This is a genomic window from Cupriavidus sp. C2SS-8b, from assembly GCF_057073745.1.
Genome location: NZ_CP172716.1, coordinates 907,201 through 963,684, shown reverse-complemented (window position 1 = coordinate 963,684; position 56,484 = coordinate 907,201). Strand labels below are relative to the sequence as shown.

Here is a 56,484-nt window from a genome sequence, read left to right as displayed (position 1 = left end):
CACCACCTTGTCGCCATAGGCCTTGTTCACGTCGACCAGCTCGGCCACGATCTTGCCGGAGCGATCGCCTTGCGAGACCTCCAGCTTGACGTTGCCCTGCGCCTCGCGCCGCACGGCGCGCTCGTTGCGCATGGCGACCAACCGCTGGATGCGCGCCACGCTGCGCGTGCGGCGTGCCTCCACGCCCTTGCGGATCCACACCTCCTCCTGCGCCAGCAGCTTGTCGAACTTGGCCTGCTCGACCTGCTCGGCCGCCAGCAGTTCTTCCTTGCGTGCCTGGTAGGCGCCAAAGTTGCCGGGGAAGGACAGCAGGCGGCCGCGATCGAGCTCGACGATGCGCGTCGCCACGCGGTCCAGGAACGCGCGGTCGTGGGTGATCAGCAGCACGCTGCCGCGGAACACCAGCAGCAGGTCTTCGAGCCAGCGGATGGCCTCCACGTCGAGGTGGTTGGTCGGCTCGTCCAGCAGCAGGATGTCGGGTTCCGCAACCAGTCCCTGCGCCAGCGCCACGCGCTTCTGCAGGCCGCCGGAGAGCGCATCGACGCGCGTATGCGGATCGAGGCCCAGCCTGGCCAGCGTGCTTTCCACGCGCGTGCGCAGATGCCAGGCACCGGCGGCATCCAGCTCCGACTGCAGGCGGTGCAGTTCCGCCAGCGCGGCCTCGTCATGGCTGTCGGCCAGCCGTTCGGCCGCGGCTTCATAGCGCACCAGCAGGTCATGCGCCTGGCCCATGCCTTGCGACACCGCGTCGAACACCGTGATGCCGGGCTCGAATTGCGGCTCCTGCGGCACGTAGGCCGACGTCACGCCGGACTGGCGTGCAATCAGGCCGTCGTCCGGCGCGGCCAGCCCCGCCACGATCTTCAGCAGCGAGGACTTGCCCGAGCCGTTGCGGCCGATCAGGCCGACGCGCTCGCCGGCTTCCAGCGAAAAATCGGTGTGGTCGAGCAAGGCCACGTGCCCGAAAGCAAGCTGGGCATCGGTAATGGAAAACAGGGCCATGGGAGGAAATCAGGCGGGAGATTCAGAAGTTACGCCGGCAGCAAGCGGCATCGGCGCGGAGCAGGCCGCATTGTAGACCACCGGCGGGCGCCGGCTTGTGGCGGGTCTTGCGCCAGGGAGCCGGCGCAAAAGAAAGGGCCCGCAACGCGGGCCCAAGAGTCTCTCCTCGGTGCCCTGCTCGCAGGACACGGAACCAAGCATATCAATCGCCGGCACAACGCTCCAGTTCGGAGATATCCGTAAGGGAAAGCCCCGTCAACTGGACCCGCGGCCTGCCGTTGCTAGCGTCGCACGGCCGTGCAAGGGCATGTTGTCCGCCATGCGGCGCACATGGAACAATAGCCCGCGCAGCACTCGTGGTTCCGGGGCAGATTACCGGCACGAGCGCCCGTTCGGGGTGACAGCACGACAACGACACTTCAGAGCCGCACGGGACCAGATGGAACCGACCTAACGGCCGCCACTTGTTTTCGTTATCTTTTGACGAGGGTTTCCATGATCGATCCGGGTCAGTCGCGCCGGGCTTCGCGCCCCAATGTCGCCTTTGTCTTGTCTTTGCTGGCCTGCGCCGGCTTGCTGGCCACCGGGCCCGCGCAAGCCGCCCCGCCGCCGGTGCTGCAGCATATCCAGCAGACCGGCGTGATCCGCATTGCCCACCGCGAAAGCTCGGTGCCGTTCTCGTTCGTGGCCAACGGCAAGCCGGTCGGCTATGCGGTGGACCTGTGCCTGAAGATCGCCGATGCCGTGCGCAGTTCGCTGCATATGCCCGGGCTGCGCGTCGAATGGGTGCCGGTCACGCCCGCCAACCGGATTGCCGCGATCGCCGGGGGCAAGGCCGACCTGGAGTGCGGCTCGACCACCAACAACCGCGAGCGGCGCGAACAGGTCGCCTTTACCATCCCGCACTACATCGCCGGCAGCCGCATGATCGTGAAGAGCGATTCGGGCATCGCCCGGTGGGCCGACCTGCGCGGCAAGACCGTGGTTTCCACGTCAGGCACCACGCCGCTGGCCATGCTGCGCAAGATGGACGAAGGCGGCGTGATGCAGTGGCACCTGGTCGAGGCCAAGGACCATGCCCAGGCCTTTGCCATGGTGGAAGCCGGCAAGGCCGACGCCTTCGTGATGGACGACGTGCTGCTGTACGGCCTGCGCGCCAACGCCAGCCGCCCCACCGATTTCAAGGTCACGGGCGAGATGCTGACCATCGAGCCCTACGCCATCATGCTTCCCAAGGGCGACGCCGAATTCAAGAAGCTGGTGGACAAGACGCTGGTCACCGCCGTCTACGACCAGGAAACGCCAAAGCTGTACCGCAAGTGGTTCCAGGCCCCGATTCCCCCGCATGGCATCACGCTCGACATCCCCATGAGCTACCTGCTGCGCGATTCGTTCAAGTTCCCGAGCGACAAGGTCGCGGACTGAGTCACGGCAAGTCCCGCAGGCATGGCAGGGCGGCCGGCAGTCATGCGAAGATGGCGGGCGTGCCGCTTACGTCGCCTGTCGCCCTGCCGCCCTGCCGCCCCATGCCTGCCACCTCCCTCAAGCTCTCCGATCTTTCCGTTTCCGCATTCGTCGCCGGCCTGATCGCCACGCTGACCGGCTATACCAGCTCGCTGGTGCTGATGATCCAGGCCGGGCAGGCCGCTCACCTGAGCAGCGCGCAGATTTCGTCATGGCTGTGGGCGCTGTCCATCGGCATGGGTGTCACCACCATCAGCCTGTCCCTGGCCATGCGCGTGCCCGTCGTGGTGGCGTGGTCGACGCCGGGCGCGGCGCTGCTGATCGCCAGCCTGCCCGGCGTGCCCTACCCCGAGGCAATTGGCGCTTTCCTGATGGCCGCATTGATGATGACGGCCGCCGGGCTCACCGGCTGGTTCGACAAGCTGATGCGCGCGCTGCCGGCCAGCATCGCGTCGGCCCTGCTGGCCGGCATCCTGTTCCGGATCAGCGTGGATGTGTTCGTGCAGGCCCAGGACCAGACCGTGCTGATGCTGGCGATGTTCGCGGCCTACCTGGCCGGCCGACGCTGGTGGCCGCGCTACGCGGTGCCGGGCGTGCTGCTGGTCGGGGTGGCGCTGGCCGGCGCGCTGGGCCAGTTGCACTTCGAGGGGTTCCGGCTGGCGGTGGCGGTGCCGGTCTGGACCACGCCGGCATTCTCGTTCCAGGCCTTTGTCAGCATCGCCATCCCACTGTTTATCGTGGCGCTGGCTTCGCAGAACATCCCGGGCCTGGCGGTGCTGCGCGCCGACGGCTACCACGTGCCGGCATCGCCGCTGATCACCGTGACGGGCTTCGCCTCGGCCGTGCTGGCGCCGTTCGGCTCGCACGGCATCAACCTGGCGGCGATCACGGCCGCCATCTGCACCGGTCCGCAGGCCGACGCCGACCCGGCCCGGCGCTACACTGCGGCCGTCGTTTGCGGCGTGGGTTACCTGGTGGCGGGCGTCCTGGCCGCCAGCATTGCGGCACTGTTCGCCGCCTTTCCGAAGGCCGTGGTGGTGGCGCTGGCCGCCTTTGCGCTGCTGGGATCGATCGCCAATGGCCTGACCGTGGCCATGCAGACGCCGGACGAACGCGAAGCCGCCCTGCTCACGTTCATGATCACGGCATCGGGCATGACGCTGGCCGGCGTGGGCTCGGCCTTCTGGGGCGTGGCGGGCGGCATGATGGCGCTGCTGGTGCTGCGCCGCAAGGCAGCCTGAGCCCGCCCTGGAAATCCTAGAGCAGCAGGAAGGCGATATCGCGGAACCGGATGTCTTCGAGCGCGACGCCCTTGCGCCGCTGGAACAGCACGTGCTGGAGCACGCGGTCGCGATGTTCGCAGAAGGCGGCGGTTTCGAAGCGCAGCGCCGCCAGGCCGTAGTGCTCGGACAGCAGCTTGTAGACGCGGTGGCGCACCAGCAGCATCTCGTTCTCGGTCTGCAGGCGGCCGACCTCGGCGGCCTGCTCCTCCTCGAGCTGGCGCATGCTGACCACCACGCGCGCATGCATGCCGCGGTAGCGGTCGGCCTCCGCGTGGGCCTTGCGCAGTTCCTCGCGCAGCGCCCGGACTTCCTGCATCAGCTTGAGATTGCTCTGCACCCCGCGCTGGATGCGGGTTGCCTCCTCCAGCGCGTAGTCCGCCGCCGCGATGGTGTTCTGCCAGACGCCCGATTCATCCGCGTCGGCCGGGGCCATACGCGTGGCAGGCCAGACGGTCTCTCCGTCAATGCCTTGATGTGTCATACCGCTCCCCCCAGGAAACCAAAAGCCCGCCGCCGTACGTTTTTTTTGAAGGTCGGCCGGGAACCGCTATCGATGCGTGACAGCCCGTCATGCCGCGCAGGCTGCACACTATCATTCAAAACTGCAATACTGCGTCGCACAACCACCGCAAGGTGGGGATCCGTCCTTGTCTGCTGTGCCTGTACAACACCTGGGTGGTCGGGCGCACTTTGCGACCCTGCCTACCCGCATTCCCTCGTTTCCATGATGAACGGATATTTGCTCCTGGCGTTGGCCATTGTTGCCGAGGTCATCCGGCTGGTGCCCAGCCTCCTGGTCGTGGCCGGCTACGCGTGCGCCTTCTACCTGCTGATGCTGGTCATGAAGACGGTTCCGGTCGGGGTCGCCTATGCCATCTGGAGCGGCGCCGGCATCGTGCTGGTCACCCTGATCGCCATGGTGCTGTACCGCCAGGTGCCGGATCTGGCGGCCTGCGTCGGGATCGGCCTGATCATCGCCGGCGTGGCGGTGATCCAGCTTTTCTCGAAAACCAGCGCGCACTAGCGCCGTGGCTACCTAGAATGAAGTCGGTTCCTGCCACGGGAGACCGCCATGCTTACCGCCCTGCTCGTCGCCGCAATCATCGTCGCCCTGTACATCTTTGCCGTGCGGGCCGAATTCTTCCATAAGTCGCCGTTCTATCCGGAGCATGAACATCCGGTGCAGTATTGGTGGGACCGGTTGGTGCATCACAAGAGATAACCTGACAGCGGCGCGAATGCCGCAATTCTGTAGCCCCCAAGGCGGCTTTCGGCATGCCTTGGCGGCGTCATGCGCAAACGAAAGCGGTTACTGAACGAGAACCATGGAATTTCGCCCAATACATACCGAAGCCGACTACCGGAATGCCCTGAACGCACTCTCGACACTGGTGGACGCGGATCCCGCGCCGGGAACCCCCGAAGGCGATCAGCTCGAAGTCCTTTCCATGCTGGTGGAACGCTATGAGGCTGACCACCTTCCATTGGATTGACGCCGCGCCGAAAGCAGCGACGCCTGAATCCGCGCACCAGCGATAGCCCACCACGGCCCGGAAGCCGCTCCAGGCGGGAGGTTTTTGATATACTCCGCCCCGTCTTCAGGATCACCGCAACCCTGCGGAACCGCGGTCCTGACAGCTCTGTCCCTCGCCGTAGTTCAATGGATAGAACGAGCGCCTCCTAAGCGCTAGATACAGGTTCGATTCCTGTCGGCGGGACCAAGCCCTCGCTTTATCCTCAACAGATCTACCCCAAGCACCCACAGTCACCGCCGCCGGCATTCGCCTGCGATCGGAGGCCGTCCCTGCGAAGCCAGCCGCGCGCGGCGCGGCATGTGGTGGCCAAACCTGCTGCCGGCGTGCCGGCCTCCCACGGCGGCAGGCTGGCCGGTGCGGTGGCTCTGGCGACCGCGATACACGGCGCAATCTGCTCTGACGATCAGTCCGGACATGACTGGCTCCTTCGTGTTCTGTACAAGAAACGTTTCAGGCCGCCCGCTGGCTGACCTGGGCCATGCTTGTACTGGCTAGTCTGGCCTCGGGTGTCTGGACGCGGCGATCATTGTCGCGTCGTGCCAGGCTTCAGCAGGAAGTGTGCCAGTGCACCCGGCTGGCGCCGCCTGGGCCATAGCGGGGAATGTGGCCCCCCAAGGCCTCCGCGCCTGTCGGGACGCCGCCAACGCCCTTGGCGGCCCGGCTGTTGGCCCGTCGCCACCACTACGCTGGAAGGCGACATGGGCAAAGATGGATGCGCAGGCTCGCCAATCGGCCGGGACCACGTTGATCAACTTTTGCGAGACCAGCAACAACTTCTATGCTGGTCAGATAAACAACCGATCCTTGACCTTGGAGGTCATCTTGACTGGCGTGACGCAATTCCGCTGGGCATCGGCGGCCTGCACCGACGTGGGCCGCGTGCGCGAGCGCAATGAAGACGCGTGCCTGGATCTGCCGGACCTGGGCATCTGGGTCGTCGCTGACGGCATGGGTGGCCATGCCGTTGGCGACTTCGCCAGCCAGGCCGTCACGCAGGCGTTGGCATCGCTGCCGGCACGACCGTCGCTGGAAGAACGGCTGGCCGACGTAGGCGCCGCGCTGCAGGACGTCAATCGCACGCTGATTGCCGAAGCCTCGCGCCTGCAGGTGCGCTGCGTAGGCACCACTGTCGTGGTGCTGGCAGCCGGTGACAGGCGTTGCGGATTTCTTTGGGCCGGCGACAGCCGGCTCTACCGGCTACGCGGCGGGCGGCTGCAGCGCCTGACGCGCGATCACAGCCAGGTGGAGCGTTTGCTCGCACGCGGGCTCATCACGGCAGAGGAAGCGCGGCACCATCCCGCGCACAACACCATCACGCGCGCCGTGGGCGCAGCCGACACGCTGTTGCCTGAACAGCTGTTCGCCGATGTCACAGATGGCGACGTGTTCCTGCTTTGCAGCGATGGATTAAGCAATGAAGTCGAGGATGATGCGATTGCAAGCGCACTGGCCAGCGGTAGCGACCTTGATGCAACAGCCCAGTCGCTCGTAAAAATGGCGCTGGATCATGGGGGCCACGACAATGTCACCGTGGTGGTAGTACGTGCTGAGGATCCTTATGCGGACAGGACCCTGGTAAATCCGGAGGTAGAGGCATAGGCCCCGCGTTTCAACACCTAAAGCCCCTTGTCCCCTGCCCCCTTCGCCCCCCGAAAATCCTTCGAATGAATCCCATGCTTCTTGAGCAGCATCTGCAAGTGCGACCGATTCATATCGCACCGCCGCGCCAGTTCGGCCACCGTCCCGCCGACCTCTTGCAGCCCTCGTTCAAGAAACGCCCGTTCCGCTTCATCGCTAGCGGCCCGCTTGGCCTCGCCCAGGGACGTGGGCAGCGCTGAAAGCGCGCCGACAGGACCGATCGGCACCACGGCCAGCGTGGCGGGCTTTGGCCGTATATCGACCGGCAGGTGGACCAGGTCCGCCGTATCTCCAGCCAGGCAAGACACCCGGTACAACAGGTTCCGTAGCTCGCGGATATTCCCCGGATATTCGTAGTGCATCAGGAAATCCCGCAACCGCGGCGTGAGCCTGACCGGCCGCCGCTTGAGCAGGCCGGCGGCCTCGTCGCTGAAGTAGGCCACCAGCAACGGGATTTCATCGCGCCGCTCGCGCAATGCCGGCAGCGACACGTGGATCACGCTGAGCCGGTAAAACAGGTCTTCGCGGAAGGTCCCCTCCTGGCTCATGCGCCGCAGGTCCTTGTTGGTCGCGGCGACGATGCGCGTATCGACGGCAATCACTTCGTCCGACCCCACGCGCTGGATTTCGTGCGCCTCCAGCACGCGTAGCAGCTTGACCTGTCCTGTCAGCGGCAGCTCGCCGATCTCGTCGAGGAAGATGGTTCCCGTATGCGCGCTCTCGAACTTGCCGCGCCGGTCATTGCTTGCGCCCGTGAACGCGCCCTTCTTGTGGCCGAACAACTCCGACTCCAGCAGGCTGTCCGGGATCGCGCCGCAGTTGACCGAGATAAACGGCCGCTCCTGGCGCGAGCCGTTGGCGTGGATCACCTTGGCCATCAGTTCCTTGCCGGTGCCGCTTTCGCCGTCGATCAGCACGGGCAGGTCGGTGGGCGCCGCCTTCTCGGCGATCTCAAGCGATTCGAGCAGCTTCGGGTTGTCGCCAAAGGTGCCTTCAAAAATAAAGCTGCGTTCGAGCAGCGCCTGGCGCCGCTCGCGCGGCATGCGCTCGACTTCTTCCTGCACTGGCGCCTCGCCCCCGGCCGCGGCCTGCACGAAGCGCTCCTTGTGCGACAGCCCCATCACCTCGTCGCGCAGCGTGGTGGCCTGCTTGAGCAGCTTCTCGATATCGACCCGTTCCAGCCGCGACGACCAGCGCAGCGTGGAGCGCAGTATCTCGATCTTCTCCATCAGCCCCGCGAACGAGACGGCGGAGGTGCTGGCGGCATCGGCGGCGGGCGGCCGGGCGCCCTGGTTGTAGAGCTTCATGCTGAACTCAGTTGCTTGTGCACCAGCTGGTAGTACATGCCCTTGCGATCGAGCAGTTCCTCGTGCCGGCCCTGTTCGACGATGGCGCCTTCGTACAGCACCAGGATCTTGTCGGCCTGCATGATCGTGCTCAGGCGGTGCGCGATGATCACCGCCGTGCGCCCGCGCAGGATCTCCTGCATATTGGCCAGGATGTTGCTCTCGGACTGGGTGTCGAGCGCGGACGTGGCTTCGTCGAACACCAGCAGCCGCGGGTCGTGATACAGCGCGCGCGCAATGCACAGCCGCTGGATCTGCCCGCCCGACAGCCCCATGCCGCGCTCGCCGACGATCTGCTCGTAGCCGAGCGGCAGCTTGGTGATGAACGGGTGGGCGTCGGCCATGCGGGCCACTTCCTCGATGCGACGGCGATCGGGGCTTTCATCGCCGCAGGCGATGTTCTCCGCGATGGTGCCCGAGAACAGCAGGTTGGTCTGCATCACGTAGCCTACCTGCGCACGGTAGAACTCGGTGTCGATCACCCCGATGTCATAGCCGTCCACCTTCATCGAGCCTTCCGTCGGCCGGTAGAACCCGACCAGCAGCTTGGCCAGCGTGGTCTTGCCCGAGCCGCTGCGTCCGACAATGGCGACCATCTCGCCGGGCCGGATATGCAAGCTGATGTTCTCGAGCACATAGGCCGTGTCCTCGCCGCCGTAGCGGAAGTAGAGCCCATCCATCTCGATCTCGCCCTGCAGGTCCGGCAGCATCACGCGCGACATCACGTCCTGCGGCTTCTGCTCGGGCTCCAGGTCAAGCACGTCGCCGAGACGCTCCATCGCCACGCCGGCATCGTTGAGCTGACCCCACAGCGCCACGAGGCCCATCAGCGGCGCCAGCACGCTGCCCATGAAGGCATTGAACGCGATGAGCTGACCGATGGTCAGTTCGCGCTGCAGCACCAGTGTGGCGCCCACCCACAGCACGGCGATGGTCGTGGCCGCGTTGAGCAGCTGGCTGATCATGCCGATGAGGATATGGAAGGCTTGCGCCTGGTATTGCTTTTCCAGCGACTTGGCGTACTTGGCCTCCCAGCGCAGGCGCACGGGTCGCTCAATCCCCATGCCTTTCACGGTCTCGGCGCCGCCAAGTGTCTCCATGAGATAGGCCTTGGCGTCCGTCGACGTCGCGAACACTTCACGCGCATAAGCCTTCACCTTGGGCGTAACCACCACCGTCAGCGCCGCGATCGGGATCACGAACGCGATCAGGAGCAGCGTCAGCTTGACGTTGTAGAGGAACATGATGGTGAAGTAGATGAACACCATCAGCAGGTTCAGCGCCGTCGTCACCGTGGATTCGGTCAGGAAGGCGCGGATGGTCTGGTTCTCCTGGAAGCGCGCGAAGATATCGCCGGTCTTGCGCTTGGCAAAGAACGACAGCGGCAATGACAGCGTGTGCTTGAAGAAGTGCGACATCATGGCGAAATCCATATTGCGCACCATGAAGTTGGCCAGGTAGGCACGGATCGTCGCCATCAGCTGCGAAAACACGTTGGCGATGATCAGCCCGACGATCAGCAGGTGCAGCAGGCCGATGTTCTGGTGCACCACCACGCCGTCCAGGATGTTCTGGATGATGAGCGGCGGCACCACGCCGAGCATCTGGATCACGAAGGTGGCCAGGAACAGGTGCGCCAGGATCTTCTTGTACGGCGCCAGGTAGCTGATGAAACGCAGCCACGGCGAGCGCTGCACTGACAGTTGCGTCATGCTCTCGCCGGGGCTGAACAGCAGGCAGGTGCCGCTCCAGCCGCGCTCGAACTCTTCCGTGCTCATCTTGCGAAAGCCGATGCCCGGGTCCGCGACCCACACCCAGCGCCCCGACACGCCGTACACGATTACGTAGTGGTAGCCCTCCCAGTGCACGATGAACGGCAGCTCGAACCCCATCAGCGAGTCCCGCGTGCACTGCACGCCGCGCGTGGTGAAGCCCAGCGACTCACCGGCGCGCGCCAGGCTTTCCAGCGTGGCGCCCTGCGTGGTCACGTTGGCCAGTTCGCGCAGCTTGCCCAATGACATCGGGATGCCATAGTGCCGGCAGATCATGGCCAGGCACGCGGCGCCGCAATCCATCTCCTCGGCCTGTTCGACCAGCGCGAAGCGGCGGATCAGGCGTTCACCGAGTTCGGGCTTGGAATGCAGGTCGAGCAGCACCGGCCGTTTGCGGCGCTCGGCCAGCTTCTTCTGCCGGTGCAGTTCGCGGTCCACCACGCGGATGCGTTCCTCCAGCACCTCGCGCAGGCGCGGGTTGCGCTCCAGGATGATCTGCACGGTCTTCTCGGGGATCACCAGCAGGCGCACCTCGGTCTCGGCGATGGCCGAGGCGATCTGTTCCTGGCGCATCACGCAGGCGCGTTCGCCGAAGATATCGCCCTGGCCCAGCGTCGCCAGCGAAAACTCGTCGCCGTCCTCCGTGCGCACCATTCGCACGGTGCCCTGGCGCACGACGTAAAGCCGCCGGTCCTCGCGCCCGTCCTGCTTCAGGATCTCCTTGCCCGCGGCCACGCGCTTCACGCCCACGCTGCGCACCGCGTCTTCCAGCTCGCGCCGGTCCAGCTTGCCGCGCAGGTCGAACAGCCGCGCCACGAAGCCGCCCGCGGAACTGATGGCGACATAGCTCGTGATGAAGGCCAGCGCCGCCTGGTTGCCCGCCACCACCTTTTCGCCGACGCTGCGCGGGATCATCAGCAGCTCGGTCTTGCCCGACGCGCGCACCGACGACTCATGGTGGTACTCGCGCAGCAGCGCAATGTCGGCGAACACCTCGCCGGTCTTGCGCACGCCCATGCTGATTTCCTTGCCGTGCTCCTCGTTGAAGACCCGCACGGAACCGGTCTTCACGATATACAGTCCGGGCGCCGGCTCGCCGGCATTGCACACGGTGTCGCCAAAGCCGAAGGTCTGCGTCTGCGCCGCGTCGGCAAGCTGCTCCAGTTCCTCGCGCGTCAGGGCCGAGAGGATCTCCACGGTCGCCAGGAAATCGGCAAGCGACGCGGCGACTGACGCAGCAACCGGCGCGGGAGACGCGACCGATGGCGGCGGCACCGCTGCCGCCGCCCCGTCTTCGCTAGCGGGCTTCGATGACATGTTCCTGCGCCCTTGCCATCAGCCACTCTTCACGCAGGAGCCGGCGCACCTCCACCGCCACGTCGCTGTCCAGCGTCGCGGGATGCTTGGCGCGCACCAGGAAGACCTCGAAGAACGCGCGGTCCGGCGAGGCGAACGGCCCGAGCAGGTCGCCGGTCTCGGCATTGAAGACTTTCGCCTCGATATCGGTCTTGAGCGAACCGCGCAGCACCTTGCCGATGTCGCCGCCGCGCTCGCGCGTATCGGCAATCGAATGCTCGCGCGCCATCTCGGCGAAGCTGTCCGGATCATCCTGCAGGTACGAGATCAGCTCCTTGGCCTTGCCCTCGCTGTCCACCACGATATGGCTGACCTCGATGCTGTCGAAGCGCGGCGAATTGAGCTGGAAATATTCGTGCACCGCGGCTTCGCTGCAGACCTGCTCCATCATCCGTTCCTGGTAGAGGCTGTCGGTGATGAAGACCTCGAACTCGTCCAGGCTCACGCCCAGTGCGTCGAGATAGTGGTTCATGTCCGCAGCGCGGTGCAGGCCCTGCACGCGCCGGAACTGGTCGGCGCGCTCCTGGATATCTTCCTGCGGCAGCGCCAGGCCCGCCCGCTTCGCGGCGTGCACTGTCAGCTTGTCGCGCACCATCTGCTCGACCAAGCCTTCGAACTGCCCCGTGAACTTGAGCAGGCGGATGAATTCCTCGACGCCCAGTACCTCGTCGTCGATACGCACGATGCCTGTCATGGCCCTACCTCCTTTATCGGCCGCGCTGCGCGCGGTCGCGATCCTTGTTCGTGTGACCCGTGCCCGCTACCCCGCCACCTGGCGGAACGGATCCAGGCCAAGGTCGATCAGCCGGCGCTCGCGCACCACGATCTCGGCCGTGGCGGTCATGCCGTAGCGCAATGGATAACGGCTGTCTCCGACGGCGTAGTAGTCGCGTGACAGGCGGATGCGGCCCTCATAGACCGGCTGCTTGTCCGCCCCGGGCTTGGTCGCCGGCGAGATGTATTCGAGCGTGCCTTCGATCAGCCCGTAGCGCTGGTACGGAAACGCGTTGAACTTGAGCTTGACTGGCAGGCCTTCCTTCAGGAACGCGCGGTCGCGCTCGGCAATGGCGATCTTGAGCACGGGGCGCGCGTCATTGGGCGCGATGCCGCCGATCGGCGTATTCGCCTGGATCTTGTCGCCGCGCTGTGTCGACGTGACATCCGTGATGACACCCGACACCGGCGCCAGGATCAGCAGGAAATTGTCCTTGTCGATATTCTCGAAGCGGATGCGCGCGGCTGCCTCGGCCACCAGGCGCGCGGTCTGCACCTGCAGGCGCAGCTTGTCCTCGGTGCTGGCGATGTCGCGCATCGCCGCGTCGTACTGCACGCGCAGGCCCGCCAGCTCCTGCCCGCTGCTTTCGAGCTGCACGTTGGCCTGCGTCAGTTCCTGGCCTTGCCGGGCTTCCAGTTCGGCCAGCCGGGACTGCGCCACGCGCAGGGTGTTGTCGGCCTCCTGCGTGGCCGCGCGCTTGGCTTCGACCTGCGACTGCGACACGCCGCCACCGCCCGGCAGCGCGAACAAACGCGCATAGCGGTCCTGTTCCTGGCGCGCGAAATCGCGTGCGCGCCGCGAGTTCTCGACATTGCTGCGGGCTTCCTGTACCTGCGCGCGCTGCTGCTCGGTGAGCTTGGTGGTGCCTTCGGCAATGCGTGTTTCATGCTGGCGCGTGGACACGTCGATCTGCTGCTTGAGCGCGGCGGCGCGGCGTTCCATCAGCGCCTTCTTTTCCGGGAACTGCTTCCACTCGCGCTCCGAGTCCTCCAGCTTCAGTTGTGCTTCCAGCGCGTTGGCCGCCGCTTCGATCGCCCCGCGCGCGTTCAGGCGGGCCAGCACATCGTCCTTGGAGACTGGCTGCCCCTCGGCGACATACAGGTCGGCCAGTTCGCCATCGACGGGCGCGTAGAAGCGACGGACTTCCGATTCCGGCGCCAGCGTGCCTTCGGCCGTGACGATCACATCCGCGTGGCCGAAGAACGACCAGATCAGCGCGACCACCACCAGCGCAAAGGTGGTCACGACCGTGAGCAGGCTCAGCCGCCATGGTTCGGCGGTGAGGATGGCGAGGCCCTCGCCGCCGTGGTCCTCAAGTGCCTCGGACAGGGGCCTGAGACGGTTGCCGCCCTGTGCATCCTTCATGGCCGCCCCTCTTTCGGCTTGTCCGTCGCCGCGGCGGCTTGCGCTGCGGCACCCTGGCCTTCACCACCGAGCAGTTCCAGCTTCGCCTTGAGCACGGCCGGATCGAGCACCATGCGCAATTCCTGCAGTGCGCGGCGCTGCTGGTCCACTTCCGCGCGGATCTCTTCTTCCGCCTTGTTCCATTGCGCCAGGTCGGCGCTCTCGCCGGCCTTGAGCTGACCGACGATGCGCAGCGCCTGCCGCGCGTCTTCCTGCGCCTGCGCCAACCGCCGCGCCTGGTCGCGGAACTTCGGTGAAATGCCCGCTTCCAGCCGCTGCTCGCCCCCGATCTGTCCGTTGGCGCGGTATTGCTTCCAGCCGGCGATCGCGCGGCTCATCTGCTCGCGCGCGCGTCGCAGGGCGCTGTCGCGAATCGCCGTGACATCGTTCTCCACCGCCTTGGCGAAAAACTTGTCCTCGTCAGGGTCGAGCATCGCGTAGAAGCCAAGCAGCTTGTCTTCGTAGCCACCGGCGCCACGCGCGCCTTGCAGTGCCGCGTACTGTGCGGCGACTTGCTGCTTGTGCGCCGCGTCTTTCGCTACGTCGTCACCCCACGGTCCCGCGCTGATGCTGCGCAGGCCCGCGATGGCCGTGGCACTGTCGCCGCTCTGCCAGGCCTGTTCCGCCGCCGCGTACTGGCGCGCCATGTCGGCGCCGGGCAGGCGCGGCGCCAGCCGTGCGTACTGCGCCTGGAACGGCGGCGTGGCGAACTTCGCGTCAGCCATGCGCGCCACCAGCGGCCCCGGGTTGCGCGAGCGCAGCGGCTGCATCAGCGCGGTGTAGCGGCGCAGGTCGTCCTGCAGCTTGTCCAGGCCGGACAGGCGCGGGTACTTCTCCTTGTAGTCGGCGAGCACCGGCTGCAAGGCTTCTGGCTGGTCGCGCCCAAGCTCGGTGGCAATGGTCGCATTGAGCCGGTCGATCGCGGCCAGGTACACCGACTCGTCCGTCTGCAGCTTGCGCACATCGCTCAGCGCGTTGGCGTAGACATCGCGGAACGCGGGCTCGTATCCCGCGATGCGGCCGAGCGCGCGCTGGTGCGCAGCGGTGTCCTGGTTCCAGTGCGTCAGCAGGCTGCGTATCACCGCTTCGTCCGTATAGAGGCGGATTGGCGCATCGGCGCCGCCGCGCTGCGCAAAGTAGCGTTCGAGGTTGCCGATCCATTCCAGCTCGCCCACCAGCGGTCGGGCGTCCGCGTTGTGCTGGCTGGCCGAGACCATCTCGGCCAACAGCGTGGCGGCGCCGCTGAAATCCTGCGCCTTGAGCTTGCCGGCCCATTGCGGCACGTAGGCGCGCAGCAGCGCCTCGGTCCCCATGGCCTGGAACGATGCATCGTCGGGATGCCCCGCGAGATAAGCGTCAGCAGCCTTCGCCGCCTGCGCATACCGGCCCCCGGCAAGCAGCGACTTCACGTCGCGCTCGGGCATGCCGCGCAGGTAGAGCGCGACCACGCCGACCGCGGCGAGCGCGACGACAACCGCGCCCCAGCGCCCCGCGCGCTTCATGCGCGCAGGATCGTTCAGGCCGAAGCGCCCGGCAATCTCTGCCGCCAGCATCGCCATGCGGCTGCGCGGGCGGCTCCCTTTGCGTGCGGACGTATCGGTGGCTGCCGCGGCTTGTGCCTCGGCTTCGGCGTTGACCTCGTCTTCCTGCCGCGCCGCATAGTCGACGCAGAAGATATCGAGGAACGAATCGGCGGCCCCGACAAAGGTGGTCTTGTCGGCGCCGTCATCGGGCATCGGGGCCGCGGCATGCTCGGCGACGGGCTCCACATCGGGCGCCGCCTGTTCGCCCGCGAACACGGTGCGCGTAGCGGTGGCTTCGGCATCGCCTTCCCGCAGCACCGCGACCTTGTAGACGAAGTGGCTGCCGCCAAACGCGATCAGGTCGCCGTCATTGAGCGGCACGCCGTGGTCGGTGAGCCGGTGACCGTTGACGAACGTCCCGTTGGTGCTGCCCAGGTCCTCCAGGAACGGTACGCCACACTTCAGGTAGATATGCGCGTGGCGCCGCGACAGGTAGTTGACCTGCTGCGGATGGCTGTCACGGTAGCGCGCAAAGGTGTCGTCGGCCTTGCTGATCAGGTACGGGAAGCTGTTCAGCTCGACCGGCTGCAGACCCAGTTCGTTGCGCTCCGGCAGCAGCGTGATCGCGACGCGAGGCGGCTCCGCCGCGGGCACGCGCGGCGAAAGCCTGACATGGAACGAGAGCGCCGAACCGAACGACAGCTCGTCGCCATCGCTGAGCCGCAGCGGATGTCCGGCAACATCGGCGCCATTGATGCGCGTGCCGTTCTTGCTGCCCAGGTCCGCCACGTAGACCGCGCCATGCTCGGCAAAGATGCGCGCATGCCGGCGCGACAGTGCCGCGGTCAGCTCTTCGGGGTAGGAAATGAAGGGAGCCTCGGTCCGCCCGACGGCGAACAGGTCGTCGCCGATGCGGATCTCGCCCAGCTCCGGACGAGAGACCGGCGTCAGCAGAATGTCGAACTCCTGACCCATCCTCACCGGCATTTCCATGATCAGTGCATCGTCAGGAGCCATGTTTCCAAGAAACCAACAGCGCAGCCTTGACCGCTGCCGCACCGCGAGGATGAATCGACAATCAACATAGTAGGCCACGCCTCTCGCTAGTCAATTGGCTGAGTGCCTGCCCTTGCGCGCAGGGTGTCGCCCATGCGGCGCAAACCGCCGGGGTGTGCTGTGTTGCCGGGAACCGAAGTATCGTGAACGCTGCGTGGCGCGCAGCCGTCAGGGCCTGCTGTTCGACGCGGCGTTGCGCACCTGCACGTCGGACCAGCCACCGCCGAGCGCCTTGTACAGCGTGACAGTATCGGCAAGGATCTGTTGGTGGACGGCCAACAAGGACAACTGTGCGGTCAGCAGCGAGCGCTCGGTCTCGAAGACTTCCAGCTGCGACACCACGCCTTCCTTGAGCTGCGCCTCGATCTGCGCCGACACCACGCGCAGCTGGTCAACCTGTTGCTGCAACTCGATGCGCTGTTTCTTGTGCGCGTCGACATTGACCAGCGCGGATTCCACCTCTTCGAACGCGTTCATCACGGTGCGGCCGTATTCGTTTTCCACAACCTTGACCTGTGCCTCCGTGGTCTTGATGCGGGCGCGGACATTGGGGTCCAGCATCGGCAGGTTGATCGCCGGCGCGATGCCGAAGGTAAAGGTCTTCAGCAAGCTGCTCAGCGCGAAACTGGCCGCGCCGCCGTTTGCGGTCAGGCTGATGCTAGGCAGTTGCGCGAGCCGCGCCTGGCCGACGATGTCGTAGGCCGCCAGCACGCGATACTCCGCGGCCACGATATCGGGCCGGCGCGCGAGCAGCTGCGACGGCAGCCCCGCCGGCACCGGCGGCGGCTGCACGCGGTCCTGCAGCTTGCCCGGCGGCACCTTGAGATTGCCTGCGGGCACGCCAACCAGCGTGGCCAGCGCGTTCTCGGTCACGTCACGCGAGCGGCGCAGCTCGATCAGGTCCTTAGTGAGCCGGTTGATTTCGGCCTGCTGCTGCATCACGCGGATCTTCGGCACCAGCCCATTCTGGAACATGGCCTGGTAGGTGTTGAGGATCTGCCCGTTCTTCTGCACCGTGCGCGCCTGCTGGTCGATCTGTTCGTCGAACTGCAGGATCTGGAAGTATGTCGTGGAGACATCGGCGGCCAGCGTCAGGTAGCCGGCGCGCCAGTCCGCCTCGGTAGCATGGAACTCGGCGGTCTGCGCCTGCACGCCTTTTTCGACCTTGCCCCAGATATCGATGTCCCAGCTCAACTGCGCGCCCGCGCTGAAGCTGCGCACGGTCGTCTGTCCGGTCGTCTTGGTGACACTGCCGCCGGCGTTGAGATCGACCACCGGCAACTGGCCGGCCTTGGCTTCGCCGATCTGCGCCTGCGCAACGCGGATGCGCGCGGCCAGCACCTTGATGTCGTAGTTGCCCGATAGCGCCTGCGTGATCAGCTTGTCGAGATACGGATCGCGGAAGCCTTGCCACCAATTGGGCTGCACGGTCTCGGTCGGCGATACGGTGATCGACCCCTGTCGCGTCCACTCCGTCTTGGCGGGCGTTTGCGGACGTTCATACACCGGCGGCCGGACGTCCGCGCAGCCGGCAAGCGCGCCCGCGCAGGCTGCAGCGGCGATCCATACGGTGGCACGGCACGGCCGCGAAACAGTCAGTGGCAAATCGGCAGAGGCGTTGATCACGATGTCTTCCTGCAACCACGCGCGCAGCCCGGCCACCGCGGTGAACGGACTTGCATTTGCGTGTCTGTATTGTGGTTCGCGCCGGCGCGCGCACCAACCCTGAAATGGCGGCGGCAACAACGGCGCTTCGGTAGGACGGCAATGCTCTGGTGTTGCTTTCCGGAGCACTGACGCATAGGGCGTGCCAGGCTCGCGATACGCGTACCGGTCTGGCCGCAAGAGCCTGCAGGCAAGCGGGTTTCAACGGCATCGCGGAAGTTGAAGCGTAGACCGGAATCGCAACCACGCCACCCCGAATGATGGGTGGCGACCGACAGTTGCACGATATCTGTTGGCCGTCAGGCGACAGCCGCGCTCGATGCGCAGCGGCATGAGCGCCGCCGCGCCGATGCAATTACTTCACGTAGATGGTGATCTTCTTCGAGTACACCGGCGGATTGGTCGGGATGTGCTTGTCATCGCCCATCAGCAACTGCAGGGTGTGCTTGCCGGGCGGCAGCTCGACCATGGTCTCGGTTTCGCCGGCACCGAAATGCAGGTGGTTGCGATCGTTCGGGATTTCCTTGTCCATGGGTGGCAGATCCACGTCGATCAGCAAGTGGTGGTGGCCGGTCTTCGGAAACTTGACGTCCTTCGGCGCCACGCCCATGTTGCGCAGGCCAAACCATACGCGGAACGGCTTGCCCGCGGGCAGCACCTGTCCGTTGTTCGGGAAGCCAATGTACAGGTAGGCGTCGGGCGGCGCCGGCGTCTCCCCAGCCATGGCCGCGGCCGGCAGCAACAGACTCGCGCCGAGCAAGGCGGCGGCTAGCAGCTTGAGCATGGTGGATCCCCTCGCGCTATTTCACCGTGATGGTGATCTTCTTCGAATACAGCGGCGGATCGAACGGCACGTGCTTCGCATCGCCGAGCAGCAGCTGCAGCGTGTGCTTGCCCGGCGGCAATTCAATGCGCGCATCGGTTTCCCCCGCGCCGAAGTGCAGGTGGTTCTTGTCGGAGGGAATTTCCTTGTCCAGCGGCGGCAGGTCAGTGTCGATCAGCAGATGATGATGGCCGCACTTGGTCGACTCGATCCCCTTGGGACACACGCCCATATTGCGCAGGCCCATGCGGATCCAGAACTTGCCGCCGGAGATGACCGCGCCATCGGGTGGCCAGATGATATAGACCTCGGCATTCTGCGGCGCCGCGGTCGGCATCGAGACGGATGGCACCACGGCAACGGCCATGGCCGCCAGCAGGCGGAACAGGAATCGTCTGGACATACGCGGCGCCTCCCGGAGAGTGTCCGAAACCCGATCACGTTGTCCCGCAAGCCCATCGTTCTTCTGGTTGCTTTTGGCCAGCGCTCGGCGATTCGGTATTAGGTTAGGACGGAACCCCGCAAAAAGCGAACTCGCCATGACATCGGCGCGCGGCTTGCCGCAACACCGATGCGCTGCGCGCCACCGCGCCGCATGCAAGCACCTCCGGATTCACAAACGCTGTGCTATCTTGAAGCAAGCCGACGTCACCGCAACACCACAATGCGCCCAGGCGCCGCCCAAGCGCGCGCATCGGGCTGGCCGCAGTTCCAACAGGGTCCGAAAATGTGGCGCACATCTCCTGTAGTTCTCGTCGCATTCGTGCTGGCCGCCAGCGCGCTTCCTGATGCGAAGGCCGGCCCCATGTCGGCCGCGCCGGATGCGGCGCCGATGCTGCTGGCCGGCATCCTGCCGAAGAACAGCGATGAACAATACGAGCTGACGTTCTGGGAATCGATCAAGAACAGCAACTACGCCGGCGACTACGAGGCGTATCTCAAGCAGTATCCGAACGGCCGCTTTGCGTCGCTGGCCAAAGCGCGCATTGAACGCCTCGCCGCAGCCAGCGCCCCGGCCGCCAAAGGCGCGCCGCCGGAGCGCGCCAAGCCGGCCCAGCCGCCCGCCGCCGCAACGCAGCCCGCCAAGCCCGCGCCACCCGTGCAGCAACGTCCCACGCCACCCGCCACCGCGGCAGCGCCCGCAGCGGCCGCAGCCGGCGCCGCGACATCGGCAGCGCCATCCGCACGGCAAGGCACGACAGCGTCCGGCTCGGTCAGCCTGGGCGCGGAGCGCAAGCCGGCCGAAGCCAAGGGCGTCGAGATCCGCGACTGCCCGGTCTGCCCCGTGATGGTGAGCCTGCCGGCCGGCAGCTTCACGATGGGCAGCAATGCCAGCGATCCGGCCGAAAAGCCGCCGCACCATGTCACGATCAGCCAGCCATTCGCGATCGGCCGCTATGAGGTGACCGTCGAGCAATGGAACGCCTGCGTCGACACCGGCGGGTGCGATCGCATCGCCACCGTGGCGAACAGTGCCAAGACCGCGCCGATCCGCGATGTCAGCTGGGATGATGCGCAGCAGTACGTGGGCTGGCTCAGCAAGACCACCGGCAAGGCCTACCGCCTGCCTACCGAAGCCGAATGGGAATACGCGGCGCGCGGCGGCACCGCCTCGGCATTCTGGTGGGGCGACCAGATGCGCAAGGGCACGGCCAACTGCAAGGACTGCGGCGAGCCGTGGAGCGCGGATGCGCCCGCCAACGTGGGCTCGTTCGCGGCCAATCCGTTCGGCCTCTACGACGTCAATGGCGGCGTGTGGGAATGGGTCAGAGATTGCTGGCACAGCAGCTACAAGAACGCGCCCGTCGATGGCCGCAGCTGGGAAGAAGCAAGCTGCGGCGCGCGCGTGATCCGCGGAGGCTCATGGCTTGAAGGCGCGAGCTACATGGTGTCATCGACCCGCTTCAAGTACAGCGCGAGCGTGCGGCAGTCGCAGAACGGCTTCCGCGTCGCGCGCGACATGAAGTAGCGGCGTTGACGCGTCCGGCTTCGCCGATGGCAATTTTGCCGATGCCTGATTTTGCCGATGCCTGATTTTGCCGATGCCTATTTCGCGCGCGTGGAGATCTCCACGAGGTCCGCGCTGATGCGGTCCTGCCCATACTTGCGGGCCATCTGCCCGAGCGGCTTTTCTAGCGCCTTCAGGTAGTCCTGCCGCGATTCCACGTCGGAACGCCGCCCGTCGAACAACGGTGCGGGCGTCGTCAGCAGCACCACCAGCTCCGTGCCGAACGGACGCGAGACCACCCAGTCGCCGCTATCGCCAATCGTGGCGCTATAGCTGGCCGGCGCCTGGTGGTTCGGCACGCGCGCACTCGGGACGAGATGGGCGACATTGCCATCGGCCGCGAAGTAGTCGACGTACACGTAGGAATCCTGCGCAGGCGTGCGCAGTTCGAGCACCAGCGGCGTGCCTTCGGTGAGCTGCAGCTTTTCGCCGCGCGTGCGCAGCGACGATGCGACCGCCCCTTCGCGGCGGCCCGACCAGTACGGCGCGATCATGCGCGCGACATCGCACTTGTCGGCGCTGAGCGGCTGCGTATCGACATCGAGCGACTTCACGCCCGGCAGCGCGTTGAGCTGCTCGCGCAGGCGCGACACGCCCACGCTTTCCGCAAGGTAGCCACGCACGCGCACCCTGCCGTTCTCTGGCGAAGTCGCAGCCAGCAGCGAGCATGGCACCGCGGCCGTCACGCGCAGCACGGCCGGCATCGAGAACGGCTCGGAGGGTGGTCGTGCGGCAGGCGCAGGAGGAACTGCCGGCGCGGAGGGCGTGGTGGGCGTGGTGGACCAACCGTCAACCTGCGCCACCGCCGGCGGCGTCTGCGCCGGCCGGCTGGTGCGCCATGCAAGGTAGCCCACCGCCGTGACGCCTGCCAGGGCCGCCACGGCGGCGCCCGCCAGCAGCGCGGAGCGCTGCCGCGCCGATACGCCAGGCGCCGTGCTCATGCCCGCCAGGAAGCGCTCGACCGTGGGCGTGCGCGTCTCGCGGTCCAGCGACAAGGCCTCGCGCAGCGTCTTCCATTGCGTGCGCGACAGCTCGCGCGGCTGCACCGGCTTCAGCCCCGCCGCGCGCGCCTGGTTTGCAGACATGCGTTCATACGGATGCCTGCCGGTCAGCAACTCGTAGGTCACGCAAGCCAGCGCATAGATGTCGTCGCGCGGATCGGGCTCGCGGTGCTCGAACATCTCGGGGCTCGCGTAGGCCGGGGTCATGCCGCCGAGCGAGCCGGGATCGAAAACGGTCTTGTCCGATTCATCGGCCGGCGGCAGGAAGCCGCGCGCAATGCCGAAGTCGATCACCTTCACTTCGCTGCTGTCGGTCAGGAACACGTTGGCGGGCTTGAAGTCGCAATGCACGAAGCCGCGCTCGTGCGCATAGGCCAGCGCGTGGCCCATGCCGGCGATGATGGGCATGGCCTTGGCCACAGGCATGCCGGTGAAACCGGGCGCCTTGAGGACCTGGCTCAGCGGCCTGCCCGGCAGGTATTCCATGGTCAGGAAGACCACCGGGCCGTCACGGTCGAAGTCGTAAACGGTGACGATATTCCGGTGCGCGAGCGTCTGCGCCTTGCGCGCTTCGCGCTGCAGCGCGATCAGCGATTTCGGGTGGCCGCTGAACTGCAGGTTGAGGACCTTGATCGCGATATACGGCTTGCGGTCCGATGCCTCCAGCTTGCGCAGGTCAAGGGCCTTATACACCGTTCCCATGCCGCCGACGCCAAGGCACTCTTCCAGCACGAAGCGACCGTTCAGGGTATCGCCCACGCCCTTGGGCCGCGAGGCGGGCGGCACCGTGCCGACGGCCGGCGAGGTGGCATAGAGCGAGCCCGTCACGGGCCCTTCCATGTGGGTGGAATCGCCCGCCGGATCGAACTGCGTGGTGCCGCTGCGCTCGATGCGGCGCATGACCTCGGCATATACGCCGGGCGGAAACGGGAAGCGGGTGTTCTCTTCGATGATCACGCGCGCCAGCTGGCTCGGCGTGGTGCGCTCCTGTGCCAACGCCATGTCGAAGGACGCAACGAATTCGTCGTCGGACAACCCGCCGTTCTGGAACTTCTGAATCAGGTCTCTGACACTGGCCACCGGCGTTGCCCCGATATCGATTCGAGCGGAACGCATTCATGCAAACGCCCCATCCACGATGGATACTAGTGCGCACTCTTGGCATCCGCAAACCGTCGCGTGCCGACGCCGCGGCGCGATCGCCACGTTGCGCGCGAGCCGGTCACATCGACTGCAAGCCACTGTCGGCGGCGAACCAACAGAAGCATCGAACTGTTGGCAATGTCCCGACAGACCGCTGCAAATCTCGCGCGGCGTGGGATGTCCTTTCAACCTGCAAATCCGCGCAGAGATTGCCATGGGCGCGTTCCCAGGCGAATGGCTGGAACGCTGGCACGACTCCTGCGGTTTTTTGCCGTGCGGGAAGATGAATATCGATGGGTGCAGCGGCGTGCCTGCACATCAAAACGCACGCCTATACTGAACCGGCGCCGCCCCGCGCGGACGCGGCGCCGCACGACCGGAGAAAGCCATGGCAGTGATCGTCATCAAGGACCTGACCGAGAACGTCGACCTAGACCGGGAGGCCATGAGCGCCATTCTCGGGGGCAGCCGCAGCGGTGGCGCGAGCGGGCGCGTGTGGCACGCACTGCGGCAACGGGGGTCATCGCGCCTGGTTTCGTATCCGCAGGGCTGGCCGGCGAATCCACACGTCCGTCCGCTGGAGCGAATCGAGGGCAAGCTGCCCCGAAAGTGACGTCGGGCTTCAACGCCCGAGCCAGAAATAGAAAGCCCGCCATGGCCTGGCGGGCTGGTTGCGGACGGCCCCGGACTTCCTGGGTCAACGCCATCAGCAGTTCGGTCATTTCTTGTCGAGCAGGCTTCCCATGACTCCGCCCATGACGCGGACGATCCACCGGACCACCCGGAGGTTCGCAGGAATTCTGGCAGCGACGACAATGACCGCAATGCTCACAGCGAGCAGTGATTCAGTATCGCTGTAGGAGGCCAATACGGGAACTTGATTGTCCGCCCCGGTCGAGCAATCTCGTTGCTCGCGCCTTGAGTATAGGCTGGCCCCTCCTGCTTTCAACCCGTAACTGGCAGCCCACGTGAGTGAGTGCCAGCGCCAGGTGCACGATGTATCGCGTGGCCGACATATCTGGTTACCTTTTCGCAGCGCAACAATTTTTCGCGGTTCTGCTATAATCCGCGCCGTGAGTTTCGCAACTGTGAGTTCCGCCACCCGCCAGGCACATCCCGCCAAGGCGTATCCGCTGCCCTCCCAAGCTCTGTTTTCCGCTGCCGAACAAGGTTTTTGCCTCGATTCAGCAGCCGACAGAACGCACCGCTCACCGACGTAGCCTCGTCTCCGATCCTGTTGAACAGCCTGAACTGAGCTGTTTGCCTGCCAGGGAACAGCGGCTGGCCTAGCGCCTGCCTACACCCCTGCCTGCCGCCGTACTGTCAGCTGAGTCTGTCGTAACGGCCTCACCGATTGGCGCCGAAGCCTTTTTAAAGACTTTGCACTGCGCCCACCCCTATTTCGATTTGCGTTGCAGGGGTGCCATGCATTTTTGATCATTACGACATGACCCAGCACGACATTCGTGCGGAGCAAGCTATTGCCTCCGCCACCGACGCTTCGATCACTTCCGCCGACCAAAGCCCGCTCGACAAGCTCGACGCCATGCTCAATGGCCCGGAAGAAACGACGACCAGCGCCGATGCAGTGGAGAACGGTTTCGCCGCGCTTGGCCTCGATGCGGCCATCCTGCGCGCACTCTCCGAACTGAACTACAACAACCCGACGCCGGTCCAGGCGCAGGCCATTCCGGCCTTCCTGGCTGGCCGCGACCTGCTGGTATCGAGCCAGACCGGCTCGGGCAAGACGGCGGCGTTCATGCTGCCCGCGATCCAGCGCATCAGCGAAAAGCCGGCGCCGAACCGCCCGACCGAACCCGCCAAGCGCATGAAGGGCAAGCGTCCCCGTCCGTCGCCGGCACAGCCGTCGCTGCTGGTGCTGACGCCCACGCGCGAACTGGCCCTGCAGGTGACCGAAGCCGCTGCCAAGTATGGCCGCAACATGCGCCGCATCGTCTGCGCGAGCATTCTGGGCGGCATGCCTTACCCGAAGCAGCTCGCCATGCTGTCCAAGATGCCGGACATCCTGGTCGCCACGCCGGGCCGCCTGCTTGACCACATCACGGCTGGCCGCATCGACCTGTCGGCACTCGACATGCTGGTGTTCGACGAAGCCGACCGCATGCTGGATATGGGCTTTGCCGATGACATCGACGCCATCGTCGACGCCACGCCGGCCAGCCGCCAGACGCTGATGTTCTCGGCCACGCTGGACGCCCGCATTGCGCAACTCGCTTCGCGCCAGCTGAAGGATCCGCAGCGCATCGAGATCGCCGCGGTCCGTGCCGACCAGAGCAATATCGAACAGCGCCTGCACTTCACCGACGACATGTCGCACAAGGAGCGCCTGCTCGACCACCTGCTGCGCGATTCCTCGCTGAAGCAGGCCATCGTGTTCACGGCCACCAAGCGTGATGCCGATTCGCTGGCCGAGCGCCTGTCCGACACCGGCTTTGCCGCCGGTGCCCTGCACGGCGACATGACCCAGGGCGCGCGCAACCGCACCCTGACCGCCCTGCGCCGCGGCAACCTGCGCGTGCTGGTGGCCACCGACGTGGCTGCGCGCGGCATCGACGTGCCGGACATCACCCACGTGGTGAACTTCGACCTGCCCAAGCAAGCCGAGGACTACGTGCACCGTATCGGCCGTACCGGCCGTGCCGGCCGCTCGGGCATCGCGATCAACCTGGTCAACCATGGCGACATGTTCCAGTGGCGCCGTATCGAGCGCTTCACCAACCATCGCATCGACGCGTCGGTGATCGAAGGACTGGAACCGCGCCGTTCGCCGAAGCCGCGTGCTGGCTTTGGCGGTGGCAAGCCGGGCGGCGGCGGCCGTGGCAACGGTGGCGGCTATCGCGGCGGCGAGCGCAGCTTCGGTGACCGCAGCTTTGGCGAACGCAAGTTCGGCGGTGAAAACCGTGGCTTCGGCAATCGCGGCGGCCAGGAAGGCGGCGGCTATCGCGGCGGCGACGACAACCGCGGCAACCGTGAAGGCGGCTACCGTGGTGGCGAGCGCAGCTTCGGTGACCGTAATTTTGGCGACCGCAAATTCGGCGGTGAAAACCGTGGCTTCGGCAATCGCGGCGGCCAGGACGGCGCACGTCCGTTCGGCGACGACAACCGTGGTTTCGGCAACCGCGAAGGTGGCAACGGCTACCGTGGTGGCGAGCGTAGCTTCGGCGACCGCAGCTTCGGCGATCGCAAGGCCGGCGGCGACAACCGCAGCTTTGGCGACCGTGGCGCCCGTGACGGCGGCCGCAGCTTCGGCAACCGCGAAGGCGGTTTCGGTGGCCAGCAGCGCAACAACCGTTCGCGTTTCGAGCGCTAAAGCCACTGGCGGCGCCACGTGCGCCGGCACAATGATGAAGAGCACCTTGCGGGGTGCTCTTTTTTTTGGTTCTTCACCGATTTCCGGGGAAGGCCGCCCGGATCTTCAGGAAGAAGTAATGGTCATCACGGAAGCCATAGGCCATCCGTTTGATGACCTTGATCCGGTTATTGATGCCCTCCACCAGATTGGTTCCCAACGGCCAGCGGCTATGAGCCAGGATGCCTGGCAGGTAAGGCTTGAGGCGTTTGGCGAACAGGCAAAGAGGTGCGATGCCGCTGGCCATGGCGCGCTCGTACCACCCTTGCCAGAAGCGCCGGGCGTAGCCGGGATGCCGGTATGTCCAAAGTGTCTTGAGATCGTCCTTGAGCACGTAGACGGTCATCAGCGCTTGGTTGGCCGCCAGTATTTCATCAAGCCGGATCTGATCGGCCTCACGGGTAACGTTCTCGCGGTTGCGCAACAGCAACCAGCGAGAAGACTTCACCACCTTACGGGCCGCCTTGTCGCCGCGTAGCCGATTGGCCTCATCCACCCTAACGCGATCGATGACTTCACGGCCGTACTTGGCCACCACATGGAACAGGTCATAGACGACCTGTGCGTGCGGGCAATGCATCTGCACTTCAAGGTCGTAGGCGGTATTCATGTCCATCACTGCGGCGCGAATCTTGGCGCAGCCTTCGGGGCCAAGTAGCTCGAAGAAGGGTCGGATTTCCTCTCGCGAGCGTCCGCGCCCAACCCAGAGTACCCGCTTGCTCGACGGCTCAACGATGACCGTGGCATAGCGATGGCCCTTCTGGATAGCAAACTCGTCCATCGCGATCACGGTGACGCCTTTCAGGTCGACCGGCCCCAGTTCCCGTTCCAGATGACGCAGGTCGATGCGCTTGACCGTAGTCCAGGCCAATTGATAGAAGGCAGCGACATGGCGCAACGACATGACCTTGCACAGTCGCGCTACGCTGGCGGCTAGCCGCGTTGTCACCCGCGCATAGGGTGCGAGCCAGTCCAGGCGTTCCAGCTTCGGGCCACATTGCCGGCAAGCTAGACGAAGTCGCGGCACGACCAACTCCACCGGAGTCTCGAACATAGGCAGATCCCGCACGCGTCGCTCTACCCGATCGTGGATACTGCTAACGCCTCGACCACAGCCATCGCAGCACCGCCTCCGGCGCCCCTTAGGTTCCAGCCGGATGAGGCAAATACGTTGCCCATTACGGGTCTCTTCCCAGCTATCGCGCAGGCGATAGCCTTCCCAGCAGCCGAGCTGGGCCATACAATCGCGCAGGGCCAACCTCCACCTTCCTGATTCTTGTTGTGTCGCAACTCCAAGATAACAGTGGTGGGCGCGTTGGCCCTTTTTGTTTCTATACGGTCACGCAGATCGGCGAAGAACCTTTTTTTTTGGTTCTTCGGCGAATTGCGGGGCGGCGTGCTTGGCAGGCGCGGCTGTTTCGCCGGCGTAGCCGGCGAGTCACTTTCTGTCCGAGCGACAGAAAGTAACCAAAGAACGCGTTTGCTTGCCCTAAGGAACCGCTGATCAATGAGGTCGGCGAGCAGCGATGCCGGGACGCGCGCCCTTGGCTTTCGTAATGTGAGAGAAGAATGCCAATTCAGGCAGCGTTTATCTTGCGTCGCCACCTTTCCCGGCGCGCTTTGCGCGCTCAGGACGGATTGCTCTCCTGTAAGGCCAGCAACCGCCTCCTGGCGAGCGCCAGATTCGCCGGGCCTGTCAGCGTTTTTGTGTTCAGGGCAGTTAAAGGCGCACCGTCGACTTAACCGGTGAGCCAGGATTATCTCAGTGATGCGGGTGGGTAAAGCGTTCCTCATAGAGAATCGCAAACTGGTTCATGGCAGCCTTCCAGTCATGCGTTGAGCTGCCCCACTTACCGGTGATGTTGCGCAGGGCCAGCCATAGCAGCTTCGTTGCCGCCTCGTCACTGGGGAAGTGCCCCCGGGTCTTGATGATCTTACGTAGTTGCGCGTTGATGCTCTCGATCGCGTTCGTCGTGTAGATGATCTTGCGGATCGCCGGTGGGAATGTAAAGAACGGGATCACCTGATCCCAGGCGCGACGCCAGGACGCGGCGATCGGGGGGTACTTCTTAGCCCATTCGCTCTGCTCGAACGCCGCCAGTTCGGCCAGCGCCGCCTCAACAGTGGGCGCGGTGTACACGGGCTTAAGCGCCGCAGCCACGGTCCGGCGCTCTTTCCAACCGGCGTAGCTCAAGCTGTTTCGGATCAGATGCACGATGCAGGTCTGTAGCGTCGTGGCCGGGAACACCGCGTTCAGGGCCTGTTCCATGCCCTTGAGCCCGTCGGTCACTGCAATCAGGATGTCCTGCGTGCCGCGGATCTTCAGGTCGTTGAACACCTTCATCCAGAACTTGGCGCCTTCGGTGCTCTCGATCCACAGGCCCAGGATGTCGCGCGTGCCGTCGGGCAGCACGCCCAAGGCCAGATAGACGGCCTTGTTGCGTACCACGCCGTCCTCACGCATCTTGACCCGCAGCGCGTCGAAGAACACCACCGGGTACATCGCCTCCAGCGGGCGGGCTTGCCAGGTGGTGACCTCGTCCATGACTGCATCAGTTACAGAACTGATGAATTCTGGCGACACCTCGGTGCCGTACTGTTCGGCCAGAAACGCCTGGATCTCGCGCACGGTCATGCCGCGGGCGTACATGGCGACGATCTTGTCGTCGAACCCGGTGAAGCGCCGCTCGTGCTTGGGAATCAGGATCGGATCGAAGCTGCCGTCGCGGTCGCGCGGAATATCCACTCGCAGCGGCCCGTCCTCGGTCAAAACCGTCTTAGCACTCTTGCCATTGCGTTGATTGGCTGTGCCGGCTGGGCGCTCAGCGCCAGCCGGGTAGCCCAGATGATGACCGAGTTCAGCGCCCAAGGCCCGCTCGATCAGGGCCTTCTTGAATGCCATTGAGGCGTCCTGCACGGCCTCGGCAGTCATCGGGCCCTTTACGAAATGGGCGATCAGATCCTCGGGAATGATCGGCAGCTCACGATCGGCGGCCTGACTCGTCTTGTTTCTACGTGGCATGACATGCTCCTTGGCGACATGTTATGCCCTAAACACAAAATTTCTGACAGGCCCGATTCGCCAGACCAAACAAGCTGAACAACTGCGCCGTGTTCTTGACCAGGCCCTTGTAGCGGACTTTGCGATGGCCAAACAGATTCTTGATGACGTGGAACGGATGTTCGACCCGTGCGCGAATCTGGGCCTTCATCCGCTCGACCGTGGTCAGCACGTCTTTGAGAGCGCCATCACGCATCGCCTTGATCTTTCCGCGTTTGGCGGCCACCTGCCATTTCACGGACTTGCCTTGCATCTCTGGGCGCTTCTCTACACCGATGTACCCCGCGTCAGCAAACGCATGATCCTCATGGCCATGCAGCAAGGCATGCGCCTGCGATATGTCCGACTCGTTGGCCGCTGTGCCCAGCACGCTGTGCACCAGTCCCGAAGCTGCGTCCACGCCGACGTCGGGTAGCAGTGGCGCATTGCTGCGCCACCGCCCCCTAAGAACCGGACGTGCGAGTCGCCCCGCATCCGGCTCAAGCCATTCCACAGCCCCCAGATCGGGAACCGGGCAATCAATCAGAAACTTCCACGGCGCGACGGCGCGCAAAGTACGACGGCCATCGAGGATCGAAGGCGTTTGCCATGCCACGTATCTTGACATGCCGAACGATGGGAATCGTCGCAGCCCGGAATAGCCGAAGTCGCTGGACGTGGCCGTCGACTTCAATCTCCGAGGCAAATACCCAGGTGCGGTTGCCTTCCGTTCGGAAGTAACGCTTCCGCACCCAGCCCATGCCTTTCGTGGGGTGCCGACGCACGGCCCACTTCCATAAGAGGCGCCAGATTTGAGCATCTATCGCAGTGAATCGTGATTTGGAGACCGCGTGCCGGTGATACATGCCCCACCCCCGAATGACCGGGTTGAGTTGCAGGATCAGGTTCTCCTGCGTGGCACTCCAGTTCTTCACGACGATTTCCCGGACCTTGGCCACGAGCGATTGCTCACTCTTTCTGGCCGGCTTGATGAGCAGCTTGCCACCGTACTTGCGCACGTTTTGCCCTAGGAAATCGAACCCCTCAGTGACATGCACGACTTTGGTCTTCTCTTCCGACAGTTCCAGTCCCCGCAAAGCTAGGAACTGCTTGATCGCCGGAAGGACCCGTTGCTCCAGAACCTCTCTGGATACCCCGGTTACCACGAAGTCGTCAGCATACCGGTTGACGTTTACCTTGAACTTTCGGCGTGCGCGTTCCGTCGGTGCCACGCTTGCTTCCACCGCCGCCTCAAGGCCATCTAGCGTCATGTTTGCGATCACCGGTGAGATGATTCCCCCCTGTGGGGTACCTGCTTCGGTCGCAAACAGAGTTCCCTCCTCGATAAATCCAGCTTGAAGCCATCGCCGCAGGATCGCTTTATCCATCGGTATGTTCTTGAGGATCCAATCATGGCTGAAGTTGTCGAAGCAGCCACGAATGTCACCCTCCAGAATCCACTCCGGTGACTTGCGTTTCGCGAGAGTGGTAAAGCAATACTCGATGGCGTCAGCGCTCGAGCGTTCAGGCCGAAACCCGTACGAATTGTGGTCCGCCAGAGTTTCTGCAATTGGTTCTAAAGCGAGCTTCCATAACGCTTGCATCGCTCGGCACCGCATACAGGGAATTCCTAGGGGACGCTTCTTGCCGTTGCTCTTAGGAATATAGATGCGTCGCAGCGGCAGTGCTCGATATCCGCGATGTTGCAGCGACTCCATTCCCTTCCATTTAGCCGCCGGGGATCGCCATATCCTGCCGTCGACCCCCGGCGTACTCTTGCCGCGGTTTTCTGTCACCCGCTTCACGGCCAACATCTTGCCGCTGTGCGAGCGGGTCAGCAGACGTTGCAAGGCTTGCACCTTGCCCCATCGGCCTTCCATTGTTGCCTTGGCGATACGCACCTGAAGTCGCTTCACGTCCTCCTTGATGCGGAACCAGTCAGCCTGGCCCCACATCCGTTCGGCGTGCGAGGGCGCACCAGCACCTGTCGCTTTCGCTTCAGCCGCCGTCATCTGCTTTCCCTCGTACAACGATTTGTCAAAGTTCTCTCGCCATGAATGACCGCACGGAAGTCTGCCCGCTTTCGCGTCCGACAATGTCCCAGCCGGTATCCTTCCCATTACAGAAAGGCCTTCGCTTTCTCCGTGTTCCTATACCCGCAACACCTACAGCGTTCCTTGCGGTTCGCCTGCCTTAGGAGGCGGCGCTACGGGCTTACCCTGTTCCACATGAGTTTCAGAGCGGGTCGGATCCTTCCTATTCGCCGGCGGCGTCCTGTCCATGATGGTCCAGCGCACAAAGACCATGCCTTGCCGCTTGCCTTTTGGCTCAAGCCTGTCAGCACATTTGGCTTGTTCAATGATGACGACGTTTAATGGAAGTTCACATATGTTGATCGTTACCGCTCGTCCCTAGCCCCTCACCGCCTCTGTGCTGGCAGTTTCCGCGGCCCCTCGCGGGCCCGTGTACCGGATGAACCGGTGGGTACGTTGTCCCCGGAGCTTCACACCGAGCAGTTGCCCGCTCCGCATGTCCGGGTAGGAAACGGTTGATGGAGCAACCGGTTTCATCAAAACCTTACCTCGTGAAACAGAAACTCACGCGACTTTCAGGTCGCACATGCGCTTTCATTCCAAAGTGCCAGGTATTCCCCTTCTTGGCCTGATGCATCTCCGGGTCGCGGGTCTTGTCCTTGTTCTTCGTCGACGGTGGCGCCGCGATGATGGTGGCGTCCACGATCGTGCCTTCTTTCATCATCAGCCCACGCTCGCACAGCATGATGCCAATCTCGTCGAACAGCTTTCGCGTCAGCTCGTGTTCGACAAGCATGCGGCGAAACTTCAGCAGCGTGGTCGCATCCGGCACGGCTTCCACCGCCAGGTCGATGCCGGCGAACGCGCGCATCGCCATGCTGTCATACAGCGCGTCTTCCAGCGCTTCGTCAGCCAGCCCATACCACTGCTGCAAGAAGTAGATGCGCAGCATCCGCTCCAGCCCGATCGGCGGACGCCCGCGTTTGCCCTTGGGGTAGTACGGCTCGACAGCCGCTATCAGACGCGACCACGGCACAACCTTTTCCATCTCCGTCAGGAAGCGCTGACGTCGCGTCACTCGCTTCTTGCCGTGGTTTTCCGCTTCCGCAAAGCTGATCTGTCGCTTCATCACCGGATCTGAATCATGGACATGCCTATGACAACGCACCTCATCAACCTCGCGATGACCTGCGCAGTGATTTAATCAGCGTTTCCCTAACGGGCGAATATTGATCGTAGTGTGCGAAGAATTTCGTACGGGTATGAGCTTCAGAGCGTGCCCGGCTGCCTGCCGCGTGGAGCGCGTCCGTATGCAGGCTCTCCAACAATGATTGAACCAGCCCCGAAACTGTCCGTGGCCCGACACTGCGGGCGATATCGCATCATCGCCTTCGGCTGCGCTGCGCGCGGCTCAGAGAGAACAAGACAGTTAAAAGAACAAGAGGAAGGAGAGAAGCACCGGCGACAGCGCCGTCTATTTCTCTGTCGGCGAACAGCTTTTTTAAATGCTGCGCGTCAGCCCCGGAACAGGAACCGGCATCACATCGAACACGTCCGGAACCCGACGAACGCGAAATCATCGTCCGGCAGCAATGCCACCCGCGCCCGCACATGGCGTTGCCGTGACGAACTCACGAACGTCGTCCCCCTCACCGCCTGATGCGTCCCGAAGCGCGACACCATCCCGCCGTCCGACGGCGATGCCGCAAACCCCGCATACGGCTCGTACGGCGAAGCCGTCCACTCTCGCAACATTCCCCACTGCAGCCCGCGGTTCTGCAACGCTGCGAGTTCCCACTCCGCTTCCACCGGTAGCCGGCGGCCTGCCCACCCGCACCAGGCCTGCGCTTCGAACAGCGAAACGTGCCGCACGGCCTCATCGGGATTGAGCGTGCGCAGCGTGCCAAAACGCTCCACCATCCAGATGCGCGATTCCGGATGCCGCGACCAGTAGCGCGGCGCTGAGCGCTCCTGCGTCATCAGCCACTGCCGGCCAGCGGCCGACCACCACGCCGGGTTCTCATAGCCGCCGTCCTCGACGAACTCCAGGAACTGCGCGTTGCTGACCAGCGCGGCATCGATCTCGAATGCGGGCACATAAGTGGGCTGCGGCGGCAGTTCGTCGGGCTGCGCATAGCCGTCCGGATCCGACCAGCCCTGCGTGAAGCGGCCACCGGGGAAATGCAGCGTGCCGGCATGCGCGACTGACACGCCGGGTCCCGGCGCAACCGGCGCCGCGGGTGCCAGGCCCAGCGCCTGCAACAATGCCGCGAGATTCTCGGCCTGCGCATCTTCCAGGAACAGCGCGCGGCGAAAGGGATATAGCGTGAGGTCGCCATCGTCCGCCAATAGGGCCAAACGGCGCAGCAGGCCATCGAGCACATCGGAGGCGTATTGCTTGACCACGGCCACATCGGGCAGGACGATTTCCCAGCGCTCGTCAGGACCGATACGGTCGGGGTCGAACCATTCATCGGCCCCATCCAGCCGCGACGGCTCGCTGGCGACAGGCACCGGCACGCCGCCCCGATCGAGCTGCCGCACGCCGCGCAGGCACCACCATTCGGCATGCCAGGCGATAAATCCCAGCGTCCACAGCGGCGGATCGGCATCGTCCTGCCGCGGTACGTCCCACCCCTTGCGCGTCTGGCCGAAGGCGGCCAGCCAGGCCAGGGTGCGGCTGCGCGCGTCGACGAGCGCCTGGGCCAGCCCTTCGCGTGGCAGGCGCCGGGCGTCGGACCAGCCAGCCTGGCCGCCGCTGAAGTAGAGATCGGGAAGCATGGTGAAGCCGCTCATCGGGTAGACATCCGTTCGGGGAAGGACGAAGACGGGCGGCCGCCCGCCATGGCAGCGGCCATTATGACACCAGGCAGCAGACGCTTCAGGCGCGGGCGTGGAACACCGCGAACCAGCCCAGCGGGTCGGTCCAGTAAATCGGATCGTCGAAGCCGGCAGCCTCCAGCAGCAAGGCAAAATCGCCGGGCCGGTATTTGTGGGAATCCTCGGTATGGATGCGCTCGCCTTCGCCGAACCTGCGCTCGCCGCCGTTCCAGCGCACCCGGACCGGCGCGCGCGCCTGCAGGTGCATCTGGATGCGTGACGCCTGGCGATCGAAACTCGCCACATGGCGCCAGTCATCGACGTTGAAATCCGTCTCGACAATGCGGTTCACGTTGCGCAGCACATTGCGGTTGAACGCCGCGGTGACGCCCAGCGGATCGTCATAGGCTGCGACCAGCGTGGCCTCGTCCTTCACCAGGTCCACGCCGATCAGTACGCCATCGCCACGCCCGGCTGCGCCACGAAGGCGCTGCAGCAACGCCAGCGCGTCAATCGGCGAAAAATTGCCGATGCTCGAACCCGGATAGAAGAACAGCCGCCGGCCGCGCCGGACATTGCGCGGCAGGTCAAAACTGCCGCACAGGTCCGCACCGAGCCCGAGCATGGGAATGTCCGGATTCTGCTGCTGCAGGCACGACAACGTGCCGCGCAGGAACTCCACCGAGATGTCCAGCGCCACATACTGCGCCGGCCTCAGGCTGCCAAACAGCCGCGCGGCCTTCTCGCAGTTGCCCGCTCCCAGGTCGATCAGCACGCAGCCGCTGCCGGCACGCGCGGCGATGGCGGGCGCGGCGCTGGCGAAGATCGATGCCTCGGTACGCGTCGGGTAGTACTCGGGCAGGTCGGTGATGGCCTCAAACAGCCGCGAGCCCAGCACGTCGTAGAAAAACTTGGGACTGATGCTCGCCTCGGACTGGTGCAAGCCGGCCAGTATCTGCCCGCGCAAGGCGCTGCTGTCTTCGTGGTACTGCTGGATGAACTCGGGCTGCGCCGCCGCAGTCATGGGCCCATGCCCGTTGACCGCGGTCAGGAGCGACGGATGCGCATCGTGCGTGCCGGCTGCGTCTTTGGCATCTGGCGCGTCGTTGGCGTTGCGGTGGCCGAAGCCAGATGGGTTGGCGGAGCGGGAACCATTAAGCTGGGTTTGGACAGCCGGCATGTCGTTTCCTTGTGTGGTCGTGGGTCCACTTCTTGTTCCCCCGAATCATGGCGCAAACCTCCTGCGACGCGCCGGGTCCGGGACGCGCCGCTGTGCTGTCCGGGACGCATCGGCCGAAAACCGATCTTCAAGCATAGGTGCCGCACGGCGATTGCGCTTGTTGCATCGCACAATTCACGAACCTGCGGCGCCCCTCCGTATCTTCCCCAATGCCGCTATGACGCAACAATTCGTTTATAATCCCGCCCAGCGCGGATGCACGCTGTCCGCGCCCCTTCAAAGGGGAGTAGCTCCGGGGCCATGCCCTTAGCACAATCGTCATTCCGAGACTGACGTCTCCGGTTGTGCTGACACCGGTGCGCAGACCGCGCCGGGCGTCGAGCAAGACCTTTGCAACCTGGAATCATGGTTTGCAAAGGTGACCCCGGTCCCCCCTCTTACTCCATGACTCCAGGCGAACCAAACGCGCGTTTGCGGCTATTCGTACTTGAGGAGAGTTCATGGAGTGGTTTACCGATCTGTTCACGATGCAGTTCCTGACGGCCTTGCTGTCCATCGTCGTCATTGACCTGGTGCTGGCCGGCGACAACGCCATCGTGATTGCCCTGGCGGCGCGCAACCTGCCGTCGCACCTGCAAAAGAAGGCCATTATCTGGGGTACCGTCGGTGCCGTGGTGGTGCGTTCGGCTATGACGATCGGCGTGGTCTGGCTGCTCAAGATCCCGGGCCTGCTGCTGATCGGCGGTCTCGCGCTGGTGTGGATCGCCTACAAGCTGCTGTCCGACGAGGGCGATGGCGAAGGCCATGGCAACGGTGCGTCGACCCTGTGGGGAGCGATGAAGACCATCATCATCGCCGACGCGGTGATGGGCGTTGACAACGTGCTGGCCGTGGCCGGCGCCGCGCACGGCAGCTTCCTGCTGGTGGTGCTGGGCCTGCTGATCAGCATTCCCATCGTGGTGTGGGGCTCGAGCCTGGTGCTCAAGCTGATGTCGCGCTTTCCGGCCATCATCTACATCGGCGCTGGCGTGCTGGCTTTCACGGCAGTGAAGATGATCGTGCACGAGCCCATGGTCAAGGCGTTCTTCGAAGCCAACCCGGTCATCAACTGGGGCCTGTACGTGCTGATCATTGGGGGCGTGCTGGGTGCCGGCTACCTGGTGCAGAAGCGCCGGGGCCAGGCCCAGGCGCAGCAACCGGCCAGCAGCCACTAAGGCGTGCGGGCAGGCCAGGGCACGCGCCCTGGCCAAGGGTGGAAGGGCCTCCCGAAGGGGCGGCCCTTCTTGCTTTAAAATGCATGGTTTGCGGGCCCGCGCCCGCGTCACTTCTCCCCGCCCCTGCGCCGATGAAACAGTATCTCGACTTCATGCGCCATGTGTACGAGCATGGCACCGAAAAGGCCGACCGCACCGGCACCGGCACGCGCTCGGTGTTCGGCCACCAGATGCGCTTCGACCTGCGTGAGGGCTTCCCGGTGGTCACCACCAAGAGGCTGCACCTGAAGTCGATCATCCTGGAACTGCTGTGGTTCCTGCAGGGCTCGACCAATGTGCGCTGGCTGCAGGAAAACGGCGTTTCGATCTGGGACGAATGGGCCGATGAGAACGGCGAACTGGGCCCTGTCTACGGTTCGCAGTGGCGTTCGTGGCCCACGCCCGACGGCCGCCACATCGACCAGATCACCGACCTGCTGAACCAGATCCGCGCCAACCCGGATTCGCGCCGGCTGATCGTCTCGGCCTGGAACGTCGCCGACATCCCGCGCATGAAGCTGCCGCCGTGCCACGCATTCTTCCAGTTCTATGTGGCCGACGGGCGACTGTCGTGCCAGCTTTACCAGCGCAGCGCCGACATCTTCCTGGGCGTGCCGTTCAATATCGCCAGCTACGCGCTGCTCACGCACATGATCGCGCAGCAGACCGGGCTGGAGGTGGGCGACTTCATCTGGACCGGCGGCGACTGCCATATCTACAGCAACCACTTCGAGCAGGTCCGGACGCAGCTTGCGCGCGAGCCGCTGCCGCTGCCGACGCTGAAGATCGCGCGCAAGCCTGACAGCATCTTCGACTACCGCTACGAAGACTTCGAGCTGGTCGGCTACCAGTCGCATCCCGCCATCAAGGCACCGGTGGCCGTATGACGCTGCTGACCCTTGTCGTCGCCCGCGCCCGTAACGGCACCATCGGCCGCAACAACGCGCTGCCGTGGCGCTTGCCGGAAGACCTGGCGCATTTCAAGCGCACCACCCTGGGCGCGCCGATCATCATGGGCCGCAAGACCTGGGATTCGATCGGCCGGCCGCTGCCCGGGCGCCGCAATATCGTGGTGAGCCGCAATACCGCGCTAAAGCTCGAAGGCGCGGAAGTGGTGGGCTCGCTCGAAGCGGCGCAGTTGCTGTGCATCGGTGCCGAGCAAGTGTTCCTGATCGGCGGCGCGCAGCTGTATGCCGAGGCTATGCCCAGCGCGGACCGGCTCGTGGTGACCGAAATCGATGCCGATGTCGAGGGCGATGCGTTCTTCCCCGCGATCGACCGGACGCAGTGGATCGAGACCTCGCGCGAGGTCCATCATTCGGAAGCGAATGGCTTCGACTACGCCTTTGTGACGTACGACCGGCCGCCTTCGGGCGAAGAGTAGCCAGTCCCAAGCCAGGCAGGATGAAAGCAGGTGCGATCGGCACCTGCTTTTTTTTCGTGGATACCGATGTGTTGCCCATGCGCGAACTCAGACTGGGGAGATGTTGGCGAGCCACCAACTCAACCTCATCGCCGGCCGAGGCGGCAGGCAAGCGAGGAATCGGATTTTCTTCTTTCCTTTCATAGACTTGGAATAGCTGAAAACGACCTTGGCGGGCTCTGGCACACCCTGTGCGTATATATCCCCGAGCGCAGCAAACGTGCTCTACCAGCAAACTAACCAGCCATACCCAAGGAGTCCATCATGTCCCTGACCATCCAGAACCTCCCGCTCGAACAAGACCTCGACCGCGCCAAGATGGGCGCCGTCCGCGGCGGCAGCCTGTTCCTGAACAGCGGCGTCAATGCCATTACCGGCGGCGGCGGCGTCATGTTCGCCAGCCCGAACACCATTGTGGCGCCGGTCACGCAAGTCGATGCCTCGACCCGGACCGACGTCGACATGAAGAGCGTCATGAACACGATCAACAACGTGGGGGGTGTGGTCGCGGCGCTGCAGCACTGAGCCACGCGACCAGAGCGGAGGAAAGGATCGGAGAAGCCGGCGCCAGTTCGCGCTATCCGTCCTATGCAGGGCCCGGCTGCCGTACGCCGGACGCAAAAAAAGACCGCCCGTTCTTCGGGCGGTCTTTTTTGTTCTGGCTGCGTGCCGTCAGTTGCCGGCGATCGTCATCTGTTCGATCAGGATCGAACCGGTCTCCTTGGTGCCGCGCACCAGGGAATCCGAGCCGATGGCCACGATCTGGCGGAACATCTCGGCCATGTTGCCGGCGATGGTGATCTCTTCGACCGGATACTGGATCTCGCCGTTCTCGACCCAGTAGCCCGAGGCGCCGCGCGAGTAGTCGCCGGTCACGTAGTTGACGCCCTGCCCCATCAGTTCCGTCACCAGCAGTCCGGTGCCGAGCTTCTTCAGCATGCCCGGGAAATCGTCGCTGGCCGTGGCCAGGCTGCTGGTGAGCGTCAGGTTGTGCGAGCCGCCGGCATTGCCGGTGGTCTGCATGCCGAGCTTGCGCGCCGAGTAGGTCGAGAGGAAATAACCCTCGACCACGCCGTCGCGCACGACATCGCGCTCGCGCGTGCGCACGCCCTCTTCGTCGAACGGCGCGCTGCCCATGGCACCAGGCACGTGCGGCCGCTCGTGGATCTGGATATGCGGGGCGAAAACCGCCTTGCCCAGCGTGTCATGCAGGAAGGTCGACTTGCGATACAGCGCGCCACCCGAGACCGCCTGCACGAAGGCGCCGAGCAGGCCGGCGGCAAGCGGCGCCTCGAACAGCACGGGGCAGCGGCGCGTCGACAGCTTGCGCGCGTTCAGGCGCGCAAGCGCGCGTTCGGCGGCGTAGCGGCCGATGTCCTCCGGTGCGGCCAGCGCCAGCGGCGAACGCTTGGACGAGTACCAGTCGTCGCGCTGCATGCCGCTGCCCGAGCCGGCGATCGGCGCGCAGGAAATGAAGTGGCGCGAATACGGATAGCCGCCCGTGAAACCGCGCGTGGTGGCCAGCACGAACTGCGAATGCTGCGCCGATACGCTCGCGCCATCGCTGTTCTTGATGCGCGGCGACACCGCCAGCGCCGCGGCCTCGGCGCGGCGCGCGATGTCGATGGCGCCTTCGGCATCGATGGTCCAGGGGTGGAACAGGTCCAGGTCGCGCGGCTCGCGTTCGAGCAGTTCTTCCTCGGCCAGGCCGGCGCAGTCGTCTTCGGCAGTGAAGCGGGCGATGTTGTAGGCCGCCTCGGCCGTGGCGCGCAGCGCGGCCGGCGAGAAGTCCGAGGTGCTGGCGTTGCCGCGGCGCTTGCCGATCATCACCGTCACGCCGACCACCTTGTCGCGATTCTGCTCGATGGTCTCCACCTGCCCCTTGCGCACCGACACCGACAGGCCGCTGCCCTCGGAGATTTCGGTCGCGGCATCGGTCGCGCCGAGCTCGCGTGCCACACGCAGCACATCAGCCGCCATCTCGCTGAGCTGGGCCTGGGTATAGGTGAAATGCGCGGTCTGTTCGGCGATGGTGTCCATGCTGGGCGGTGTCATCAAAAGTGCAAGCGGGAATCATAGCAAGATAAAATGCCGCCCATGACGCGAAATTCCCGTAACTCCCCCGGCTCCCGCTTTCCCGGCGCCTTTGCACCGGAACCCGAGATCGACGAGCCCAAAAGCAAGTCGCAGAAGAAGCGCGACATGACCGCGCTGCAGGCCATCGGCGCCGAACTCGAAGCCCTGGCCAAGGACCGCCTGGCGCGCGTGCCCATGCCCGAAGCGCTGGCCGACGCCATCCACGAAGCCCGGCGCACCACCAGCCACGAAGGCAAGCGGCGCCAGATGCAGTTCGTGGGCAAGGTCATGCGCGGCCTGGAAGACGACGAAGTGCAGGCCATCCGCGCCGCCCTCGAAGGCTTCAAGGGCACCAGCAAGGCCGAGACCGCGCGCATGCACCTGATCGAACGCTGGCGCGAGCTGCTGCTGGCCGACGACGCCGCGCTCACCCGCTTCCTGGGCGAGCACCCTGGCATCGACGTGCAGACGCTGCGCAACATCATCCGCAGCGCCCGCAGGGAAAAGGAGCAGTCCAAGCCGCCACGCTACTTCCGCGAGCTGTTCCAGGCCATCAAGACCGCGCTCGACGCCAAGGACAGCGCGGCAGCGGCAAGCGAGCAACCCCCTACCCCGGAGCCCGACGCATGACGCAGACCACGCAACCGATCGCCCGCAACCATCCCGACGAACTGGTGGTGGGTTTCGTCTCGATCTCCGACCGCGCGTCGGCCGGCACCTACCAGGACGAAGGTATCCCGGCGCTGCGCGAATGGTTTGGCCGCACGCTGACCTCGCCCTGGCAGGGCGTCGAGCGGCTGATTCCAGACGAGCAGGCACAGATCTCGCGCACGCTGATCGACCTGGTGGACGTAGCCGGTTGCGACCTGGTCCTGACCACGGGCGGCACCGGCCCCGCGCGCCGCGATGTCACGCCCGAAGCCACGCTGGCGGTTGCCACCAAGGAGATGCCCGGCTTCGGCGAGCAGATGCGCCAGGTCAGCCTGCATTTCGTGCCGACGGCGATCCTGTCGCGCCAGGTGGCGGTGATCCGTGAAACGGCCAGCCGCGCGGCACTGATCATCAACCTGCCGGGCCAGCCGCGCGCCATCCGCGAAACGCTCGAAGGCCTGCGCGACGATGCCGGCAAGACGGTCGTCCAGGGTATCTTTGCGGCCGTGCCCTATTGCATCGACCTGATCGGCGGTCCCTACATGGAATCCGACGAGAGCGTGGTCAAGGCCTGGCGGCCGAAGAACGCGATCCGCAGCAAGCCCGCCGCCTGAGCGGCATAGCGGCAGCCGTGCCGGGGCTCAGCGCAGCCCCAGGTAAAGCCCCACCGGCACGAACAGCACGGCGGCAATATTGCCGAGCATCACGATCGACGCGACCTGGTCCGGCTCCTGCCGGAAGTGGTCGGCGACAAGGAAGTTGAGCACCGCAGGCGGCAGCGCGGCAAAGACGAAAAGCAATCCGCGCTGCAACTCGGTCAGCGGCACCCAGTGTGCCAGCAGCAGCGCCACGGCGATGCCCGTGAGCGGACAGGCCGCGGCCCCCACGATCCCCATGCCCCAGTTGCGCAGGCTCACGTCTTTCATGCGCACGCCGAGCGCGAACAGCATCAGCGGGACCGTGGCATCGCCGAGCAGCTTGATCGACTGGTAGACCGGTTCCGGCAATACGAACCACGGCTTTGCCAGCGACAGCCCCACGCCGGCCACGGTAGCCAGCACCATCGGGTTGCGCGCGATCTGCGTGATCGATGCATGACGATTCACAATCTTCATGCCGATCGTGAAATGCATCAGGTTCGATGCTGCGAACAACGCCACGGCGGGCGCCAGGCCCGCCGGCCCGAAGGCAAAGACCGACAGCGGCAGCCCCATGTTGCCGCAGTTGTTGAACATCATCGGCGGCACGAAGGTGCGCGGATCGACCCGCAGCGCGCGCGCCACGATCCACGCAAGCACGCCCGAGCCAATCACCACCGCGACCGCGCACGCTAGCAGCACGAGCTGGTCGGCCAGCACGAATTCCTTGCTGACGAAGGCCGACACCACCAGCAGCGGCGCGATCACGTCCAGCGTCGCGCGGTTGATGCCCGCCATGTCAGGGTGCGCCTTGCGCCCGTACAGCCACCCCACCAGGATGATCAGGATGACCGGTGTGATGATGGAGACGATGCGGGCGAACATGGAGAACAGGCAGAGAGGATCTGAGGCTGCCTGCAGGAGCAGGCGGGCGGCGTGACCGGCGCTCGCGGGTCCGCCGATTCTTGTTTATTGCGCGGCGGTGCCGGCATCCGGCGTGGCGGGCGCTGCAGCCTCGGCAGGCGTATGGCGGATGAAGTGGGTGCGGTAGTAGCGCAGCTCCTCGACCGATTCGAGGATGTCCGCCAGCGCCGTATGCAGTTGGCGCTTGATGAAGCCCTTGTGGATCGCCGGCTCCCAGCGCTTGCACAGTTCCTTGAGCGTCGACACGTCCAGGTTGCGGTAGTGGAAGAACGCCTCCAGCTTGGGCATGTAGCGCGCCATGAAGCGGCGGTCCTGGCAGATCGAGTTGCCGCACATCGGCGACTTGCTGGCCGGCACCCAGCGCTTGAGGAAGGCCAGCAGTTCGGCTTCCGCCTGCGCTTCGGTCAGGGTCGAGGCCTTGACCTTGTCGATCAGGCCCGAGCGGCCATGGGTGCCCTTGTTCCAGTTGTCCATGCCGTCGAGCACGGCATCGGACTGGTGGATCACCAGCACCGGGCCCTCGGCCAGGATGTTGAGTTCGGAATCGGTGATCACCACCGCGACCTCGATGATGCGGTCGTTTTCCGGCGACAGGCCGGTCATTTCCATGTCCAACCAGACCAGGTTGTTTTCACTCTTGACGGATTTGGTGGCGGCTTGGCTTGTCATCTGGACTGCGGTGTCTGGCGATAGGGAAAAACGGGAAAAGCGCCGCGGAAGGCCCGCGCGCGCGAACAACTTATAATTCTCGCATATCCGTCCGCCGTGTCCGTCGCAGCGCACCTGCGGCACCCCCACGCGGATAACCTGCGCAGCGTCGGCCACACATCCCGGTCGCCGCTGCCCCGACAAGGCTCTTGCCGATGTTCACCCTCATCTTCCTCGCCGCGCTGGTGGTCATGGTGCTGACCAAGCTATGGCTGGCGGCCCGCCAGGTGCGCCATGTTGGCCTGCACCGCAACGCCGTGCCGGCCCGCTTTGCCGACACCATCGCGCTGTCGTCTCACCAGAAGGCCGCCGACTACACCATTGCGCGCACGCGCCTGTCGATGCTTGAAGTACTGGCCGGAGCCGCCGTGCTGATCGGCTTCACCATGCTGGGCGGCCTCCAGTGGCTGAACCAGTTCTGGCTCGACATGTTTGGCCCCGGCTACGCCTACGGCATTGCGCTGATCGCCAGCGTGGCGCTGATCGGCGGGCTGGTGGACCTGCCCTTCACGCTGTATGGCCAGTTCGGCATCGAGGAGCGCTTCGGCTTCAACAAGATGACGCTCGGCCTGTGGCTGGCGGACATGGTCAAGATGCTGCTGGTCGCCTGCACGCTGGGCCTGCCGCTGCTTCTGGCGGTTCTCTGGCTGATGGACCGCGCCGGCAGTTTGTGGTGGGTCTGGACCTGGCTGGTGTGGATGGCCTTCAACCTGCTGCTGCTGGTGGTGTTCCCGACCTTCATCGCGCCGCTGTTCAACAAGTTCGAGCCGCTCAACGACGAGTCGCTACGCCAGCGCATCGAGTCGCTCATGCAGAAATGCGGCTTTGCCAGCAAGGGCCTGTTCGTGATGGATGGCAGCAAACGCAGCGCGCATGGCAATGCCTACTTCACCGGCTTTGGCGCGGCCAAGCGCATCGTCTTCTTCGACACGCTGCTCGCGCGCCTGTCGGGCGACGAGATCGAGGCGGTGCTGGCCCATGAACTCGGCCACTTCAAGCGTCGCCACGTGGCCAAGCGCATTGCCGTTACGTTCGCGCTGAGCCTGGTCTTCCTGGCGCTGCTGGGCTGGCTCTCGACGCGCACATGGTTCTATACGGGGCTGGGCGTGGCGCCGAACCTGGGCGTTTCCAACAGTGCGCTGGCGCTGGTGCTGTTCTTCCTGACGCTGCCGGTATTCACGTTCCTGCTGGGGCCGTTGTCCAGCCAGTCGTCGCGCCGCCATGAATTCGAGGCCGACGCGTTCGCGGCCGACCAGACCAACGCCAGCCATCTGGTCTCGGCACTGGTCAAGCTGTACAAGGACAACGCCTCCACGCTGACCCCCGACCCGCTCTACAGCGCGTTCTACTATTCGCACCCGCCCGCCGCGCAGCGGATCGACCGGCTGCTGGCGCACGCATGAGCCGCACCAGCCGACACCGTACCGCCGGCGGTAATTCCGGCAAGGGCACCGCCGCCGAAGGCGCGCTGGTCATCGCCGCGCACGGCCGCCACTACGTCGTGGAGATGGCCGACGGCACGCACATGCATGCGTTCCCGCGCGGCAAGAAGAGCGACACCGCGGTGGGCGACCATGTCAGCGTGGAACGCACCGCGGTCGACCAGTGCGTGATCACCGCCGTCAGCCCGCGCAAGAACCTGCTGTACCGCTCAGACCAGTTCAAGTCCAAGCTGTTGGCCGCGAATATCGACCAGGTGGTCGTCGTGCTGGCGACCGAACCCGGGTTTTCAGAGGATCTGCTCGGGCGCGCGCTGGTTTCGGCCGAAGCCATGGAAATCCGCCCGCTGATCCTGCTCAACAAGACCGACCTGCCCGACCGCCTCGAAGAGTCCCGCCGCAGGCTCGCGCTGTACCGGGACCTGGGCTACGACACGGTCGAGCTGTCGGTACACGGCGATCCCGAGAATGCGCTGGCCGCGCTGAAGCCACGCCTGGCGGGGCTCGCCAGCATCCTGATCGGCCAGTCGGGCATGGGCAAGTCGTCGCTGCTCAACCTGCTGATCCCGGGCGTGGAGGCGCAAACGCGCGAGATCTCGGCCAAGCTCGATTCCGGCAAGCACACCACCACCTTCACGCGGCTGTACCACCTGCCGCCGGAGTGGGGCAACGTCGATGGCCGCGACGGTTGCCTGTTCGATTCGCCCGGCTTCCAGGAATTCGGCCTGCACCACCTGAGCGAGGGCATGCTCGAACGCGCGTTCCCGGAATTCCGGCCGCTGCTGACCGAGTGCCGCTTCTACAACTGCCACCACATCAACGAGCCGGGCTGCGGCGTGCTGGCCGCGATCGGGAACGGCGGTATTTCAGAGCGCCGCCACCAGCTCTACACGCAGCTGCTGCACGAATCCAGCCAGCAGAAGCCCTGGTAGCCGTGGTAAGGTGGCTGCACCTGCCTTGCCGGTGCGCTGCCAATGAAACTGCTGCTGTCCGCCACCTCGATCGTGCACGCGGCGCATTGCCGCAACGTGCTGCGCGCCGCCGGCATCCGCGCCGAACTGCGCAACACGTGGCTGTCAGGCGCGATCGGTGAAATCCCGTTCCGGGAAAGCGCGCCGCAGGTCTGGATTCTCGATGATCACATGGAAGCGCAGGCCTGGGCCGCGCTGAAGACGGCGGCCGAACCGCCGCCGGGGCCGCCGTGGCAGTGCCGCCACTGCCACGAATGGCATGAGCCGCAGTTCGGCCAGTGCTGGCGCTGCGGCGCGCCGCGGGATTAGGTCAGCCGCTCAGCCAACCCACAGCGCCAGCGACAGCATCGCCAGCAGCAGCATCCACAGCACCACCGCGCGCCAGACCAGCCCCACCGCCGACTGCAGCGTGCGGACGCCCGGCTCCGCGCCGAATTCCGGCGCCGAGGGCTCGGGGCCGTTGTCTTCTTCCATGCCCGGCGCGTAGTCGATCGCGGGGCCTGCCGCCATGCTGGTACGCAGCACCACGCTGGAGTCGTCTTCGGGCAGCGGCGTGCCCAGGCGCACGCCGAGCGCCCCGCCACCGCTCGCGAGCAGGATGCCGTTGACCGCATCGTTCCACTTGCGGGCGTGGTTGCGCCAAGCGTAGACCGCGTCCTCGAAGTTACCCACGATGGCAAACCCGATCGCCGTCAGCCGCGACGGCACCCAGTCCAGCAGATAGAACGCGCTCGCGGCAAAGCGGCCGAGCGCCGGACTGCGCTCGGTCGACGGCAGGTTCCACTGGCGGCCCAGGAATTCGGCGGCGCGGTACAGCACCACGCCGCCCGGCCCGATCGGCACCAGGAACCAGAAGAACACGCCGAACACATGGCGGTGCACCGCGACGATCGCCGCTTCAAGCGTGTGGCGCACGATCTCGGTCACGGGCATCTCGATGGTGTCGAGGCCGGTCCACTCATGCAGCAACGCGCGCGCGGCGAGCAGGTCGTCGCGGTTCAGCGCCTCGTGGATATCGGTGAAATAGTGGCTGAACTGGCGAAAGCCCAGCGTCAGGTACAACAACAGCACATTCCACGCGAGCGTGAGCGCGACGCTGATCGACGCGAGCAGGTAGTGCACCACCATCACGCCGAGCGTGAGCGGCAGCACCACGGTGAGCCAGGCGAGCGCGGCATCGCGCGGGCGGCCGGTGTCGAACGCGTGTTCGGCGCGGTCACCGAGCGCGCGCACGATCTCGTGGATCGGGTTATTGCGGCCCAGGGCGCGGAACTGCTCTGCGATCAGCGCCAGGAGAACGGATACGAAGGTCATCTCGGTACCGGGTGACGGGCCCGGCGTCGGCCAGGCCGGAAACTATGGGGCGGCAACCTGCCGGCGATGTGCGGGGCCGGTCGCAAATACATAGCAAGAAGATAGCACAGCGGTACATGCCCGACGACGATACCGCCGTAAAAGGCAAACAGCCCGCGGGCGCGGGCCGGCGGGCTGTGAGGGATGGCGGTGCGGCGCGGCATGCGCCGCACCGGCCTGGCTCCCGGGATCAGGGCAGGTCGAAGACCAGGACTTCGGCGCCTTCGCCCTGCGTCAGCGCGAGGGCGTCCACGGACTCAAGCTTGGCCGCGTCGCCGGTTTCCAGCGCCTGGCCATTGAGTGCAATCCGGCCGCGCGCCACATACACGTAAGCGCGGCGTCCGGGCTGGAGCGCCAGCGTGGCGGACTCGTCGCCATCGAACAGCCCGGCGTACAGGCGCACGTCCTGATGCACTAGCACCGAACCTTCGGCGCCATCGGAGCTGGCAACCAGGCGCAGCCGGCCGCGCTTGTCCACGGCGTCGAAGCGCTTTTCCTCGTAGCCCGGTTCGATGCCGGTCTGGTTCGGCATGATCCAGATCTGCAGGAAATGCGTGGTGTCATGGGCGGCATGGTTGTACTCCGAATGCTGCACGCCCGTACCGGCGCTCATGCGCTGCACGTCGCCCGGACGGATCACGCTGCCGTTGCCCATGCTGTCCTTGTGCGCCAGCTCGCCTTCCAGCACGTAGCTGATGATTTCCATGTCGCGGTGGCCATGGGTGCCAAAACCCATGCCCGGCGCGACGCGGTCTTCATTGATCACGCGCAGCGGCCCGAACTGGACATGCTTCGGGTCGTAATAGTCGGCAAAGGAGAACGAGTGATACGACTTCAGCCAGCCATGATCCGCGTAACCACGCTCTTCAGACCTTCTGATTTCAATCATTTTGATGGCCCTCCTTGTGGCCCTGGCTTGCCTTTCCCTTGCGGTATAGCACCGTGGGATATGGCGTTTGCTTTCGATGCTAGGAAGTTTAGGCGCTGTGGCGTATATTGAACGGCATCCACTTAGAAGTAATCGTTCAGAATTTCTGAATATGCCACTCTCCCTCGAATCCCTCGAAGTCCTGGACGCCATCGAGCGCAAGGGCAGCTTCGCAGCCGCCGCCCACGAGATGGGCAAAGTGCCCTCGGCGCTGACCTATGTGGTGCGCAAGCTCGAAGAAGACCTCGACGTGCTGCTGTTCGATCGGCGCCGACACCGGGCCGAACTGACGCCGGCCGGGCGCGCCCTGCTCGATGAAGGGCGTCACCTGCTCCACGCGGCCGACGACCTGGCGCGGCGGGTCAAGCGGCTGGCTACCGGCTGGGAAGCCACGCTGACCATCGTGGTGGACGACCTGATCAATTTTCGCGCCTTGCTGCCCGTGATCCAGGACTTCTACAACGAAAACACCGCCACGCGGCTGCGCTTTGCCAAGGAAGTGCTCGGCGGCGCCTGGGATGCGCTGGTCAGCAACCGCGCAGACCTGGTGATCGGCGGCGCTTATGACGCTCCCAGCACGCAGGGCTTCCAGATCCGGCCGCTGGGCAGCATGCCGTTCGTCTTCGCCGTGGCCGCGCACCACCCGCTCGCGACCGAGGAAGGACCGCTGACGACCATCCAGATCGCCCGGCACCGGATCGTGGCCGTGGGCGACACCTCGCGCAACCTGCCGGCGCGCACGCACGGCGTGCTGGCCGGACAGGACGTGCTGGTCGTGCCGACCATGCGCGACAAGCTTGAAGCGCAGATCCGCGGCCTGGGCTGTGGCTGGCTGCCGGCGCCGATGGCGCAGCCGCATATCGAAAGCGGTGTGCTGCAGGCTCGCGAGACCGTCGAGGTGCGCGCGCCCGGCAACTTCAAGGTGGCCTGGCGCACGAGCAATCGCGGCAAGGCGCTGCAATGGTGGGCGGGCAAGCTCGAAGATCCGCGGCTGGCGCAGGCGCTGCTGTTGCAGCAAGCCGAACTGGCAGGCTAAGGCGGGGGCACGCGCATGGCAGTACCCGCCAGCGGCTACCGCGGCCGCTTCGCTCCCTCGCCCACCGGCCCGCTGCACATGGGTTCGCTGGTGACCGCGCTGGCCACCTGGCTGGATGCGCGCGCGCACGGCGGCCGGTGGCTGGTGCGGATCGAAGACCTCGACTATCCGCGCTGCGTGCGCGGCGCCGACACGGACATCCTGCAAACGCTCGAACGGCTCGGCCTGGTGCCCGACGAACCGCCGGTCTGGCAAAGCCGGCGGGAGGCGCTGTACGCCGACGCACTGCATCGCCTCGACGCGGCGGGCCAGCTCTATCCCTGTGGCTGCTCGCGCAAGGAAATCGCCGATTCGCTGCTGCATGTGCGCGAACGGCACCAGACGCTTGGATATCCCGGTACCTGCCGCAACGGGCTCAATGGCAAGTTGCCGCGCGCGTGGCGCGTGCGCGTGCCGGACGGCCCGGCGGCCACCCTTTGCTTCGACGACCGCTGGCAGGGCCGCCAATGCCAGGACCTCGAAACGGAGGTGGGCGACTTCGTGCTGCGCCGCGCGGATGGCCTATGGGCCTATCAGCTTGCCGTGGTGGTCGACGACGGCCTGCAGGGCATCACGCATATCGTGCGCGGCGCCGACCTGCTCGATTCCACGCCGCGCCAGATCCACCTGCAGCACCTGCTCGGGCTGCCGACGCCCGCTTACCTGCACGTGCCCGTGGTGGTCAACGCGGTCGGGGAAAAGCTGAGCAAGCAGAGCGGCGCGCAGGCGATTGACACGAGCGCACCGCTCGACGCACTGCGAACGGCAGGCGAGCACCTCGGGCTACGAAACGAAGGGAAGGATGTGCAGGATTGGCTCGATCGAGCCACCGCTGACTGGGTGCAGCGCCTGGCGGCGCTGCCAGCCGGGACCGGGCGCTAACAGGCAGCGCCGGCCTCGCGGCTTAACCGCGATACGCGATCAGGACTTGCGCGGAGCGCCGCCCAGCAGGGCCGCAACGGGGCGCTTGGGCCCCTGGCGGCCGCGCGACAGCGCCGCCGCGATCATCTCCTCGGCAGGCTTGGCCGGGGCACTGTTCGGGCTGGGCTCGTAGGGACGCGAGAAGAACGGGTCGTCCGAAGGCCGGAACGCGTTGCGGCCACCGCCGTGGTCCGGGCGGCGGCGACGGTCATCGCCTTCACCGTCGCCGTTGCTACGCGCGCGGCGCACATCGCTGCGCTGGCGGCGGCGATCGGTCTCTTCCTGGCGCGCCTTCTCGCCGGTGGGATCAAAACCTTCCAGCGTGCCGCGCGGGACGCTGCGCTTGATAAGCTTCTCGATATCGACCAGCAGGCGCTCGTCGCCCGGCACGAAGATCGACAGCGCGTCGCCGCTGGCGCCGGCGCGGCCGGTGCGGCCAATGCGGTGCACGTAGTCTTCGGCGCTGAACGGCAGGTCGAAATTGATCACGCACGGCATGTCGGCGATATCGAGGCCGCGCGCCGCCACGTCAGTGGCCACCAGCGCGTCGATGGTGCCGCTCTTGAAGCCTTCGAGCGTCTGCATGCGCTCGGTCTGCGTCTTGTCGCCATGGATGGCGGCGGCGTTGATACCCTCGCGCTCCAGGTGGCGCGCCAGGCGCGAGCAGCCGATCTTGCTGTTGACGAACACGATGCACTGGCGCGACAGGCCTTGCGCCGCGCGCTGGCGCAGCAGGTGCACCACGGCGGCCTGCTTGTGGCCGTCTTCCACCTGGTACACCATCTGGCGCACGTTTTCGTTGGTGGAGTTGCTGCGCGCCACTTCGATCGTGACCGGCTGCTTCAGGTAGCTCGCGGCCAGGCGCTTGATCTCGGACGAGAACGTGGCCGAGAACAGCAACGTCTGGCGCTGTGCCGGCAGCAGGTTGATGATGCGCTGCAGGTCCGGCAGGAAGCCCATGTCGAGCATGCGGTCGGCTTCGTCCAGCACCAGCATCTGCACTTGCGACAGGTTCACCGACTTCTGCTGCACGTGGTCCAGCAGGCGGCCCGGCGTGGCCACCAGGATTTCCACGCCACGGCGCAGCGCGTCGGTCTGCGGGTTCATGTCCACGCCGCCGAACACCACCGTGCTGCGCAGGTCGGTGTGCTTGGCATAGCGCGCGACGTTGTCATAGACCTGGTCGGCCAGTTCGCGCGTGGGCGTGAGCATCAGCGCGCGCACCGGGTGGCGCGCCGGCGAGGCGCTCGCATTGGCCATCGGCAGCAGGCGCTGGATGATCGGCAGGGCAAAGCCGGCGGTCTTGCCGGTGCCGGTCTGGGCAGCGCCCATCACATCCTTGCCAAGGAGCACCACGGGGATGGCCTGCGCCTGGATCGGCGTCGGCTTTGTATAGCCTTGCTCGGACAAGGCGCGCAGGATGCGCGCGTCCAGGCCAAAGCTCTCGAACGTCTGCTCGGCGGCGTTCTGTTCAGGTAGGGTCGTAGTCGTCATGGTATCGGGGTGCGGCGGGAGGCGAACCCGGCACAAACGGATACGCGTCTGGAACTCATCTCGCCTTGCTACAGGCCGGATCCGGGGTGGATCCTGGCGCGGCAATGCCTCCAACGGCATTTGCCCAAGCGAATCAAAGACTTAGATTCTAGCACCTCTGCCACCACACTGAACAGGTGGGCAAGGCAGCACTGCGCGCACGGCCACTCGCGCCGGTTGATCTCTCAAGCCAGTATGGGCTTTGAGGATTTCAACAACGTGTCACAAAGCGCGGCGATGATGCCGCCAGTCCGCAGCCAACGACAGCTCTTGAGGCGCCGGATTGACTCCCGACACGACAGGACACCGAACCTTTGACCTTGACCTTGAGCCTGAACATGGATCTGGACTTTTTTCGCCAGGCGCGTGACCGCTTCCTGATGACTTCTACGGTGTTCCTCGGCTTGCCCGGCGCGACGGGCCAGGCAGCGCCGTCCGCAGCATCAGCGGGCCAGCCGCATGGCAACACGCAACTGCCGGCCTGGCCGTTCGCACAGCACCGTTTGCCAGCAGCCGGTTGAGCGCTCTGGGCCCACGGCGCACGTCCGGTCAACTCGTAGCAAGCCGCCGCAGCGCCGCGGGCTGCAGTATTTCCACTTGCCGGTAATGGCGGCGTATCCAGCCGGCGTCCTCCCATGCCTGCAAGTACTTGGCGACGGTCTGGCGCGAGCGGTTGACCATGTCGCCGAGGTCCTCGGCCGAGACCCGCACCACATGGTCGGTACGATCGGCCAGTTCAAGCAGGCGCGCCGCCATGCGCGCATCCACGGGTGCCTGCTGCGCGCGCTCGGCGTGATCGAAGGCGACGCGCAGGCGCGCGCAGATCTGCTGGACGATCAGCTGCATGCCTTCCGGATGGGCGACAAGGATTCGGTCGAAATCGCGCCGGCCCAGCACCAGCAACTCAGTGCTCCCCACGGCGAAAGCGTCATGCGTGCGCGGCTTGCCGTCGAGCAGCGAGATCTCGCCGAACCAGCGGCCGCGGCCGATCACCGAATAGACCGACTCGCGTCCGCTCGCGCTGACGCGGCTCATGCGCACGCGGCCCGCCAGCACCATGCAGAAATACGTCGGCGGATCGCCGCGCGCGAAGATCATGTCGCCGTCGCCGAAGCGCTGGCGGCGTGCAGCCTTCTGCACGGCGTCGAGCACGCGCACCGGCGCATTGCGCAGCCATCCGCTGGCCAACACGCTGCGCGGCAGCGCCCTGCCGGAATCCACGGCTTTCACATCACCCTCCCCGCTGGCCAAAGCGAGATTGTCCAATACTTAACAGACTTGCGCGCAGGCCCTGGCGCAGAATGCCTCCGCACTCACGACACAGAACACACCCCCGGAGGCATTTACATGGCGCAAGTACAACTCGTCGATGCGGTCGATTCCGTCAGGGACCGCGTTTCCGACGCGGAATGGCAGATGCGCGTCGACCTGGCGGCGGCCTACCGCCTGGTCGCGCATTTCGGCTGGGACGACCTGGTCTTCACCCATATCTCGGCACGCGTGCCCGACGCGCCCGACCAGTTCCTGATCAATCCCTACGGCATGCTGTTCGACGAGATCACGGCGTCCAGCCTGGTCAAGGTCGACCATCACGGCCAGCCCGTGCTGGACACGCCGTATGACGTCAACCCAGCGGGCTTCATCATCCACAGTGCCGTGCACGAGGCGCGGCCCGAGATCGGCTGCGTCATGCACACCCACACGCCGCACGGCGTGGCGGTGTCGGCGCAGCAGGCCGGCCTGCTGCCACTCTCGCAACAGGCGATGTTCGCGCGCATGGGCCTGGCCTATCACGACTACGAAGGCGTGGCGCTGCGCGAGGACGAAAAGGTGCGGCTGGTGGCCGACCTTGGCCGCAGCAAGCAGATGATCCTGCGCAACCACGGCCTGCTGACCTGCGGGCGCACGGTGTCAGACGCGTTCCTGACGATGTACACGCTGGAGTCGGCATGCCGCGTCCAGATTCTCGCGCAGAGCGGCGGCACGCCGCTGACGCTGGTGCCGGAAGCGGTTAGCGCCGACGTCGGCGAGCAAGCGCGCCAGGCCACCAAGGGCAAGGGCTCGGGCCTGGCATGGCCTGGCCTGCTGCGCCGCCTGGACCGAATCCAACCCGATTTCCGCAACTGACATGGGCATCCTCGTACATCTTCCGTCGTTCATGGCGGGCCCCATCACCGCCGCGCTGCGTGAAGCCGCGCCCGACATCCCCGTCTGGAACGGCCGCGAAAACGCACCCGCGGACGAAGTCGAAGCCATCATGGCCTGGGGCCTGAAGCCCGGCGTGCTGCCCGCCTTCCCCAACCTGCGCCTGGTCTGCGCCGCCGCGGCTGGCGTCGACAAACTGCTGGCCGCGCCCGACCTGCCGGCAAACATGCCGGTCACGCGCGTGGTCGATCCGGGCCAGCAGACCGGCATCGCGCATTACGTGCTGGCCATGGCCCTGCGCCATGCGCGTCGCCTGGGCGACTATGCCGCGCAACAGCGCCGTGGCGAATGGAAGCGCCATCCGGCACCGGATCTCTCACGCTGCCGCGTCGGCGTGCTGGGCATGGGCGAGATCGGCAGCGCCGTGGCGCGCACGTTCGCGGCCATCGGCTTTCCGGTGGCGGGATGGAGCCGCAGCGGCAAGGGCATTCCCGGTGTGACCGACTACACCGGCGATGCCGGCTTGTCGGCCATGCTTGCGCAGACCGACATCCTGGTTTGCACGCTGCCGCTCACGCCGCAAACGCATGGCCTGCTGAACCGGCAGACACTCTCGCAATTGCCGCCCGGCGCTTTCTTCATCAACGTTGGTCGCGGCGAGCACCTGGTCGAACCCGACCTGGCCGCGCTGATCGACGAAGGCCACCTGGCCGGCGCGGCGCTCGATGTGTTTTCGAAGGAACCGCCGGAGCCGGGAGATCCGGTGTGGAACCATCCGCGCATCGAAGCCACGCCGCATATCGCTTGCGATCCGTCGTATGAACTGGTGGCGCGGCAGTGCGTGGAGAATGTGCGCCGGATGCGTGATGGCCGGGAGCTGATGAACCTGGTGGACCGGGCGGCCGGATACTGAGGCCAGGCGGCGGCCATGAATTTACGCCGCCATCGCTTGCCGCACCATCCAGTTGCGGAAGGCACGCGCGGCGGCGGGTTCCATGCGATCGCGCGGCCAGATCGCGTAGTAGCCGCCACCAAGGCTCGCACTCGCTTCGCAAGCACGCACCAGCAGGCCATCGCGCAGGCAGCCGTCGATCATGTGCCGCCAGCCGAGCGCGATGCCCTGCCCCTCTATCGCCAGCTGCAGCAGGATCGGATACTGGTTCGACGTCAGGAAGGTACGCGGATTCGCGTCATGCACGCCTTGGTGCGCGAACCATGCCTGCCACGACATCCATTGCCGCTGGCCATCGTCGAGCATCAGCAGGGTCTCGTTGACCAGCGCTGACGGGGCTAGCGTGCGCCCGTCGAGATAGGCCGGCGCGCACACCGGGAAGACCTCCTCGCCGTACAGTCGCCGCGCCGACAGCCCGGGCGGCGGACCCTCGCGCAGGTAGTACAGGCCAATGTCGAATTCCGCGGCAGACAGCGACGCAAGGCTGTCATTCACAATGAGCCGCAACTGGATCTCGGGATGTGCCGCACGGAACGAAGCCAGCCGCGGCGTCAGCCACAGCACGGCCACGCCCGTGGAGCACGCCACGGTCAGCGCCGTGTGACTGCGCACCTTCATCACGTCTTCGGTGGCCTCGGCACAGCCCACCAGCAATCGTTGCACAACCTCGGCATAGCGCTGGCCGCTGACTGTCAGGCGCAGCGCGCGCGGCTCGCGGATAAACAGCTTGCGTCCGAGAAAGCTTTCGAGCTGAGCGACTTGCCGGCTGATCGCGCTTTGCGTCAGATGCAGCTCCGCGGCGGCGCGTGTGAAGCTGCCAAGCCGCATCGCGGCTTCGAAGGCGACTAGGTTGGCCAGGGGCGGTAGCGGGGAGATGCGCATGGGAGCTTCCGGTCGCGGGAGCTGCCATGATAGACCGCGAATACGAGGGACGGAGTGGGAATGCACCCTGCCCCGCGTGGACGCCGGGCAGGGGCATCGTGGATCAGGACGCGCGACGGTGAATGCGCCCGGCTTGCATCACCACGCTGAGGTGTTCGCCCTGGCCGGCGATCAGGCCGATATCGTCGAGTGGATTGCCATCCACGAGCAGCAGGTCCGCCGTCGCCCCGGCCCGCACGGCACCGAGTTCGCCATCGCGCTGCAGGATCGCCGCGGCAATCGAGGTGGCCGAACGGATCGCCTCGATATTGCCGAGCAGTTCGGCGCGGATGCGGAATTCCTCGGCCTGGTGGTCGTGCATTTCGCCGAGCAGGTCCGAACCGTAGCCCATCGGCACGCCGGCATCGGCGTAGATGCGCAGCGAGTCTCGGCCCGCCTGGCGCACGGTTTCGATCTTGGCGACGGAATCGGCAGGCAGGCCCAGGCGCGCGCCATCGCGCGCCAGCGCATCATAGGTGACCAGCGTCGGCACGACATAAGCGCCGTGCTTGCGCATTTCATCAGCCGCGGCGCGGTCCACCAGATTGCCGTGCTCGATGGTGCGCACGCCGCAGCGCACGGCACGCGTGATGGCACGGCCGGTGTAGGCGTGGGCCATCACATAGGTCTGCGCGGCTTCGGCTTCGGCCACGATGGCCCGGATCTCGTCTTCGCTGTATTGGGTATTGCCGATCGGGTCGGTCGGAGAGGCCACGCCGCCCGACGCCATGATCTTGATCTGGGTGGCGCCCTTCTGGATCTCTTCGCGCACCGCCAGGCGGACGGCGTCGACGCCATCGGCCACGCGCGCGATGGCGCCGGCGCGGAATGCGCACGAGCACGGCTCCAGCACATCGGAGCGCGGGCGGAAGTCGCCATGGCCACCGGTCTGCGACAGCGCCTTGCCGGACGGGAAGATGCGCGGCCCGGGCACCAGGCCGGTGGCCACCGCGTGCGACAGGCCCCAGTCGGCACCGCCGGCATCGCGCACCGTGGTGAAGCCACGGTCGAGCATGCCCTTCATGATCGGCAACGCGCGGATGGCGACCAGCACGTTCGGCTGCACCGCGTTCAGGCCGAGGTTCGCGAGCGACGCCAGCACGTGCACATGGCAATCGATCAGGCCGGGCATCACGGTCTTGCCACGTGCATCGATGCGCGTGGCGTTGGGTGCATCGATGGCCGGGCCGACCGCGACGATGCGCTCGCCCTCTACCAGGACATCGTGGTCGCGCAGCAGCTCGCCCATGCCGGGGTCGAGCACATCGCCGCCGTGAAAGAGGATCTGTGGAATCTGGGTCATATCAGCGTTGTTGCAGGTAAGCGGGTTCGCGGA

Annotated in this window: 49 protein-coding genes, 1 tRNA gene and 2 pseudogenes (2 of these 52 cut by a window edge); 24 read left to right on the top strand and 28 right to left on the bottom strand. The window is 65.5% G+C overall.

Features of this window, described 5'->3' with window-relative positions; translation table 11 throughout:
• Positions 1-1,002, bottom strand: partial view of an ATP-binding cassette domain-containing protein gene (locus ACIGJB_RS04390; RefSeq protein ID WP_483731571.1) — the 5' portion only. It extends 927 nt beyond the left edge of the window; only the first 1,002 of its 1,929 coding nucleotides appear in the window; it begins with the start codon at positions 1,000-1,002; its stop codon lies beyond the left edge, outside the window.
• A gap of 495 nt (positions 1,003-1,497) precedes the next feature.
• Here ACIGJB_RS04390 and ACIGJB_RS04385 point away from each other — a divergent pair, with 495 nt between their 5' ends.
• Both ACIGJB_RS04385 and ACIGJB_RS04380 read left to right on the top strand, forming a co-directional pair.
• The gene (locus ACIGJB_RS04385) at positions 1,498-2,427 is read left to right on the top strand and encodes an amino acid ABC transporter substrate-binding protein (RefSeq protein WP_483731570.1); all 930 of its coding nucleotides are present in this window, start codon (positions 1,498-1,500) and stop codon (positions 2,425-2,427) included.
• 101 nt (positions 2,428-2,528) lie between these two features.
• Positions 2,529-3,707, top strand: a complete 1,179-nt coding sequence (locus tag ACIGJB_RS04380) for a benzoate/H(+) symporter BenE family transporter (protein WP_483731569.1) — start codon at positions 2,529-2,531, stop codon at positions 3,705-3,707.
• Positions 3,708-3,723: 16 nt separating this feature from the next.
• On the opposite strand, the gene ACIGJB_RS04375 is transcribed toward ACIGJB_RS04380, so the two are convergent.
• A complete protein-coding gene (locus tag ACIGJB_RS04375; RefSeq protein WP_483731568.1) occupies positions 3,724-4,230 on the bottom strand; it encodes a hypothetical protein in 507 nt (168 codons plus the stop codon).
• A gap of 246 nt (positions 4,231-4,476) precedes the next feature.
• Here ACIGJB_RS04375 and ACIGJB_RS04370 point away from each other — a divergent pair, with 246 nt between their 5' ends.
• The 5 genes from ACIGJB_RS04370 (at position 4,477) to ACIGJB_RS04350 (ending at position 6,883) form a co-directional block, all read left to right on the top strand.
• Positions 4,477-4,773 carry a DMT family transporter gene (locus tag ACIGJB_RS04370; RefSeq protein ID WP_483732253.1) on the top strand — a complete coding sequence of 99 codons (297 nt, stop codon included), beginning with the start codon at positions 4,477-4,479 and terminating at the stop codon, positions 4,771-4,773.
• Between the two features lie 48 nt (positions 4,774-4,821).
• Positions 4,822-4,971 (top strand): hypothetical protein, encoded by a 150-nt coding sequence (locus ACIGJB_RS04365; protein WP_483731567.1) that lies wholly within the window; start codon positions 4,822-4,824, stop codon positions 4,969-4,971.
• Positions 4,972-5,074: 103 nt separating this feature from the next.
• Positions 5,075-5,242: a hypothetical protein gene (locus tag ACIGJB_RS04360; RefSeq protein ID WP_483731566.1), complete on the top strand. Its 168-nt coding sequence runs from the start codon at positions 5,075-5,077 to the stop codon at positions 5,240-5,242.
• Between the two features lie 153 nt (positions 5,243-5,395).
• Positions 5,396-5,470 (top strand) — tRNA-Arg (locus ACIGJB_RS04355).
• 636 nt (positions 5,471-6,106) lie between these two features.
• Entirely contained in the window at positions 6,107-6,883 is a 777-nt protein-coding gene (locus ACIGJB_RS04350; RefSeq protein ID WP_483731565.1) for a PP2C family protein-serine/threonine phosphatase, read from the top strand.
• 17 nt (positions 6,884-6,900) lie between these two features.
• Here the strand turns inward: ACIGJB_RS04350 and ACIGJB_RS04345 are convergent, their stop codons facing one another.
• From ACIGJB_RS04345 to ACIGJB_RS04310, 8 genes are all read right to left on the bottom strand, one after another.
• Positions 6,901-8,229: a sigma-54 interaction domain-containing protein gene (locus ACIGJB_RS04345; protein ID WP_483731564.1), complete on the bottom strand. Its 1,329-nt coding sequence runs from the start codon at positions 8,227-8,229 to the stop codon at positions 6,901-6,903.
• Positions 8,226-11,357 carry a peptidase domain-containing ABC transporter gene (locus tag ACIGJB_RS04340; RefSeq protein WP_483731563.1) on the bottom strand — a complete coding sequence of 1,044 codons (3,132 nt, stop codon included), beginning with the start codon at positions 11,355-11,357 and terminating at the stop codon, positions 8,226-8,228. Before ACIGJB_RS04340 ends, ACIGJB_RS04345 begins: the two co-directional genes overlap by 4 nt.
• Complete coding sequence (locus tag ACIGJB_RS04335; protein WP_483731562.1) at positions 11,338-12,090, bottom strand: peptidylprolyl isomerase; 753 nt, start codon at positions 12,088-12,090, stop codon at positions 11,338-11,340. Before ACIGJB_RS04335 ends, ACIGJB_RS04340 begins: the two co-directional genes overlap by 20 nt.
• Positions 12,091-12,156: 66 nt before the next feature.
• Positions 12,157-13,536 (bottom strand): beta-barrel domain-containing protein, encoded by a 1,380-nt coding sequence (locus ACIGJB_RS04330; protein ID WP_483731561.1) that lies wholly within the window; start codon positions 13,534-13,536, stop codon positions 12,157-12,159.
• The gene (locus ACIGJB_RS04325) at positions 13,533-16,115 is read right to left on the bottom strand and encodes an FHA domain-containing protein (RefSeq protein WP_483731560.1); all 2,583 of its coding nucleotides are present in this window, start codon (positions 16,113-16,115) and stop codon (positions 13,533-13,535) included. Before ACIGJB_RS04325 ends, ACIGJB_RS04330 begins: the two co-directional genes overlap by 4 nt.
• A gap of 207 nt (positions 16,116-16,322) precedes the next feature.
• The gene (locus ACIGJB_RS04320) at positions 16,323-17,780 is read right to left on the bottom strand and encodes an efflux transporter outer membrane subunit (protein ID WP_483731559.1); all 1,458 of its coding nucleotides are present in this window, start codon (positions 17,778-17,780) and stop codon (positions 16,323-16,325) included.
• A 394-nt stretch (positions 17,781-18,174) separates the two neighbouring features.
• Complete coding sequence (locus ACIGJB_RS04315; RefSeq protein WP_483708749.1) at positions 18,175-18,603, bottom strand: DUF4399 domain-containing protein; 429 nt, start codon at positions 18,601-18,603, stop codon at positions 18,175-18,177.
• 16 nt (positions 18,604-18,619) lie between these two features.
• Complete coding sequence (locus ACIGJB_RS04310) at positions 18,620-19,045, bottom strand: DUF4399 domain-containing protein (RefSeq protein ID WP_483731558.1); 426 nt, start codon at positions 19,043-19,045, stop codon at positions 18,620-18,622.
• A 324-nt stretch (positions 19,046-19,369) separates the two neighbouring features.
• Between ACIGJB_RS04310 and ACIGJB_RS04305 the strand changes: the two genes are divergently transcribed.
• Positions 19,370-20,611 carry a formylglycine-generating enzyme family protein gene (locus ACIGJB_RS04305; RefSeq protein ID WP_483731557.1) on the top strand — a complete coding sequence of 414 codons (1,242 nt, stop codon included), beginning with the start codon at positions 19,370-19,372 and terminating at the stop codon, positions 20,609-20,611.
• Positions 20,612-20,688: 77 nt separating this feature from the next.
• Here the strand turns inward: ACIGJB_RS04305 and ACIGJB_RS04300 are convergent, their stop codons facing one another.
• Positions 20,689-22,767 carry a serine/threonine-protein kinase gene (locus ACIGJB_RS04300; RefSeq protein WP_483731556.1) on the bottom strand — a complete coding sequence of 693 codons (2,079 nt, stop codon included), beginning with the start codon at positions 22,765-22,767 and terminating at the stop codon, positions 20,689-20,691.
• A gap of 415 nt (positions 22,768-23,182) precedes the next feature.
• Between ACIGJB_RS04300 and ACIGJB_RS04295 the strand changes: the two genes are divergently transcribed.
• Both ACIGJB_RS04295 and ACIGJB_RS04290 read left to right on the top strand, forming a co-directional pair.
• A complete protein-coding gene (locus ACIGJB_RS04295) occupies positions 23,183-23,407 on the top strand; it encodes a hypothetical protein (protein ID WP_483731555.1) in 225 nt (74 codons plus the stop codon).
• Positions 23,408-24,241: 834 nt separating this feature from the next.
• A complete protein-coding gene (locus tag ACIGJB_RS04290) occupies positions 24,242-26,125 on the top strand; it encodes a DEAD/DEAH box helicase (RefSeq protein ID WP_483731554.1) in 1,884 nt (627 codons plus the stop codon).
• A 73-nt stretch (positions 26,126-26,198) separates the two neighbouring features.
• On the opposite strand, the gene ACIGJB_RS04285 is transcribed toward ACIGJB_RS04290, so the two are convergent.
• From ACIGJB_RS04285 to egtD, 7 genes and pseudogenes are all read right to left on the bottom strand, one after another.
• Complete coding sequence (locus tag ACIGJB_RS04285; RefSeq protein WP_483729871.1) at positions 26,199-27,404, bottom strand: ISL3 family transposase; 1,206 nt, start codon at positions 27,402-27,404, stop codon at positions 26,199-26,201.
• Positions 27,405-27,926: 522 nt separating this feature from the next.
• A complete protein-coding gene (locus ACIGJB_RS04280) occupies positions 27,927-29,186 on the bottom strand; it encodes an IS256 family transposase (protein WP_483730391.1) in 1,260 nt (419 codons plus the stop codon).
• Between the two features lie 28 nt (positions 29,187-29,214).
• A pseudogene (locus ACIGJB_RS04275) lies at positions 29,215-29,631 on the bottom strand (transposase); the annotation flags it as partial.
• Positions 29,632-29,743: 112 nt separating this feature from the next.
• Entirely contained in the window at positions 29,744-31,216 is a 1,473-nt protein-coding gene (gene ltrA / locus ACIGJB_RS04270; protein WP_483731553.1) for a group II intron reverse transcriptase/maturase, read from the bottom strand.
• Positions 31,217-31,820: 604 nt separating this feature from the next.
• Positions 31,821-32,366: pseudogene (locus ACIGJB_RS04265) on the bottom strand (IS5 family transposase); the annotation flags it as partial.
• A 410-nt stretch (positions 32,367-32,776) separates the two neighbouring features.
• Positions 32,777-34,033, bottom strand: coding sequence for an SUMF1/EgtB/PvdO family nonheme iron enzyme (locus ACIGJB_RS04260; RefSeq protein ID WP_483731552.1), 1,257 nt, complete (start codon positions 34,031-34,033; stop codon positions 32,777-32,779).
• Between the two features lie 85 nt (positions 34,034-34,118).
• Positions 34,119-35,237 carry an L-histidine N(alpha)-methyltransferase gene (gene egtD, locus ACIGJB_RS04255; protein ID WP_483731551.1) on the bottom strand — a complete coding sequence of 373 codons (1,119 nt, stop codon included), beginning with the start codon at positions 35,235-35,237 and terminating at the stop codon, positions 34,119-34,121.
• Positions 35,238-35,737: 500 nt separating this feature from the next.
• On the opposite strand from egtD, the gene ACIGJB_RS04250 reads away from it, so the two are divergent.
• The 4 genes from ACIGJB_RS04250 (at position 35,738) to ACIGJB_RS04235 (ending at position 38,438) form a co-directional block, all read left to right on the top strand.
• Positions 35,738-36,451: a TerC family protein gene (locus ACIGJB_RS04250; RefSeq protein ID WP_483731550.1), complete on the top strand. Its 714-nt coding sequence runs from the start codon at positions 35,738-35,740 to the stop codon at positions 36,449-36,451.
• Between the two features lie 131 nt (positions 36,452-36,582).
• On the top strand, positions 36,583-37,377 hold the full coding sequence (locus tag ACIGJB_RS04245; protein WP_483731549.1) for a thymidylate synthase: 795 nt from the start codon (positions 36,583-36,585) through the stop codon (positions 37,375-37,377).
• A complete protein-coding gene (locus ACIGJB_RS04240) occupies positions 37,374-37,874 on the top strand; it encodes a dihydrofolate reductase (protein WP_483731548.1) in 501 nt (166 codons plus the stop codon). Before ACIGJB_RS04245 ends, ACIGJB_RS04240 begins: the two co-directional genes overlap by 4 nt.
• Positions 37,875-38,177: 303 nt before the next feature.
• Positions 38,178-38,438 (top strand): hypothetical protein, encoded by a 261-nt coding sequence (locus ACIGJB_RS04235; RefSeq protein WP_483731547.1) that lies wholly within the window; start codon positions 38,178-38,180, stop codon positions 38,436-38,438.
• A 147-nt stretch (positions 38,439-38,585) separates the two neighbouring features.
• On the opposite strand, the gene pmbA is transcribed toward ACIGJB_RS04235, so the two are convergent.
• Positions 38,586-39,953: a metalloprotease PmbA gene (gene pmbA / locus ACIGJB_RS04230; RefSeq protein WP_483731546.1), complete on the bottom strand. Its 1,368-nt coding sequence runs from the start codon at positions 39,951-39,953 to the stop codon at positions 38,586-38,588.
• 57 nt (positions 39,954-40,010) lie between these two features.
• Here pmbA and yjgA point away from each other — a divergent pair, with 57 nt between their 5' ends.
• Both yjgA and mog read left to right on the top strand, forming a co-directional pair.
• Positions 40,011-40,619, top strand: a complete 609-nt coding sequence (gene yjgA / locus ACIGJB_RS04225; protein WP_483731545.1) for a ribosome biogenesis factor YjgA — start codon at positions 40,011-40,013, stop codon at positions 40,617-40,619.
• Complete coding sequence (mog, locus tag ACIGJB_RS04220; protein ID WP_483731544.1) at positions 40,616-41,254, top strand: molybdopterin adenylyltransferase; 639 nt, start codon at positions 40,616-40,618, stop codon at positions 41,252-41,254. The genes yjgA and mog overlap by 4 nt, the downstream gene beginning before the upstream one ends.
• A 27-nt stretch (positions 41,255-41,281) precedes the next feature.
• On the opposite strand, the gene ACIGJB_RS04215 is transcribed toward mog, so the two are convergent.
• Positions 41,282-42,163, bottom strand: coding sequence for an AEC family transporter (locus ACIGJB_RS04215; RefSeq protein ID WP_483731543.1), 882 nt, complete (start codon positions 42,161-42,163; stop codon positions 41,282-41,284).
• An 84-nt stretch (positions 42,164-42,247) separates the two neighbouring features.
• Entirely contained in the window at positions 42,248-42,871 is a 624-nt protein-coding gene (gene orn / locus ACIGJB_RS04210) for an oligoribonuclease (protein WP_483731542.1), read from the bottom strand.
• Between the two features lie 194 nt (positions 42,872-43,065).
• Here orn and ACIGJB_RS04205 point away from each other — a divergent pair, with 194 nt between their 5' ends.
• Genes ACIGJB_RS04205 through ACIGJB_RS04195 form a run of 3 tightly spaced genes read left to right on the top strand, consistent with a single transcriptional unit; the run spans position 43,066 to position 45,629 of the window.
• Positions 43,066-44,313 (top strand): M48 family metallopeptidase, encoded by a 1,248-nt coding sequence (locus ACIGJB_RS04205; RefSeq protein WP_483731541.1) that lies wholly within the window; start codon positions 43,066-43,068, stop codon positions 44,311-44,313.
• Positions 44,310-45,281 carry a ribosome small subunit-dependent GTPase A gene (gene rsgA / locus ACIGJB_RS04200; protein ID WP_483731540.1) on the top strand — a complete coding sequence of 324 codons (972 nt, stop codon included), beginning with the start codon at positions 44,310-44,312 and terminating at the stop codon, positions 45,279-45,281. Before ACIGJB_RS04205 ends, rsgA begins: the two co-directional genes overlap by 4 nt.
• Positions 45,282-45,323: 42 nt before the next feature.
• Entirely contained in the window at positions 45,324-45,629 is a 306-nt protein-coding gene (locus ACIGJB_RS04195; protein WP_483731539.1) for a putative signal transducing protein, read from the top strand.
• Between the two features lie 9 nt (positions 45,630-45,638).
• Here ACIGJB_RS04195 and ACIGJB_RS04190 read toward each other — a convergent pair whose 3' ends face one another.
• Complete coding sequence (locus ACIGJB_RS04190; protein ID WP_483731538.1) at positions 45,639-46,634, bottom strand: CobD/CbiB family protein; 996 nt, start codon at positions 46,632-46,634, stop codon at positions 45,639-45,641.
• 229 nt (positions 46,635-46,863) lie between these two features.
• Positions 46,864-47,562, bottom strand: coding sequence for a pirin family protein (locus ACIGJB_RS04185; protein WP_483731537.1), 699 nt, complete (start codon positions 47,560-47,562; stop codon positions 46,864-46,866).
• 151 nt (positions 47,563-47,713) lie between these two features.
• On the opposite strand from ACIGJB_RS04185, the gene ACIGJB_RS04180 reads away from it, so the two are divergent.
• Both ACIGJB_RS04180 and gluQRS read left to right on the top strand, forming a co-directional pair.
• Positions 47,714-48,637, top strand: coding sequence for a LysR family transcriptional regulator (locus ACIGJB_RS04180; protein ID WP_483731536.1), 924 nt, complete (start codon positions 47,714-47,716; stop codon positions 48,635-48,637).
• 15 nt (positions 48,638-48,652) lie between these two features.
• Positions 48,653-49,558: a tRNA glutamyl-Q(34) synthetase GluQRS gene (gene gluQRS, locus ACIGJB_RS04175; RefSeq protein WP_483731535.1), complete on the top strand. Its 906-nt coding sequence runs from the start codon at positions 48,653-48,655 to the stop codon at positions 49,556-49,558.
• Positions 49,559-49,597: 39 nt separating this feature from the next.
• On the opposite strand, the gene ACIGJB_RS04170 is transcribed toward gluQRS, so the two are convergent.
• The gene (locus ACIGJB_RS04170; RefSeq protein WP_483708771.1) at positions 49,598-51,091 is read right to left on the bottom strand and encodes a DEAD/DEAH box helicase; all 1,494 of its coding nucleotides are present in this window, start codon (positions 51,089-51,091) and stop codon (positions 49,598-49,600) included.
• 353 nt (positions 51,092-51,444) lie between these two features.
• Here ACIGJB_RS04170 and ACIGJB_RS04165 point away from each other — a divergent pair, with 353 nt between their 5' ends.
• Positions 51,445-51,651 (top strand): hypothetical protein, encoded by a 207-nt coding sequence (locus ACIGJB_RS04165; RefSeq protein WP_483731534.1) that lies wholly within the window; start codon positions 51,445-51,447, stop codon positions 51,649-51,651.
• Between the two features lie 28 nt (positions 51,652-51,679).
• Here ACIGJB_RS04165 and ACIGJB_RS04160 read toward each other — a convergent pair whose 3' ends face one another.
• A complete protein-coding gene (locus tag ACIGJB_RS04160) occupies positions 51,680-52,360 on the bottom strand; it encodes a Crp/Fnr family transcriptional regulator (protein ID WP_483731533.1) in 681 nt (226 codons plus the stop codon).
• Between the two features lie 117 nt (positions 52,361-52,477).
• Here ACIGJB_RS04160 and ACIGJB_RS04155 point away from each other — a divergent pair, with 117 nt between their 5' ends.
• Both ACIGJB_RS04155 and ACIGJB_RS04150 read left to right on the top strand, forming a co-directional pair.
• Positions 52,478-53,257 (top strand): class II aldolase/adducin family protein, encoded by a 780-nt coding sequence (locus ACIGJB_RS04155; protein ID WP_483731532.1) that lies wholly within the window; start codon positions 52,478-52,480, stop codon positions 53,255-53,257.
• Position 53,258: 1 nt separating this feature from the next.
• Entirely contained in the window at positions 53,259-54,188 is a 930-nt protein-coding gene (locus ACIGJB_RS04150; RefSeq protein WP_483731531.1) for a 2-hydroxyacid dehydrogenase, read from the top strand.
• A gap of 21 nt (positions 54,189-54,209) precedes the next feature.
• On the opposite strand, the gene ACIGJB_RS04145 is transcribed toward ACIGJB_RS04150, so the two are convergent.
• The 3 genes from ACIGJB_RS04145 to ACIGJB_RS04135 form a co-directional block, all read right to left on the bottom strand.
• Positions 54,210-55,109 (bottom strand): LysR substrate-binding domain-containing protein, encoded by a 900-nt coding sequence (locus ACIGJB_RS04145; protein ID WP_483731530.1) that lies wholly within the window; start codon positions 55,107-55,109, stop codon positions 54,210-54,212.
• 103 nt (positions 55,110-55,212) lie between these two features.
• Positions 55,213-56,451, bottom strand: coding sequence for a metal-dependent hydrolase family protein (locus tag ACIGJB_RS04140; RefSeq protein WP_483731529.1), 1,239 nt, complete (start codon positions 56,449-56,451; stop codon positions 55,213-55,215).
• 1 nt (position 56,452) lies between these two features.
• Positions 56,453-56,484 carry the end of an MFS transporter gene (locus ACIGJB_RS04135; RefSeq protein ID WP_483731528.1) on the bottom strand. It continues 1,318 nt past the right edge of the window, so only the last 32 of its 1,350 coding nucleotides appear in the window; its start codon lies off the right edge, out of view; its stop codon occupies positions 56,453-56,455.

Bases quoted from the DNA above. Each gene is read 5' to 3' on its own strand.
- ACIGJB_RS04385 (WP_483731570.1), top strand. From the start codon at position 1,498: ATGATCGATCCGGGTCAGTCGCGCCGGGCTTCGCGCCCCAATGTCGCC.
- ACIGJB_RS04380 (WP_483731569.1), top strand. From the start codon at position 2,529: ATGCCTGCCACCTCCCTCAAGCTCTCCGATCTTTCCGTTTCCGCATTC.
- ACIGJB_RS04375 (WP_483731568.1), bottom strand. From the start codon at position 4,230: ATGACACATCAAGGCATTGACGGAGAGACCGTCTGGCCTGCCACGCGT.
- ACIGJB_RS04370 (WP_483732253.1), top strand. From the start codon at position 4,477: ATGAACGGATATTTGCTCCTGGCGTTGGCCATTGTTGCCGAGGTCATC.
- ACIGJB_RS04365 (WP_483731567.1), top strand. From the start codon at position 4,822: ATGCTTACCGCCCTGCTCGTCGCCGCAATCATCGTCGCCCTGTACATC.
- ACIGJB_RS04360 (WP_483731566.1), top strand. From the start codon at position 5,075: ATGGAATTTCGCCCAATACATACCGAAGCCGACTACCGGAATGCCCTG.
- ACIGJB_RS04345 (WP_483731564.1), bottom strand. From the start codon at position 8,229: ATGAAGCTCTACAACCAGGGCGCCCGGCCGCCCGCCGCCGATGCCGCC.
- ACIGJB_RS04340 (WP_483731563.1), bottom strand. From the start codon at position 11,357: ATGTCATCGAAGCCCGCTAGCGAAGACGGGGCGGCGGCAGCGGTGCCG.
- ACIGJB_RS04335 (WP_483731562.1), bottom strand. From the start codon at position 12,090: ATGACAGGCATCGTGCGTATCGACGACGAGGTACTGGGCGTCGAGGAA.
- ACIGJB_RS04330 (WP_483731561.1), bottom strand. From the start codon at position 13,536: ATGAAGGATGCACAGGGCGGCAACCGTCTCAGGCCCCTGTCCGAGGCA.
- ACIGJB_RS04325 (WP_483731560.1), bottom strand. From the start codon at position 16,115: ATGGCTCCTGACGATGCACTGATCATGGAAATGCCGGTGAGGATGGGT.
- ACIGJB_RS04315 (WP_483708749.1), bottom strand. From the start codon at position 18,603: ATGCTCAAGCTGCTAGCCGCCGCCTTGCTCGGCGCGAGTCTGTTGCTG.
- ACIGJB_RS04310 (WP_483731558.1), bottom strand. From the start codon at position 19,045: ATGTCCAGACGATTCCTGTTCCGCCTGCTGGCGGCCATGGCCGTTGCC.
- ACIGJB_RS04305 (WP_483731557.1), top strand. From the start codon at position 19,370: ATGTGGCGCACATCTCCTGTAGTTCTCGTCGCATTCGTGCTGGCCGCC.
- ACIGJB_RS04300 (WP_483731556.1), bottom strand. From the start codon at position 22,767: ATGCGTTCCGCTCGAATCGATATCGGGGCAACGCCGGTGGCCAGTGTC.
- ACIGJB_RS04295 (WP_483731555.1), top strand. From the start codon at position 23,183: ATGGCAGTGATCGTCATCAAGGACCTGACCGAGAACGTCGACCTAGAC.
- ACIGJB_RS04290 (WP_483731554.1), top strand. From the start codon at position 24,242: ATGACCCAGCACGACATTCGTGCGGAGCAAGCTATTGCCTCCGCCACC.
- ACIGJB_RS04285 (WP_483729871.1), bottom strand. From the start codon at position 27,404: ATGGCCCAGCTCGGCTGCTGGGAAGGCTATCGCCTGCGCGATAGCTGG.
- ACIGJB_RS04280 (WP_483730391.1), bottom strand. From the start codon at position 29,186: ATGCCACGTAGAAACAAGACGAGTCAGGCCGCCGATCGTGAGCTGCCG.
- ltrA (WP_483731553.1), bottom strand. From the start codon at position 31,216: ATGACGGCGGCTGAAGCGAAAGCGACAGGTGCTGGTGCGCCCTCGCAC.
- ACIGJB_RS04260 (WP_483731552.1), bottom strand. From the start codon at position 34,033: ATGAGCGGCTTCACCATGCTTCCCGATCTCTACTTCAGCGGCGGCCAG.
- egtD (WP_483731551.1), bottom strand. From the start codon at position 35,237: ATGCCGGCTGTCCAAACCCAGCTTAATGGTTCCCGCTCCGCCAACCCA.
- ACIGJB_RS04250 (WP_483731550.1), top strand. From the start codon at position 35,738: ATGGAGTGGTTTACCGATCTGTTCACGATGCAGTTCCTGACGGCCTTG.
- ACIGJB_RS04245 (WP_483731549.1), top strand. From the start codon at position 36,583: ATGAAACAGTATCTCGACTTCATGCGCCATGTGTACGAGCATGGCACC.
- ACIGJB_RS04240 (WP_483731548.1), top strand. From the start codon at position 37,374: ATGACGCTGCTGACCCTTGTCGTCGCCCGCGCCCGTAACGGCACCATC.
- ACIGJB_RS04235 (WP_483731547.1), top strand. From the start codon at position 38,178: ATGTCCCTGACCATCCAGAACCTCCCGCTCGAACAAGACCTCGACCGC.
- pmbA (WP_483731546.1), bottom strand. From the start codon at position 39,953: ATGGACACCATCGCCGAACAGACCGCGCATTTCACCTATACCCAGGCC.
- yjgA (WP_483731545.1), top strand. From the start codon at position 40,011: ATGACGCGAAATTCCCGTAACTCCCCCGGCTCCCGCTTTCCCGGCGCC.
- mog (WP_483731544.1), top strand. From the start codon at position 40,616: ATGACGCAGACCACGCAACCGATCGCCCGCAACCATCCCGACGAACTG.
- ACIGJB_RS04215 (WP_483731543.1), bottom strand. From the start codon at position 42,163: ATGTTCGCCCGCATCGTCTCCATCATCACACCGGTCATCCTGATCATC.
- orn (WP_483731542.1), bottom strand. From the start codon at position 42,871: ATGACAAGCCAAGCCGCCACCAAATCCGTCAAGAGTGAAAACAACCTG.
- ACIGJB_RS04205 (WP_483731541.1), top strand. From the start codon at position 43,066: ATGTTCACCCTCATCTTCCTCGCCGCGCTGGTGGTCATGGTGCTGACC.
- rsgA (WP_483731540.1), top strand. From the start codon at position 44,310: ATGAGCCGCACCAGCCGACACCGTACCGCCGGCGGTAATTCCGGCAAG.
- ACIGJB_RS04195 (WP_483731539.1), top strand. From the start codon at position 45,324: ATGAAACTGCTGCTGTCCGCCACCTCGATCGTGCACGCGGCGCATTGC.
- ACIGJB_RS04190 (WP_483731538.1), bottom strand. From the start codon at position 46,634: ATGACCTTCGTATCCGTTCTCCTGGCGCTGATCGCAGAGCAGTTCCGC.
- ACIGJB_RS04185 (WP_483731537.1), bottom strand. From the start codon at position 47,562: ATGATTGAAATCAGAAGGTCTGAAGAGCGTGGTTACGCGGATCATGGC.
- ACIGJB_RS04180 (WP_483731536.1), top strand. From the start codon at position 47,714: ATGCCACTCTCCCTCGAATCCCTCGAAGTCCTGGACGCCATCGAGCGC.
- gluQRS (WP_483731535.1), top strand. From the start codon at position 48,653: ATGGCAGTACCCGCCAGCGGCTACCGCGGCCGCTTCGCTCCCTCGCCC.
- ACIGJB_RS04170 (WP_483708771.1), bottom strand. From the start codon at position 51,091: ATGACGACTACGACCCTACCTGAACAGAACGCCGCCGAGCAGACGTTC.
- ACIGJB_RS04155 (WP_483731532.1), top strand. From the start codon at position 52,478: ATGGCGCAAGTACAACTCGTCGATGCGGTCGATTCCGTCAGGGACCGC.
- ACIGJB_RS04150 (WP_483731531.1), top strand. From the start codon at position 53,259: ATGGGCATCCTCGTACATCTTCCGTCGTTCATGGCGGGCCCCATCACC.
- ACIGJB_RS04145 (WP_483731530.1), bottom strand. From the start codon at position 55,109: ATGCGCATCTCCCCGCTACCGCCCCTGGCCAACCTAGTCGCCTTCGAA.
- ACIGJB_RS04140 (WP_483731529.1), bottom strand. From the start codon at position 56,451: ATGACCCAGATTCCACAGATCCTCTTTCACGGCGGCGATGTGCTCGAC.